The sequence below is a fragment of the Pseudomonas onubensis genome (assembly GCF_965653655.1).
Classification (GTDB): domain Bacteria; phylum Pseudomonadota; class Gammaproteobacteria; order Pseudomonadales; family Pseudomonadaceae; genus Aquipseudomonas.
The window spans coordinates 1-44,365 of sequence record NZ_CBFHAZ010000048.1; the positions used below are offsets into that span (position 1 = coordinate 1).

Consider the following 44,365-nt stretch of genomic DNA (forward strand, 5'->3'; position numbering starts at 1 on the left):
GTGTCAGCCAGCAAATTAGTTGACTGACACTCCGCTTTCGCGAGCAAGCCCGCTCCCACACTGGTTATTCAGTGTTCTTTAGGCCTTACCGATGACGGTAGTGGTGCTTGTTCTTGCGATGCCCATAGGCATGCCCGCGTCCACGGTGGTCATCACGGTCATAGCGGCGGTTATCACGCCCGCGGTAACGGCGGTCGTCGTCATCGCTCTTGTTGCCCATGTAGTTGCCCAGCGCGCCGCCCGCGCCACCGCCGGCTGCTGAACCGACCAGTGCGCCGGTGCTGCCGCCAACACTGCGGCCCACGACGTTGCCGCCGGCTGCGCCCAGTGCGCCACCGATGGCGGCTTCGCCACGGCTGCGTTTATCGGCACCCACCGCACTACCGCCTGCGCCACCCAGGGCTGCGCCGATGGTCGAACCGGTGTTGCCGCCCAACTGCTGGCCGACAACCGAACCTAGAACCCCGCCCAATGCGCCGCCCACACCGGCTTCGGTGGTGCCACCGGCCATGGCTGCGCCACTGACCAGGCCAAGGGACAACAAGAGAATCGAGGAGAACTTCATAGAGAGACCTCAAGAGGATGACGGCGCGATCCTGAGGTTGTATCGAGGCGCTGACAATCGAAAACCGACCGGCGGTACAGGTTGTATACAATTTGCTAAGTTGCTGTTTTGTATGGGGAACTTAAGTTGTTTTTGCGAGTCTTTAGCTACTTCGGAAGGGCCGCTTTTATGCAAAAGCGGCCTTTTTTTGCGTCTGAAAAATAGAGGGCGACTGTGCCGGCCTCTTCGCGAGCAAGCCCGCTCCCACATTTGGAATGCATTTCAAGTGTGGGAGCGGGCTTGCTCGCGAAAGCGGCAGCTCAAGCAAAGAAGAGCCCGGATCAAGTCAGGCTGAGCGGGCCATGATCAAGCCACTGTCGCTCGCCGCTTCCAGGCAAATCGCCACGAACTTCGACGTCGGCGTATGGCTGCCATCCCCGGTGCTTTCCAGCGGCACCAGCGGGTTCACTTCCGGGTAATACGCCGCCGCCTGGCCCGCCGGAATATCAAACGCCAGCAAGGTAAAGCCCTTCACGCGGCGCTCGCGGCCATCCTCCCACAGCGACACGATGTCGGCCTTCTGCCCCGGCTTGAAGCCCAGGCGGATGATGTCGGCTTCGTTGACGAACAGCACGTCACGCTGACCTTTGACCCCACGGTAGCGGTCGTCCAGGCCATAAATCGTGGTGTTGTACTGATCGTGGGAGCGCATCGACTGCATGATCAGGTCCGGCACCCGGCCTGTGGCGTGGGTGCGTTCGTGGATCAGGTCTTTGGGCAGCACATTTGGGCGGAAATTGGCGCGGCCCGACGGCGTGTTCCAGCGGCGTGCGCCGGCGGAGTTGCCCAGGTAGAAACCGCCTGGGTGCTTGATGCGTTCGTTGAAGTCCTTGAAGCCTGGGATGGTGTCGGCGATCAGGTCGCGGATGCGCCCGTAATCGGCCACCAGCCAGTTCCAGTCCACCGGCTTGCTGCCCAACGTGGCGGCGGCAATCCCGGCCAGAATCGCCGGCTCGGACTTCATCAGCTTCGACAGTGGCTGCAGTTGGCCATTGGAGCCGTGCACCATGCTGAACGAGTCTTCCACTGTGACGGCTTGCGGGCCGTCGGCCTGGATATCGATGTCGGTACGGCCCAGGCACGGCAGGATCAGCGCATCTTTGCCGTGCATAAGGTGGCTGCGGTTGAGTTTGGTGCTGATCTGCACGGTCAGGTCGCAGCTGCGCAGGGCTTCAAAGGTGCGCGGGCTGTCTGGCGTGGCTTGGGCGAAGTTGCCGCCCAGGCCGATAAACACCTTGGAGCGGCCCTCGAGCATGGCATGGATCGCCTCGACCACGTTGTGGCCGTTGGTGCGCGGCACCTGGAACTGGAAGCGACGCTCCAGCGAATCCAAAAACGCCACCGGCGGGCGTTCGTTGATGCCCATGGTGCGGTCGCCCTGCACGTTGCTGTGACCGCGCACCGGGCACAGGCCGGCGCCTGGGCGGCCGATGTTGCCGCGCAGCAGCATCAGGTTGGCGATTTCCTGGATGGTCGGCACCGAATGGCGATGCTGAGTGATGCCCATCGCCCAGCACATGATCACGTTTTTGCCTTTGGCGTACATGCGCGCCGCTTGTTCGATCTCGACCAGGCTGAGGCCGGACTGCGCGACGATTTCATCCCACGAGGTGTCGTCGATCTGGCCCAGGTACTCCAGCACATTGACGCTGTGTTCATTGAGGAAGTCGTGATCGAACACCGCCTCTTTGCCTTCGGCCTGGGCCTGGCGCTCCCACAGCAGCAGGAACTTGGCCATGCCGCGCAGTATCGCCATGTCGCCACCCAGCGCCGGGCGGAAGTACGCGGTGTTGGTCGGCTTGTCGCCGTTGGTGAGCATTTCCAGCGGGTGTTGCGGGTGCTGGAAGCGTTCCAGACCACGCTCTTTGAGCGGGTTGATACACACCACCTGCGCGCCACGTTTTACCGCTTCGCGCAGCGGTTCGAGCATGCGCGGGTGGTTAGTGCCGGGGTTCTGGCCCCAGACGAAAATCGCATCGGCATGTTCGAAGTCATCAAAGGTCACGGTGCCTTTGCCGACGCCGACGCTTTGCGCCAGGGCGACGCCGCTGGCTTCGTGGCACATGTTCGAGCAGTCGGGGAAATTGTTGGTGCCGTAGGCGCGCACAAACAGCTGGTACAGGTAAGCCGCTTCGTTGCTGGCCCGGCCCGAGGTGTAGAACTCGGCCATGTCCGGGCTTGGCAGGGCATTGAGGTGCTTGCCGATCAAGTCAAAGGCGGCTTCCCAGCTGATGGCTTTATAGCGATCGGTCTCGGCGTCATAGCGCATCGGCTCGGTCAGGCGGCCTTGGTATTCCAGCCAGTAGTCACTCTGCTCCAGCAGCGCGGTCACGCTGTGCTTGGCGAAGAAGGCGGCGTCCACGCGGCGTTTGGTGGCTTCCCAGTTGACCGCTTTGGCGCCGTTCTCGCAGAACTTGACCATGCCGCTTTCCGGCGAATCGCCCCAGGCGCAGCCAGGGCAGTCGAAACCGCCGTTCTGGTTGGTCTTGAGCATCATGCGCAGGTTTTTCATGGCGTTGTCGCTGGTCAGCCAGGCCTGCGCCACGCTGATCAGTGCGCCCCAGCCGCCGGCCGGGCCTTTGTAAGGCTTGTAGCGCGGGGTCGGGGTTTGGTCGGCTTGGTGATGCATGCTCATGGCTGGTTCTCCATCGCGGGGCTGTAAACCCGCGGCGCACTTTTCTGCGGCAGGTGGATGAGATTGAGGTTGTGCCGGCGTGCCCATTGCAGGGCCAGGCCGGTGGGCGACGACAGGCTGACCAGGGTCTGGATGCCTGCGCGCAACACTTTTTGAATCAATTCGAGGCTGCAGCGGCTGGTGACAATGGCCAGGCCGCCGTCGGTCGGAATTTTTTGGCGGATCAGCGCGCCGATCAATTTATCCAGGGCGTTATGCCGGCCGATGTCTTCGCGGCCCATCAGCAACTCGCCCTGGTCATTCATAAACACCGCCGCATGCACCGCGCCGCTGTATTGGCCCAAGGGTTGAAACGCGCTGATACGTTGGCGCAGGCCGTCGAGCCATTCGGCTGGCGGCAAGGGCGCACCGGGCAGCACTTGCAGGTCCGGCAGGGCTTGTTCTACGGCTTCTACACCGCACAGGCCGCAGCCGCTGGTGCCGGCCAACTGGCGGCGCTGTTGCTTGAGGTTCCAGAAGGCGCGGCTGGAGATCTGCACTTGAGCGTACTGGGCAGAGCCTGTGCCAGTGAGTTTCAGATCATAAATGTCGCTAACGTCGGTGATAATGCCGCTGCCGATGCTGAAACCGACGATAAAGTCTTCCAGGTCGGTGGGCGTCACCAGCATCACCGCCTGGCTGATGTCGTTATAGGCAATCGCCAACGCCACTTCTTCGGCCAATGCAGTGCTGGCGATTTCAGTGTGTTCGAGATTGCAAAACTGGTAGCTCTGGCTGGCGGCTGGCGCGGGCGTTTCGAGGGCAGGCGCCGCGCAGACTGGGCGCTTGGCGTTCATGGGGCAGTACCACCGAGGGAATGATCAATCTTTAGACTAGGCGCGACAAAGGGTCGCGTCTAATCGGCTGTACTGATCTATTGATAGATGGCGTCGATCACGGCGTCTGTAGTGGCCTTATTCCAGGCAGCGCAGAGGCTAGCGTGTTTGGGTCTTTGGCCGGCCTGGAACCCAAGTCTGCAGGACTGGTCTAGTCTTGGGCATCTGGAACTTAAATCCCAAGGAGAGCGCACCATGAGTATTCTTAGCTTTGTTAAGGAAGCAGGCGAGAAGTTGATTGATCTGTTGACGCCGGGTAATGCCAACGCGAGTGAGCAGTTAAAAGATCACGTGGCCAAGGTCGGGTTGGGTAATCCCAAAGTGCAAACCACCGTCGACGGTGACAAGGTGACCGTGACAGGTGAAGTCGCCAGCCAGGAAGAGAAAGAAAAAATACTGCTGGCGCTGGGCAATGTTGCCGGCGTTGCCAGTGTTGATGACCAGATTACCGTTTCCGGTCCTGTCGTCGCTGCAGCCACCTTTGTCGTGGTGAAGAAGGGCGACACCTTGAGCGCCATTTCCAAAACCGTTTATGGCGATGCCAATCTGTACAACAAGATTTTCGAGGCGAACAAGCCGCTGTTGTCCCATCCGGACAAAATCTACCCAGGCCAGACCCTGCGTATTCCAGCCAAGTAAGCGCGGGACCTGTGGAGCGAGCGTGCTCGCTCCTACAGCCCAACAATCAATTCCCGGTAATCCCCAACTGCCGCAAACTCCCCTGTGTCCTTTGGCCCCTTCTTGCTGTCCGGCTCTTTGACCGCCAGCAAATGCCCCACGCCAAACTCGCGCGCACTGCGCAGGATCGGCAAGGTGTCATCAATAAACAGGCTGCGGGCCGGGTCGAACTGGATGTCGGCTTGCAAGGCATCCCAGAATTGCTGGTTTTCCTTGGCGAAACCGTAGTCGTGGGAACTGATCAACCGCTCGAAATACGGCGCCAGTTCAATGCGTTCCAACTTCAATGACAGCGAATCACGATGGGCGTTGGTGATCAAAATCACACGCTTGCCGGCCTGTTTGATCGCCGCCAGAAAGGTGTCCGCGTCCGGGCGCAGGGCGATCAGGTGCGCGGTTTCCAGTTTGAGTTCGCGCACCGGAATATTCAGCTCGGCACTCCAGAAATCCAGGCAATACCATTGCAACTGTCCGGCGTTACGCTCGAACAGCGGCTGCAACTCCATGTCGGCCATGGCCCGGCTCACGCCGTGCAGCTCGGCATAGCGCTGGGGCAGGTGCTCCATCCAGAAGTGGTTGTCGAAGTGCAGGTCGAGCAAGGTGCCGTCCATGTCCAGCAGGACGGTGTCGATGGCGTGCCAGGGCAAAGAGGGCATGGGGCGTTCTCATGTAAGTAAAGATATCCGACACAGACAATCGGAAAAGCCACGGTATAGTAACCCGATCACGCCAAGGAGCCGCTTATGCGCCAGAAACCCACCGTCCTCGCCCGCGAAATAGTCGCCAGTAGCCGTTTGTTCCGCGTGGAGGAAGTGCAATTGCGCTTTTCCAATGGCGTTGAACGGACCTACGAGCGCCTGGTAGGCCGCGGTGCCGGTTACGGCGCGGTGATGATTGTGGCGATGATCGATGCCGACCACGCGTTGCTGGTGGAAGAGTACTGTGGCGGCACCGACGAATATGAATTGTCGTTGCCCAAGGGCTTGATCGAACCTGGCGAGGACGTACTGGCGGCGGCCAACCGCGAACTCAAGGAGGAGGCCGGTTATGGTGCGCGTCAGTTGGAGCACATTACCGAGCTGTCCTTGTCGCCTGGTTATATGAGCCAGAAAATTCAGGTGGTACTGGCCACCGAGCTGTATGAAGAACGCCTGGAAGGCGATGAACCTGAACCGATGCGCGTTGAGCGCGTCAACCTGCGCGAGCTGTCGATGCTGGCGCAAAACGAGCAGTTCAGTGAAGGCCGTGCATTGGCGGCCCTGTATTTGGTACGAGACCTGTTGACCCAGCGTGGAGCTTTTGTCGCATGAGCGAACTGTTTTTAGGCCATCCGTTTATTGCCCCTGTGATCGAGCTGGCGCGCCAGGCGGGTGAAGTCATCCTGCCGTATTGGCGTGCGGACGTGGCGGTCACCTCCAAGGCGGATGATTCGCCGGTGACGGCGGCCGACCTGGCGGCTCACCACCTGATTCTGGCGGGCCTTACCGCCCTGGACCCGAGCATTCCGGTGTTGTCCGAAGAAGACGCCGATATCGACCAGACCGTGCGTGCCGGCTGGCAGCGCTGGTGGTTGGTGGACCCGCTGGATGGCACCAAGGAATTTATTTCCGGCAGCGAAGAGTTTACCGTCAACATTGCGTTGATCGAACAAGGCCGCGTGGTGTTTGGCGTGGTATCGATGCCCACCAGTGGGCGCTGCTACTTCGGTGGCGCAGGCCTGGGCGCGTGGCGCTCGGACGTGAGCGAGGCGCCCAAGCAGATCCAGGTACGCCAGACCCCGGCGGCCGGTGAGGCCTTTACCGTGGTCGCCAGCCGCCGCCATAGCAGTCCGGAGCAAGAGCGCCTGCTCAGCGGCTTGAGCGAAGGCTTGGGTGAGCTGAAGCTGGCTAATATCGGCAGCTCGCTGAAATTCTGCCTGCTGGCCGAAGGCAGTGCCGATTGCTACCCGCGCCTGGCGCCGACGTCGCAGTGGGACACGGCCGCAGCCCAGGGCGTGCTGGAAGGGGCGGGTGGTGAAGTGTTGGAGTTGAATGGTGCGCCGTTCAGCTATCCGGCGCGGGCTTCGTTGCTCAATCCGTTCTTTCTGGCGTTGCCGGCCAAGGCCGCATGGCGCGAAAGGTTACTGACTTTGGCCAGATCTTAAAGCCACAGCAAATCAAAATGTGGGAGCGGGCTTGCTCGCGAATACGGTGTATCAGACACATATACAGTGACTGGCACTCCGCTTTCGCGAGCAAGCCCGCTCCCACATTTGGTTTTGTGTTGTGGCAGTTAGCGGTGCAGGACGTATTGGCCAGTAAAGTTGACTGCTCGTTCTTCACTGCCCTCATTCACAATCCACGTCTCTAACGCCAACCGCGCTCGGCCATAGCGCTGGTACGTCGCCACAAAGCGCTTCCACACCTTGTCTTCCGGCGCCGCGCAAATGGCAATCGCATCCTGGGTCACTGGCAGCGGATAACTGATCTGCCCTTCCTGAATCACGATATGCCCGTCTTCAATGCCGTCTTCGCGCAGCTTCAGGTGCAGCCAGCCCCAACCCGCCAACACGGCGCCGCAATAGAGGCTGCCGCCAAACATGGTGCTCTTGTGGTTGATATTGGCCTGCAGAGGCAGGTGCAACTGCAGTTGGCTGTGTTGCCAGTCGAGCACCTTCAGGCCCATTTCCCGGGTGAGGGGAATGTCGTGGTGAAGGATCGATTCCAGGTAGCGGCTGTCGCGGTTCATGGCGGTCTCTTGGCGGGTCATTCGTCGTCGGCGCTGTGGCTGGCGCTGTCGGCGAAGTTCAGGCCGTGCTTGCGCAGTTTGTCGTGCAGGGTTTTGCGCGGGATGCCCAAGGCTTCGGCGAGGCTGCGCACCGAGCTGTGGGGGCGGGTCAGTTCGGCGGCGATCAGGCTTTTTTCGAACTGCTCGACCTGATCGCTCAAACCGCCAGAGGTTGACGTCAGCACGCCCGCAGCGGGGTTGTCCGCCGTGGCATCGAGTGCCAGTTCCAGCCCAAGGGCAAAGCGCTCGGCTGCATTTTGCAGTTCACGCACATTGCCCGGCCAGCTGTGGCGCAACAGCAGCGCGCGTTGGCCCGGTTGCAGCTCGTGCAACGGCAGGCCATGGCGGCTGCTGGCCTCGTCGGCAAAATGCTGGAACAACATCAGTGCGTCTTCACCGCGCTCGCGCAGTGGCGGAATGCGCAGCGGTGCAACGTTGAGACGGTAATACAAGTCGGCCCTGAAGCGTCCCTGGTCGGCGGCCTGGCGCAGGTCTTCCTTGGTGGCGGCGATGATGCGGATATCCAGCGGGATCAGCTGATTACCCCCCAAACGCTCGACCACACGCTCCTGCAACAGGCGCAGCAGCTTGACCTGCACGTCCAGGCTCATGCTTTCGATTTCATCCAGAAACAACGTGCCGCCATTGGCGAATTCGAACTTGCCGATACGGCGCTTCTGCGCGCCGGTAAAGGCGCCGGGCTCGTGGCCGAACAGCTCGCTCTCCACCACCGATTCCGCCAGGGCGCCGGCGTTGATTGCCACAAACGGCCCGCTGCGGCGGCTCGACAGGTCGTGCAGGGCGCGGGCCACGACTTCTTTGCCGGCGCCGGTTTCACCGAGGATCAGCACGTCGGCACGGGTCGCCGCCAGGGCGCCGATCTGTTCACGCAGGCGCAACATCTGCGGCGAATGCCCGACCAGCCGTGTGCTCAATTGCTGGCGATCACTGAGGGCCAGGCGCAGGCTGCGGTTGTCCAGCACCAGGCGGCGCAGGGCCAGTGCGCGGCGCACGCTGTCGAGCAGCGCATCACTGGCGAAAGGTTTTTCGAGAAAGTCATAGGCCCCGGCGCGCATGGCCTGCACCGCCAGCGGCACATCGCCGTGGCCGGTTATCAGCAACACCGGTAGGTCCGGGTCCTGGCCGTGCAGTTCGGCCAGCAGCTCCAGGCCGTCCATGCCGGGCATGCGGATATCGCTGACCACCACGCCCGGCCAATCGCGGGACAGACGCGCCGTGAGGCCCGTGGCTTCGCCCAGGGTCAGGACTTTAAGCCCGGCCAGGTCCAGGGTCTGGCACAGGGCCTGACGCAAGTGTGGATCGTCGTCGATCAACACCACCTGGATCTGGTTATCGATACTCATACACTGCGGTCCTCGGACGGTTGCAGACTCACGCCCGGCGAGCCGGCACGCAATTTCAGGGTTAACAGCGCGCCGCCTTCCTTGTGGTTGGCGAACAACAGTTCGCCGCCAAAGGCACGCATCAAGGTGTCACAGATCGCCAGGCCCAGCCCCAAGCCCTGGGTGCGGGTCTTGGTGGTGTAGAACGGCTCGCTGGCGCGGCCCAGGGCTTCCATGCAAAAACCTGGGCCGTTGTCGCGAATGTACAGGTTGACGCCCTGTTCGGTGGTTTGGGCACTCAACCACAGTTTGCGCGGCGGGCCTTTTTCGGTGAGGGCGTCGAGGGCGTTGGCCAGCAAGTTGCCGAGCACCTGGCGCAGGCGGGTTTCGCCGGCTTGCACCCACAAAGTCGCCTCGGGCAAATCGCGGATCAACTCCACTTCCATCGAGCGCCGCCGCTTGGCCAGCAACGCCAGGGCATCGTCGAGTGCCGGTTGCAGGGCCACGCTTTCCGGGGCGTGGCGGTCGCGGCGAGCAAAGGCGCGCAGGTGCGCGATGATCGAGGCCATGCGTCCGGTCAGTTCGCTGATCAGCTTGAGGTTGCCACGGGCGTCGTTGGTGCGCTCGTGGTCGAGCAGGATCTCGGCGTTTTCCGCGTAGCTGCGGATCGCCGCCAGCGGCTGGTTGAGTTCGTGGCTGATACTCGCCGACATGGTGCCCAGCGCCGACAGCTTACCGGCCTGTACCAGGTCATCCTGGGCGCGCACCAGTTCCTGCTGGGCGTGTTCACGCTCCAGCACTTCCTGTTTGAGGCGGCGGTTGAGGCCTTCGAGGTCGCTGGTGCGCTCGATCACACGCGCTTCCAGCTCGCGGCGGGCCTTGGCTTCGAAGGCGATGCGCTCCAGGTAATGGCGACGGCGCTGCATCATCAGACCCAGCAGCAACATCAGCACCAACAGCGTCGCACCACCAACGGCCACCACGGTGCGTACCGGGCGATTGATCAGCGAGCGCGGCGCGAGGATTTCTACGGTCCAGCCGGTCTCGGCGATGGCCGTGGATTGGCGCAGCCACGCCGTGGTGCTCAGCGCCAGCGGTTGCGGGTCGCGGGTCGGGTAGGGCTGGATGGCGATGATTGCCTGGCGTTCTTCTGCCGTGAGCGGTCGGGTCGCACGGAAGCGCCATTGCGGGCGTGAGGTGAGGATGACCACGCCGTTGTGGTCGGTCACCAGCAGTTGCTCGGGAGTTTTACCCCACAGGCTTTCGGTGTGGTCCAGGTCGACCTTGACCACCAGCACGCCGATTATTTTTGCGCCGTCACGCACGGCGGCGGCGAAGAAGTAGCCGCGTTTGGCCGAGGTGGTGCCCAGGCCGAAAAACCGCCCAAGGCGCCCGGCCATGGCTTCGCTGAAATAGGGCCGGAACGAGAAATTGCGGTCGACAAAACTGTCCTGCTTGTCCCAATTGGAGGCGGCGAGGGTCTTGCCGGTGGTGTCCATCAGGTACATCACTTCCACCCCGGCCTGGGCGGCGACGTCCTTGAGCAGCAGGTTGGCGTTGGTCAGGTTGGCGCTGACGTGGGGCGCGTCCAGCGCGGTGCGCAGGGCCGGCAAGTCACCGAGGATCTGCGGCAGCACTTCATAGCGGTGCAGGGTGCCGAGCAGGTTGGCGACGTACAGGTCGAGGGTTTGACGGTTCTGCCCGGCCAGTTCGCTGCGGTAATAGCGCTCGGCCAGATGCTCCAGCGGCCACAGCAGCGGTGCCAGGCACAACGCCAGTAAGGCGAGGCTGCGCCAACGAGGTCTACGCGGGAGGGGTGGAGTCATGGGAGTCATGCGCCTGTGGGGACAGGCGCATTATGCCTAGGGCCGGCGTGCAAGGCACTCGCCGGTCATGCAAACAGATCGGCGTCTGCCAAGGCCTTGCCGTTCTGATCCTTGGCGGACAGGGTTGGCGTGCCTTCAAACTGCCAGTCAATCTTGAGTGCCGGGTCGTCCCAGCGAATACAACGCTCAGCCGAAGGCGTGTAGTAGTCAGTGGTCTTGTAGAGGAACTCGGCATGGTCGCTGAGCACCACAAAACCATGGGCGAACCCCTCTGGAACCCACAGCTGGCGGTTGTTTTCGGCGGACAGGCGTACGCTGGTCCACTGGCCGAAAGTGGGCGAGCTGCGGCGGATATCCACCGCCACGTCCAAGACCTCACCGGCGGTTACCCGCACGAGTTTGCCCTGGGTGTTTTCTATCTGGTAGTGCAAGCCCCGCAGCACGCCCTTTTGCGAACGGGAGTGGTTGTCCTGCACAAACTCCAGTTGCAGGCCGGTGGCTTGGGCAAACGCCTTGGCGTTGAAACTCTCATAGAAAAAGCCACGTTCATCGCCAAATACCTTCGGCTCGAGGATCAATACTTCGGGCAGCTTGGTCGCGATTACATTCATTGGTTTCCCTCGCCGGGTGAACGGGTCGTGTGATCAGAACTTTATGCGATCAGGTCTTTTGGGTCGGTATTGCCCAGGCGCTCGCCTTGATAGCTGCCGTCCTGGACCCTGCGGCACCAGTCCAGGTTATCGAGGTACCACTGCACGGTTTTGCGCAGGCCGGTTTCAAAGGTTTCTTCCGGGACCCAGCCCAGCTCGTGTTCGATCTTGCTCGCGTCGATCGCGTAGCGCTGGTCGTGGCCCGGGCGGTCTTTGACGAAGGTGATCAGGTCGGTGAACTTCTCCACACCGGCCGGGCGCTGTGGCGCCAGTTCTTCGAGCAGGCCGCAGATGCCGCGCACCACATCGATGTTCTTCTGCTCGTTGTGACCGCCGATGTTGTAGGTCTCGCCCACCACACCTTCGGTGACCACTTTGAACAAGGCGCGGGCGTGGTCTTCGACGAACAGCCAGTCGCGGACCTGCAGGCCGTCACCGTAGACCGGCAGCGGCTTGCCGGCGAGGGCGTTGAGGATCACCAGCGGGATCAACTTCTCAGGGAAGTGGAACGGCCCGTAATTGTTCGAGCAGTTGGTCAGCAGCACCGGCAGGCCATAGGTGCGCTGCCAGGCGCGCACCAGATGGTCGGAGGCGGCTTTACTGGCCGAATACGGCGAGCTGGGTGCATAAGGCGTGGTTTCGGTGAACAAGTCGTCCACACCGTGGAGGTCGCCGTACACTTCGTCGGTGGAAATATGGTGGAAACGGAACGCGCTCTTGGCCGGTTCCTCCAGGCTCTGCCAATAGGCACGTGTGGCTTCCAGCAGGCTGTAGGTGCCGACGATGTTGGTCTGGATAAAGTCCGACGGGCCGTCAATGGAGCGGTCGACGTGCGACTCGGCGGCCAGGTGCATGATGGCCTGTGGCTCAAAGCGCGCGAGCACGGCGCTGACGGTGGCCTGGTCGATGATGTCGGCCTGCACGAACTCATAGCGGCTGTTGGCGGCGATGCTGGTGAGTGACTCCAGGTTGCCGGCGTAGGTGAGTTTGTCCAGGTTGAGCACTTCGTGCTCGGTGTGTTGAATCAGGTGACGAACCAGGGCAGAACCGATGAAGCCGGCACCGCCGGTGATGAGAATGCGCATTCAGAGAGCCTTTTTTCCAAGACAGACATTAAGCCAGAGCATAGCTTGAGTTGCGCAGCGGGGCGGCGCAAGCGTGCGGCGGTGTGAGGGGGTTGCCTTCTGCCCTCGGGTAATGGCGATATAGACGCTTAAAAAAACCGAGGTCGTCACAATGTTGCTCGCCACGTTGATCCATCGCGCCAATTTGCCTTGCCCACACGTAGACGCACAGCAGGCGGCACAGCTGCTCGAACACTATTACGGGCTTACCGGCACCTTGCACGCACTGGGCAGCCAGCAAGACCTCAACTACCGCGTCGACAGCGAGCGCGGCCGGTTTGTATTGAAAATTTGCCGGGGTGATTACGCCGCAGTCGAGTTGCAGGCACAGCACGCGGCCTTCAACGCGCTGCAGGCGCATGCGGATGTTCGCGTGCCCAAGGTCATCAAGGCGCTCAGCGGTGACGAGTTACTCACCGTGGCGCTGGGCTGGCAAACCCTGCATGTGCGCCTGCTCGATTACATCGAGGGCCAGCCTTCGACCCATCTGCCGCATCTGGGCCGCGCGGTGATCGCAGGCTTCGGCGACCTGTGTGGGCGGATGAGCCTGGCGCTGGCCCCGTTCACCCATCCAGGCCTGGAGCGCACCTTGCAATGGGACCCGCGCCACGCACAGGCGCTGATTACCCACCTGTTGGGCACATTGGAAAACCTGCCCCAGCGCACGGCGCTGGTGCAGGTGGCCGAACAGGTCGGCCGCCGCCTGCCGCCGCTGGCCGAGCACCTGCCATGGCAGGCCGTGCACATGGACATCACCGATGACAATGTGGTGTGGCAGCGTGATGCCCAGCGGCATTGGCAGGTTCAGGGCGTGATCGATTTCGGCGACCTGGTGCACACCTGGCGCATTGCCGACTTGTCGGTGACCTGCGCGGCGCTGCTGCACCATGCCGACGGTGATCCCTTCGCGATTTTGCCGGCGATCCAGGCGTGTCACGCGGTCACGCCGCTGGCGCGTGCAGAGTTGCAGGCATTGTGGCCGCTGATAGTCGCCCGCGCGGCAGTGCTGGTGCTCAGCAGCGAACAACAGCAACGCCTGGACCCGGACAATAGTTACTTAAAGAAAAACGCCGAGCACGAGTGGGAAATTTTCCATGTGGCGACCTCCGTGCCCTTCGAGTTGATGGAGGCCGCCATTTTGAGTTGCGTCGGTGAAGCGCTGACGCCGCTTGCCGATCAAGACTTCGCGCCGCTACTGCCAGGCCTGGTGGGTCGTGAGTTTGCGTTGATTGACCTGGGCGTCCTCAGCCCGCATTTTGAGGCGGGCAATTGGGAGGCGCCCGGCATCGACCGGCGGTTGCTGGATGAAGCCGCAGCGGTGCATGGCTTGGCAGCCAGCCGTTATGGGCAATATCGGCTGTCGCGAACCTGCGCCGACAGTGACGTGGAGCCGGAAACTTTTCCCCTTCACGTGGAATTGCACCTGCCCCATGGCACCGTGCTGGAAGCGCCTTTTGCTGGCACGTTGCGCCACGGCGACGACGGTGTGCTGTGCGTACACAGCGCCGCGTTGAACCTGCGTTTATGGGGTGTTACCACGGCCCTTAAGGCAGGCGCGGTGCTGGTGGCAGGGCAGGTCCTGGGTGAGGTGCACGCGCCGCTCACCGTGCAGTTATGCCGCGTCGACCTCGAGCCGCCGTTGTTCTGCACGCCGTCCCGGGCGCAGGCCTGGCAGGCCCTTTGCCCATCGCCGGCGACGCTGCTGGGGCTGGCCTGTGATGCGCAGCCGGAGTTGGACCCCGAAGACCTGTTGGCGCGGCGCGATGCCAGCTTCGCCCGCTCGCAGAAACACTATTACGTCGACCCGCCGCGCATCGAGCGCGGCTGGCGCAACCATCTGATCGACATGCAGGGCCGCTCCTACCTGGACATGCTCAACAACGTCGCCGTGCTTGGCCATGGCCACCCGCGCATGGCAGCGGTGGCGGCGCGGCAATGGTCATTGCTCAATACCAATTCGCGCTTTCACTACGCGGCCATTGCCGAGTTTTCCGAGCGCTTGCTGGCGCTGGCACCTCAAGGTATGGACCGGGTGTTTCTGGTCAACAGCGGCACCGAGGCCAACGACCTGGCCATCCGCCTGGCGTGGGCCTACAGCGGCGGGCGCGACATGCTCAGCGTGCTGGAGGCCTACCACGGTTGGTCGGTGGCGGCGGATGCGGTGTCCACCTCGATTGCAGATAACCCGCAAGCCCTGAGCAGCCGCCCGGACTGGGTGCACCCGGTGACCGCGCCCAATACCTATCGCGGCGAATTTCGTGGGCAGGACAGTGCGCCCGATTACGTGCGCAGCGTGGAGCACAACCTGGCAAAGATCGCCGCGAGTCAGCGCCAACTGGCAGGTTTTATCTGCGAGCCGGTGTATGGCAACGCCGGTGGCATTTCGCTGCCGCCGGGTTATTTGCAGCAGGTGTACGCCTTGGTGCGCGCCCAAGGCGGCGTGTGCATCGCCGATGAAGTGCAGGTGGGTTACGGGCGCATGGGCCACTTTTTCTGGGGCTTCGAAGAGCAGGGCGTGGTGCCGGACATCATCACCATGGCCAAGGGCATGGGCAATGGCCAGCCGTTGGGCGCGGTGATCACCCGCCGGGAAATCGCCGAGGCACTGGAGGCCGAAGGGTATTTCTTTTCGTCCTCAGGCGGCAGCCCGGTGAGTTGCCGCATCGGCATGGCCGTGCTGGATGTGATGGAGGAAGAAAAGCTGTGGGAAAACGCCCAGGTGGTGGGTGGGCACTTCAAGGCGCGCCTGGAGGCGTTGATCGAGCGTCACCCGTTGGTCGGCGCGGTGCACGGGTCCGGCTTCTACCTGGGGCTGGAGTTGGTGCGTGATCGGCACAGCCTGGAACCGGCCACTTCCGAGACGGCGCTGCTGTGTGATCGCCTGCGCGAGTTGGGGATTTTCATGCAGCCGACCGGCGACTACCTCAACATCCTCAAGATCAAGCCGCCGATGGTGACGTCTAAACGCAGCGTGGATTTCTTTGTCGACATGTTGTCGAAAGTGCTCGATGAGCAATTGTAGGTTGTCGATTGTTATCGGCTAAAGGTTGTCATATTTGTCGACTATGATCTTTTATCACTTTTAAAGCCGATTTTTATCCGTTATAAAGTCGGCCTTCACCCCATTCGGAGTCCTGAACGCCATGACCACCCTGCACAGCACACCTCGCGCCGATGGCTTCTACATGCCCGCCGAATGGGCGCCGCAAACCCAAACCTGGATGATCTGGCCCGAGCGCCCGGACAACTGGCGCCTGGGCGGCAAGCCGGCGCAGGCCGCGCATGTGGCGGTGGCCAAGGCCATTGCGCGCTTTGAACCGGTGACGGTCGCGGTGTCTGCCGGCCAATACGAGAACGCCCGTGCGCGCCTGGATGTGCCCAATATCCGCGTGGTGGAAATGTCCAACGACGACGCCTGGGTGCGCGACACCGGCCCGACCTTTGTGATCAATAACAGCGGCGAAGTGCGTGGTGTGAACTGGGATTTCAACGCCTGGGGCGGCTTTGACGGCGGCCTGTATGCGCCGTGGAACCGCGATTCGCAGGTGGGCGGCAAGATCCTCGAGATCGAGCGCGCACCGCGCTACCGCACCGAAGGCTTCGTGCTGGAAGGCGGTTCGATCCATGTCGACGGCGAAGGCACGGTGATCACCACCGAAGAGTGCCTGTTGAACCGCAACCGCAACCCGCATCTGGACCGCGCGGCGATCGAAGCGGTGCTGCGTGACCATTTGGCGGTGGATAAAGTCATCTGGTTGCCGGACGGCCTGTTCAACGATGAAACCGACGGCCATGTGGATAACTTCTGCTGCTACGTGCGCCCCGGCGAAGTGTTGCTGGCCTGGACCGATGACCCGCAAGACCCTAACTACGCGCGCTGCCACGCGGCCATGGCCGTGCTGCAAAGCAGCACAGATGCAAAAGGCCGCTCGTTCACAGTGCATAAAATGCCGATCCCAGGCCCGTTGTATGCCACCGAAGAAGAATGTGCCGGTGTCGATCCGGTCGACGGCTCGCAGGAACGTAATCCGACTGTGCGCTTGGCCGGTTCCTACGTGAACTTCCTGATCGTCAACGGCGGCATCATCGCGCCGAGCTTCGACGACCCGCTGGACAGCCAAGCCAAAGAGATCCTGCAGAACCTGTTCCCACAGCACGAAGTGGTGATGGTGCCGGGCCGCGAACTGTTACTGGGCGGCGGCAATATCCATTGCCTGACCCAACAACAGCCGGCCCCGCACAAAAATTGAGTGCGGTTGTAACAGCGTTTGAGTGAACGCTAAGCGCTACCTGTTTATAGCGCTTACAGCAAGCCCGCAGCCTGGCTGGGTTGCGGGCTTTTTTGTGTCCGAATGCCTATAAACACGGGACATTGGCATAGCTCTTGTATCGGTGTTGCCACAGTGTCCCAAGGTGATGACTGCACAGTTCTGTCACAAACCTTGAGTAAGTTAGCCGCTCACGCAGTAGGAGAGAGCGCTGAAATGAATGCCGATATCAACCTGATCTACACGCGCCCGTTCCACCCGACGCGGGTTAGCGGTGATGCGATCCATGCGCTGGCGCTGTGGTTGAAGGCAAACGGCTCGCGACAGGTGAGGCAGCAACAGCCTGACGTGCGCAGCGTGATGAGCGAACGCTACCCGGCGGGGTTGTTCAGTGAGGATGAGCTGCAAGCACTGTGCGAACTCCTGAAAACCTGAAGAACACCCAAATTTGATCGTTCCCACGCTCCGCGTGGGAACGCAGCCCGGCACGCTCTGCGTCCCGCTTCTGAGGTCGTGACGCAGAGCGTCACAGGAGGCATTCCCACGCTCCGCGTGGGAACGCAGCCCGGGACGCTCTGCGTCCCGCCTCTGAGGTCGTGACGCAGAGCGTCACAGGAGGCATTCCCACGCAGAGCGTGGGAACGATCAGCCCGCACCCACATTTGAATTGTGATTGGCTTAGAAGCTGTAGGTGCCTGTCACTACCAGGCTACGCGGCTCGCCCGGTTGGATCTGCGCTGCGCTGGTGGCCGAGGCGTAGTAGTTTTTATCGGCGATGTTGTTCAGCGCCGCGCGCACGTCCCATTCTTTCTGACGGAACCCGGCCAGCGCATCCCAGCGGCCATAGCCTGGCAGCACCACGGTGTTGAGGTTGTCGGCGTAACGGTCGCCCACCAGGGTCAGGCCGGTTTCTGCGTACCAGCCCATTTCCGGTTTCCAGGTGATAAACAGGCTGGCATTGCGCTTGGCCACGTCGCTGATGCGCTTGCCTTCAAAGCCATTGTTGTCCTTCACCACCTTGGCATCCTGCAAGCCGATGCCACCGCGTACGTACCAGTTGCCGACGACTTTGCCGGTGGCGGTCAGCTCCACGCCGCGTGAGCGTTGCTCGCCGGTGAGCAGGGTGATGGTGCGGTCCAGTGGGTCGCTGGTGCGGCGGTTGTAGAGTTCCAGCTCGTACACGGCCAGGGTGGTGCTCAAGCGGTCGTCGAGCCAGTCGCTTTTAACCCCGATTTCCTTTTGCTTGGTCAGCTCGGGGCTCAGGTCGTTGACGGCGCCTGCGGCATTGGGGGTGATGCCGATCAAGCCGCCGCCAGCTGGCGAGAAGGTCTTGCTCCAGGAAGCATAGAACGAGTGATGTTCCAGCGGCGTCCAGACCAGGCCGATGCGCGGGCTGGTGCTGTGGCTGTCGACCGCCTGTTGGGTGTTGAGCAGCTTGCTGGTGGTGTCCACTTCAAAGTGGTCGTAGCGCAGGCCGGCCAGCACTTGCCATTGATCGTTGAGGCGCAGTTGGTCCTGCACGTAAAGGGCGCGACTTTCGACTTCGGTGTGGTTGTTGCTGGAAACACTCATGCGCCCGGTGTGACTCAAGTGGCGGTCGGGCTGGTTGAGGTCCAGGCTCGGCACGGCCTGGCCGCCACGGTTGGTGGCGGTAGCGCTGTACAACTTTGGATCACGGCGCTGGCTGCCCAGCTCCAGGCCGCTGAGCAGGCGGTGCTCCAGGCCGAAGGTGTCGAAACCGCCTTCCAGCTCAAGGTTGTTGAACACGTTGCGAGTGTTCAGGTCTTGTTGCCAACGCTGGCGCGAGACCTTGTTGGTTTTGGGGTCGTAGCCGACCTGGTAGGTGTTGTCGAAATCGCTGTCGAGCTTGAACACACCGAGGGTGTGGCGCAGCTGCCAGTTGGCGTTGATCTCGTAGGCCAGCTTGGAGCGCAGGGACTGGGATTTATCGTCGATGTAATCGCGGTTATCGAAGTAGGTCGTGCTGCGGCTCACATCGGCCGGGCGGCCGTTGACCCCGGGAATGCCACGGTCCGGCGTGCGGTTGTAACGGCTGTATTCGTACTGCACCAGCCAGTTCAGGTCCGGCGTCAATTGCCAGCTCATCGACGGCGCGAACAGTTGGCGATTGCCGCTCACACCGTCGCGAAAGCTGTTGTTGTCCTGGTTGCCCATGTTCAGGCGCAGGCTGATGTTATCCGTTGGGTCGGTGCTGAGGTCGGCATACAGGCTGCGCAAATCCTGGCTGCTGCCTTGGGCTTCAATGCTGGATGTGTGGCCCGCCTGGGGCAATTTGCTTACGCGGTTGACGATCCCACCCTGGCCGCCACGCCCGTACAGTACGGCGGCCGGGCCTTTGAGCACTTCGATGCGCTCGATGTTATGCAGGTCGCGCACGTACTGGCTGTCGTCGCGGATGCCGTCCAGGTAGAAGTCATTGCTCGCGTCAAAACCCCGGATACGCAGGCTGTCGAAGCGCGTATCGGCGCCGCTGCTGACGTTGGGAATGCCGCTTAACGCCTGGCCCAGGTCGTTGGTGCCATAGGAACGCAGGCTTTCGGTTTTAACCGAGTCGATGGCCTGGGGCACATAACGCACCGAGGTGGCCGTGCGGGTGGCGGTGTTGGTCTCCTTGACGCGTGGGTCGTCTTCATCAGCTTCGGCGCTCACCGACGTTTCAGGCAAGACCGTGGCGGCGCAGGCGAAACCGGCAGACAGCAAAACAGAAAGCCCAAAAGTGATGGGCGTCAGGCGAGGGGCAGGCATTGGGAATGTGTCCAAAAGTGTTGGAAAGAGAAAAGCGTGCGAATGGTAATGCTTTGCATTTGCGCAGGTTATCTATTCCCAAACATGCCGCTGCTAAAAATGTTACATAATGTGTTTTCTTGACGAATCAGACGATTTTTCAGGCCTGAGCGAAGGCCTTGGAATGCACCGCTTAGAATTATTTCGCCTAAATACAGACGATTCACGAAATTGACACATAGTTCAACGCGCGCATAGGATTGCGCCCAACGCCTGTGGCTCACCGCCATGACTCATCCAATAAAAAAAGGCCCGCGGCAGTTCAGTCGTCCGCGGGCCTTCTTTTTTCTGGATAGCGTCGACACCAGAAAAGCAACACGGAGCCTGGTGTCACAGCGCGTACTCAACCAGTAATAAGGAATATAAGAAATGTTGAAGCAACGGATGAGTCTGATCGCTCTGGGGATTTTGAGCGCATCGACAGCAATGGCTAACGACCAGGAGCAATCCAAGGGTTTCGTGGACGACAGCCACCTGAACATCGCAGCACGTAACGCCTACATCAGCCGTGACTACAAAAACGGCAAGCAAGACAAAGCCGAATGGGGCCAGGGCTTCATCGGCAAGTTCGAGTCCGGCTTCACCCAAGGCACCGTCGGTGTGGGTGTGGACGTGATCGGCCAATACGCCATTCGCCTGGACGGCGGTAAAGGTCGCAGCGGCGCTGGCGGTATCGACTTCTTCAAGCAAGGCGACAGCGGCGAAGCAGCCAACGACCTGGCCAAGGGCGGCGCAGCCGTCAAGGCGCGCATCTCCAACACCGTGATCAAATACGGTCAGCAGATGCCAGCCGTGCCGGTCCTGCAATATGACAACTCGCGCCTGCTGTCGGAAACCTACGAGGGCACCTCGATCGTTTCCAAAGAGATCGCCGGCCTGCAACTGGACGCTGGTCACTTCACCAAGGAAGCCCGCAAGAGCGCCGAAGGTTCCGACAGTGGCGCGCTGAAAAGCATCGACTACATCGGTGGTAGCTACAAATTCACCGAAAGCCTGTCGGCCGCGTTGTACGCCTCCAACATGCAGGACGTGCTGAAGAAGCAATACGTCAACGTCAACTACGTGCTGGCCCTGCCAGAAAAGCAATCGTTGACCTTTGACTTCAACGGCTACAAAACCAAGCTGGACCGCAGCTTCGCCCTGGAAAACCAAGGTGACGCGGACGCCCGCGACAACAAAATCTGGAGCCTGGGCGCTACCTGGGCTGTTGGCCCGCACAGCTTCACCCTCGCTCACCAGCGCAGCACCGGCGACACCGGCTACCTGTACGGCGGCTACCGCAACGCTGGCGGTATCGGCGACGGCGGCAATACCATCTTGCTGGCCAACTCCTACTGGTCCGACTTCAACGGCAAGGACGAGCGCTCCTGGCAAGCAGGCTACGGCCTGGACTTCAGCGCCTTCGGCGTGCCTGGCCTGACCTACAACATCGCTTACGTGCGCGGCACCAACATTGACGACGGGTCCAACCGTGGCAGTGGCACCGAGCGTGAAATCTTCAACCAGTTCAAATATGTCGTTCAAAGTGGCCCAGCCAAAGACCTGAGCCTGCGCGCTCGTGCGTCGTGGTTGCGCGTCTCCAACAACGCCAGCAACTACAACGTAGGCGGTAACGAAATCCGTCTGTTCGCCGACTACCCGATCAACGTTTTCTAATTGATCGCAGGTCGCGCCTGATTCCAGGCAATAAAAAACCCCGACTGGTTCGGGGTTTTTTTATGTCTGCGTGTTGCACACGAACTTGTTACACCGCATCACTAATGAAGTACTCCGGCCCATCTTTATCCGCTCCAGGCGCAGGCCTAAATTGGCCTCACTGCCCGCCCATTGGAGCCAACACCATGCCCTTCGTCAGCCTGCGCATCACCCGTGACGGCGTGACCCCTGAGCAAAAAGCCCAAGTCATCGCCGAGTTCACCGAAACCCTCGAACGCGTGCTCAACAAGCGCCCGGACCTGACCCACATCGTCATCGAAGAAATCGACACCGATAACTGGGGCTACGCCGGCGTCACCACCACCGAATACCGCAAATCCCAAGCCCTTACCGGAGAAACACAATGAGCAAAGTCGTGATCATCACCGGCGCCTCCCAAGGCATCGGCGCCGCCGTGGTCCAAGCCTACCGCGCCCTCGATTATCGCGTGGTTGCCACCTCGCGTTCGATCCAGCCGTCCACCGACCCGAACATCCTCACAGTGCCCGGCGACATCGCCGCCCCCGCCACCGCCCAGCGCGTCATCCGCGAAGCTTTGGCCACCTTCGGGCGCGTCGACAGCCTGATCAACAACGCCGGCATCTTCATCGCCAAACCCTTTACGGCCTACACCCAGGACGATTACGCCAACGTGTTGGCGGTAAACCTCAACGGCTTTTTCTACATCACCCAACTGGCCATCGCCGAGATGGAAAAACACGGCGCCGGCCACATCGTCAATGTCACCACCAGCCTGGTCGACCACGCTATCGACGGCGTGCCTTCGGTACTCGCCAGCCTCACCAAAGGCGGGCTGAATGCCGCGACCAAATCCCTGGCGATTGAGTACGCCAAACGCGGTATTCGGGTGAACGCGGTAAGCCCGGGCATCATCAAGACGCCGATGCACGGCGAAGACACCCATGCGGCGCTGGGGCAACTGCACCCGGTGGGGCGTATGGGTGAAGTGAGTGATATCGCCCAGGCGATCACCTACCTGGAGAGCGCCGGGTTTGTCACCGGCGAGATCCTGCACGTGGACGGCGGGCAAAGCGCCGGGCACTGATACACCGTCACGCCCGGTCTAACCTGGCCGCGCGTTATCATCCCGAGGCGAGCGCCCGAAAAAGGCTTTATAGGCCCGACTGAACGCGGCCTCGGACTCATAGCCAATCGCAAAACCCACCTCGCCGATGCGACCTTCCTGCTTGGCGAGCATGCTTTTGGCCAGGGTCAGCCGCCACTCATTTTGATACCGCAAGGGCGAGCGCCCCACCAACGCGCTGAACCGCTCGCAGAAATTGGAACGCGACATACCGGCCATCTCCGCCAGCGCATCAATGCGCCACTGCTGGCCCGGCGCTGCATGAATAGCCCTCAACGCCCGCGCGATACGCGCATCCGACAACCCGCCCAGCCACCCCGACGCAGCCCCTTGCTGCACCCACGTGCGCAGGATGCGGATCACCACCAAATCAATCAGGCGTGAAATCATCAACGCCCCGCCCGGCTGCGTGTCATGGGCCTCAAGCAACATGAAATGCAGAATGCCTTCGGCCCAGGCCGCGGCTTCGGTCTGCCGAATATGGATAAGCCGGGGCAGGGCAAACAGCATCGCCTGAAAACTGCTCGCGTCGAACCAGAACCGACACACCACCACACTGGCAGGCCCATCGCACGCCGTCAGCGTCATGCCCGTAGGGTCGTGAGGCAGCAACAGCACATCACCCTGTTGCAGCGTCATCGGCGCCTGGCCGCCGCCCTCCAGTTGCAACTGGCCTTGCTGGAGCACGCAGATATGCGCGCTGTTTTCATCAAGATCGAGCGGCTGCTGGTCGGCCAACGTAGAGGAATACACCCGATCACCCGTCAGACGAATCTGCGCCAGCACCTGCGACAACAGATCGCCCTTGGCCAGCCCCTCCAACTGCATTTCTGGATGAATGATCAAGTTATCGAGGGGATTCATCATGTCTACCCGGCCACACCTTCACTAAGCTGATCCCCAGATCATAGCGCGCCGCCGCCATCGCAATGCACGTTTCCAGCGCCAGCCGTTTATGCACATCATCCACTTACAAGGGACACACACCATGTTCGGAATCTCCCCCCTCGGCTGGCTCCACACCCTCGGCAGCCTGCCCGCCATCCCACTGGCCGCCTACATGTTCATCCGCCACGGCCGCATCGTGCCCCGCTCAACACCCGGCAAGCTCTACCTGGCATCGATGCTGATCGGCGCCTTCAGCGTATTCCTGGTCGCCAAACAGCCAGTGAGCAACATCATCGGCGTCATCACCCTTGCCCTGCTCGCAGCCGGATATGCAGTAGGGCGCCTAGCCTGGCTGGGCCGTGCACGCGCATACCTGGAAACAATCTTCCTGAGCCTGACCGCATTTTTCCTGATGGTACCCACCGTATCCGAAACACTGCGCCGCGTGCCCGACGGGCACCCGTTCGTGACAGACCTGCAATCCCCCGTGCTGCTCGGCGCACAAGGCAGCATCGCGCTGGCGCTGGTTATTGGCGTGACAGCGCAGATGATCTACCTGCGAAAAAAAGGCGGGCGGTTCGCCTAAAAGCGCTTCTATGTGGGAGCCGGGCTTGCCCGCGATAGCGCCCGCCCGGCCACCCCATTTACCCCTTACTGCTCAGCATTGCAGGGCGACGCCAACACCTTCACCACATCATCAATCACCGCCTTGCTCATCTCCTGCAAATAATGCGACGCCCAGGCATAACGGTCCGTCTCCTTCGTCATCGCCGCGTCCTCTGCGAGCAACTTGGCGACGTGGAGCAAATCGGAAGCGTGGTGCAAGGCTTCATGCAGGGAAACGCCGCTGTTGACGCGGAACAGAGGTTGGTCGGAGTGAAAGGAGAAAGGGGTGACGCCGAGGGTGGTGAGGGTGGGTGGATTTGTTGCGGTCATTGGTGGAACTCCCATATTGAGTGAGAGCAGCACGATCGTTGTGAAAACGAATGCGTGGCGCTGTTGGCGCCTGCATCAAATCGGGTTCTCAGGCCCGGTCGCTGGGTGGTGGCGACGGGGGGAGGTTAGCGTGGTGAGGGGTGGGGAGCAATCGGGAAAATTGATGGGTTGTTTTTTCGGTCGGATCAGGTGGTGCGGATAGGTGGCTGGGGGAATTATTGGTTTTATGAGGGCGGCATAATTATTGGCTGGCCATAATTATGAATAAAGCCTGGGAGGCGGGGTTGAGGGTGGCTTTTGGTGGGCCGGTGGGTTTGGAGGATACGTCTACCGGGATTCATGTTGAGCTGAGCAAGGCATCATAGAAATCGAGATTTGGATTGAGGCAAGCAGCTCGAGATGTTGAGTGTGGACGCTTTTTGGGCATTTCGGCCAAACAGAGATCTGACTTTTTGCGGTTTCCCAAACCCCAGAAACAACAAAGCCTCGCATTGCGAGGCTTTGAGATATGGTGCGGCACCAGACGAACGGTGGTGGTCGGCGGGGCTAGGTTTTCTGCGGGTCTGGAATTCGCTGGAAAATTTGCCGTACCCCAACCGGTAACTATAAATAAATCAGCTAGTTATGGAATTCAGTGGAGTCGAGTCCGGGATTTATAAGGTATCAGCACGTTGTCGACCTGCACGTAAGTCATTCAGACGTGTCTATGAAACCAGCTGGGATTCAAACTGGTGAGACGAACAATTTAATCTAGGGCTGCTCCTCAACAAGGATTTCCTCTAGACGCTGCTGGTAGTGATCCTCCAGCCAACGCGCGGCCTCTTCGAACCAAGCCTTGGTCATCTCTGAATAGCATTCAGTCGCAGCACTCTTGCCTTCTAAATCACTCAATTTTCCTATCGCTCTCTGAATGCTGCGAGACCTGCCTGCGCCTGTCTCTGACATCGCTGCTTCAATATCATCCTGAATATATCGAAGCATTACCCTGAGGTTTAGCAAGTGCTTCGTTCGCTGCTGCACCAGTCCCTGTCGGTTTAGGGCGAGGGCCACGATGGTCTCAGCGCCGTACATATCCGCTGTATTGTTATTGTTGGTCGGTAAAACTAGGGCAGGGCATTGATCTGGAGTGACAGAAAAGTCAAAGAGCCATTGCAAGTGCTGAGTTGGATCACGTCGAGTAGGGTCTATTAGCAGAGCATCCTCAGCATTAAGGCAGTCACCGAGCTTAACTGCTCGAACCTTATTGATAGCGAATGAGTTTTTCTTGCCAATTGACTTGTTTTTTATGGCATTGATTGCTTTCAGTGCCATGCCTGGTACAAAGAGCTTATGACGTCGTCTTCGGTTACAGTCAATGCAACTATATAGAAGGTTCGTCCACTCGCTCGCTAGCCACCAGTAGCCAACATGGGTTGGATCTTCCTGGACTCCCCCTTTAGGACGGTAGTGTTCAATATCAGCTGGGCCGGTGGCAATAAATTCTGATTCACAATAGGCGCACTTTTCATGAAAAAGCTCCTTTAATGCATCCACAACATCGTCGCCCTTGTATGCAGCGAACTTAAACTTTTTTCTCGGCTTTTCGCCGTCAGCTAAAGGCGGAGCACTAAAGTAGGTTAACGCTAGCGGACGCTCATTAGCTCCTGCACCTGTAGCCGATGTCAATGAAGTAGGTGCAGTTACGGTCGTTCTGTCAACCTTGCGCATTGGTCTTCCTTGCACGAAGAGCCCTAAGTACGTCTTCCACCGCATCGCGACGCAATTCACTACGTTTTGCTGCATCCACGGTTCCGCGTTCGATTAAATACTCTCGATAAGCTTCGGAAACAATCTGCTGTCCAGGCGTATCGCCGATAACCGTAAGGGTTGCTGTAGATATTGATAGTTCGTCCAATCGGGCCTGCCTGTCAGGCGTTAGAGTTGCTCCAGACGAAAGCAAAGCATATTCCTCTAACTCCGCCTCAACGACAGGATCCGATGTGCTGACAAGTCCGAAATAGTCCGAAGTAAGCAGTTGCTCGGCGCGTAGCGACGACAGCTTGGGCAACCCCTCAAGAGTCTGAATCACCTTGTCTTCATCGCGAAACAATACCTTTACTTCGCCATCACGCATACCTCGAAGACATAGGGGGTCATGAGTGGTCGCTATAAACTGAACTTGCGGCATTGCACTGCGTAAAGCATTGATCACCTGCATCTTCCATCGAGGATGAAGATGTGTCTCAACTTCATCAATAAGAACTACGCCTCGAGCGAACTCAAGATTTCCCCAAACGCTCACCATCTCACGCATTATATCGACGGCCATGGCGAACAACGATTTATACCCATCACTCAGCCGATCAATTGGAGTCATGCGTTGATGAGCGGTCACATATATACGTCCCTCTTCATCCCGATGAATTTCGTCATCAGGCTGAAGCAACAGTATATCCCTCATAGCTCTCGCGACTGCGTTGAAGGTTTTCTCATCCTGCCTTTGCAGCCACCGCTCAGGGTGGGAAATTGTGGCGGAGGGCTCGAACAGAGTACGCAGACCAAAATGAGTTGCCGACTGCTTTCTTTTATCATCGAAGTAACGCCTTGCACCATAACCTAGAACTACACCTGACGGTTCGTCACTGCCATCGAACCAAGGACCGGCGCAAGGGATTACCAGCGTCACAATATCGCCTGAGGTGAACTCGACTTTGACGACCGCATCTTTCGTTCGCGTGTGCTTCCAGCCTTCGATTTCCCGTGCAATGAAGTCTTCAGCGTTGATCTTCAGCATATCTCTGAGTTCTTCACCCATAAGACATAGTGCGATTGCCTGCAGCACGCTGCTTTTTCCTACGGAGTTTTCTCCGATTAGCATTGCACATCCTTGGCCCTTTTCACCCTCAGAAATCTGAAGCGTGAGATCCAGTCTCTGAATGTCTTTAAAGTCAGAGATCTCCACTCTGCAGATCATTGAGACAGCACTAGATCCGCGAATATCTTTGAATGCGCCCGCCGTCTTTAAAGAGGGCAGTACAGGTTCTTCTCTGTCGTGTATAACCTGCACTATTCCTGTAGCTGAAATGCCCCTTTCTTCCAGAGCATCTAAAACTCTAGTTTCTCCAAACAACCGCGTGTCTCGCCACAACTCCTGAGCTAAGAAACTATTAAAGGCTGGTGATCGACGCCCTTCTGCTTGCATATATTTACTGTAGGTTTGATACAAGAAAATCCGTGCCGCTCCCGAGTAAACCGAGGCGTCATCAAGCTCTTTCCTCAGAGTATCTGCTATGTACTTTCCACCCTGCCGCAATACCTCCAAAAGTTCCGCACAGTGCTCAAATTTTTCTCTTCTGGCTGCGACGAGATTTTCTCGGTTCAGGTTCAGAACATCGATAGTCGCTTTTCCCCGCTTAGTCCTGCCGAAGGCAACCCCTTTCAGGTCAAAACGAAGATGACGCTCCGGCGTATCCAAGCAAGGGTCCAGCAGCAGTGCCGTTTCACTCCGACAAGCCTCGATCCAAGACGAAAGAACGGTAGCGCGAGGGCCATCTACAGGGAAAAGATTTCGCTTAGCCCGGTTACAGGAGACGCATGACAGGAAATGGTTGCTCCACTCATAAAGAAACCAGCCATAGTGATCTGCATTTTGCTTGTCGCCCTTTAAATTACTTGCCGCAGCTTTCGGCCTAAAGTGATCTATTTCACTTCCCGAGCCTCGGATGTCCGACTCGCAGTAAGCACACTTTCCATGAAAAAGCTCTTCAAGTGCTTCTTTCACTTGAGGCCTAGGAAGTTCCTCAAACGGTGCACGTCTAGTCGCTCGATACTCCGGATCGGAGCTATAGAACTTTGCCAAAAAACTTTGAGCATTTGCTGCTTGAGGGCTGCGAAGCCATTCAGGATAGCTAACACTTGATCTATTAACTTTTAACAAGGAACCCTTCTCCAGCTAATCTAGACGGCCTTTCGTTCGAGCTTACAGTTTCTATAGACTTTGTCGGGAAGCCTATCAGAGGTAGCATGCCCCAGTTGAACCGCATGACGTTAGATTTGTAATGCATGCTCAAGGTTCTGTGCCAGGCGAGAGTGTCCGGCTTTGAGCTGCTCTATGAAAGTTTCGGCACGCGTGTTATCTCTCGAACTGATTCGGTCCTTCCAAACGCTACCCAGCCATGTGGACAAACTGGCAATGATGGCGGCCGTGCAAAGAGTTAAAAATACTTCAACCATGTGGTGCGCTGCTCTCTAGCGAAAAGCGAATTGAAAAAAGTTGCATGCATCAGGCTTGCTTCGGTCCAAACGCCATGTCGTGGAGGCGCTTGATTCGCCGCCTCCATAGTTAGCGCATAACGCATCTTGTGTCCTAAAGCCCGCCACCTTATGTTGGCGAGCTTTTTCCATATCTACGGAGCGGTTGCGGTAGGCGTGGGGAGGGTAGATGTAGGCAACCCTGATTTACGGCTTTGGCTCGTACTCTTGCTGCGGCGTTCAATTTGGTCGCGCCAAGTTTCAAGAGCCATGATGTCAGCCAGCAATTCATCGGGCTCTGGCACAGCGACTCCTCCTACTATGGCCTTATCGTGTGCGTAATTTGAGCATTTGCTCATCCCAGAATTTACTTGTGCATAGTCGTTATCATCAACAATCACTTCTGACAATCGCTGGGTTTCGATGCCTTTACGAAAGCGTAGAACTACTCGGCGTAGCAGTACTTCCTCAACCGCGCGCTCCCAAGCCATCCGCAGGAAAAAATACGCTTCACCGGTCTGTTTACGGTGCGCATCTTCCTCGCCGTCTTTATGCAGTCTTGCGATGGTTTGCTGCTGAGCCTTGAGCGCTCCGATGCGTTTCGTTGTGTTTTTCCCTTCGAACGGTAGCTCTGGATTGGCAACCCCGAAGCCTTCGACACGCCTGGATAGGCTTTGTGTGAGTACGTTGACCCCTGCGGACTCAGCCTCCTCAGCTAGGACGCAAAGGAAGTAGATGTCATGGGTGAACACGATCACTTGGCGCCGAGCAGCTTCATCTACGAGTCGCGCAGCCACCCGCTCACGACGTCGGTGATCTAGGGACGATACTGGGTCGTCGAAAATAATACCGCCAGTGCTATCACTAAGCCCCACTTCAGCTAAAAATGAAGCTAATGCAACAGCTCGTTGTTCACCTTCGCTCAATAGGTCTCGGGGACTTCGGCTTTGCGGTAACTCCAGCTTTAGCTTATGCAATACCTTACCTTTCCCAGAGCGGCTTTGCAGAGCGACACGAAGTCCTCCAACCCCTAGCGCCTTGAACTCAGCATTAAGTGCATCCGCAAGCCCCTTTGAAATGATGCTTTCTGCCAACTCAGAGGACTTCAAGGAAATTGCGTTCGTCCTGAGCGCAGGCAAGCACTTTGTCAGTTTTGCCTGATGATTCAGCCGTGAGACAGCCGTAATGACAGCATCTTTGACTTGGCTCAGCTTTACTCTTGCATCAAGCTCATCCAGCTGCTTCTGCAATTTTGCTCGAGCCTGTTCATCAGATGCTTTATCCAGATTTACAGCCTCGGCATTTAGCTTGTCTGCGAGAGCCTGTAGCCTTTGGGCTGGATTGACCAATGCTTGCTCGGCCCCTTCCCAAATTTGTGTAGTCACCGCTGTCTTGATGGTTTCTCGGCGAGCTGTCAGAACTTGCTCGAAGGCAGCAGAATCCACCGCAAGTTGAGAGTCAAGTGTTTGAATTTCGCTGAGTGTAGCGTCGTCCAGACCGAGAGTCAGATCATGTGTACTTAGCGGTTTATACTGGGCAACCAATTCAGCGCGGCGAGCCTGAGAAGTTTTCTCTGCCTCTTGTTGAATGAAGGCTTCAAAGCGAGCCAAGCGATTAGCCCCCTCCATGAGCGGCTGCTGACACAGGGGACAGGACGCATCGCTTCCCAATGCAGGAAAGGTTTCATCCGGGTGGGACTCAGAGGAAAATTTGCGTGCGGCTTCGAATAGCTCACGCCAAGCTTCGCCTCCTGTTCCTGGCAGTAAACCTTCTTGTTCCTTGAACTGATTTGCAGCCAGCTCCGCAGCTGCTTTGGCGGTCAGGTAGGCGCTCGACAGACTGCGCAGCTTGGTAACGATTGCTTTATCCACCAACGTCGCCTTGTGGGTAGCATTCGTTGCAATGCCGCCAACTCGGCGCGCGAGTAACCTCAGTTGGTTAGCTTTTTCCTTGGGATTGTTTTCTTTTAGGCTGTTGCCTAAATCTGCGTGCAGGCTCAGTTCTTCAGGGGACAACGTGGCCAGTGCTTCAATCTGGGCAGGAGTAGTCTTGGCAGACAGCGTTGTGATTAATCTTCCGACAATCGTGTCACCGTGCAACGGAACAAACGCAGTCAGGTCAACTGCGTATTGTTTCTGCTCCGCCTCAATTGCGCTCTTCAATTGCTGATGGACACTTGCCAGTCGTTCAAAAACATCGAGTCCCTGAGGTACGTACGAAAAATCGTCTTCATTTACAAGATAAGCATTGGCGCAGCGTGAGTCGAAAATGGAGAGAGCAGATAGCTCTACGGGTGCAGCTCCGTCATTAACCCAGCGCACGTCTTGTACCGTACCGTTAACACCGATTTCAAAGATGGCTTCAGCCGAAGCAGCTTTGTCCACGGGTCGGTTGGCGTTGGGATAAATTACTTCAGTTTGATCACGCGCACGGCATGCGCGCTTGAGCACACGGGAGTAGCCTGATTTGCCCGAGCCATTACCGCCGTAAATAACGGTCAAGCCGGAAGGTGCGAAAGACAGGTTCTGGTTTTCGGCAATGGCATTAACATTTAGTAAGTTCTTCATTGCCCGCAATTCGACATGCATCGATGACTTTATCGGAGCGGGGATCTGATCGGATGCAAGCGGGCTTGGCGTGCGGCCTTTCGGGTCAGGAATACCATGAGCAGTCTTGAGCAAGGCTAGTAAGTCACCCAAATCCTCTGCAGTTAGAGTCTGTTTTGCTAACAGTCGTGCAACGCAATCGCTTTGCCAGGTAGGTAGTCCCTGGGTCCAGCTCAGTATTTCCTGCAATATCGACATGGAAACTCCTTTTTCTCTGGGGATGCGTGTTCGGATTTTTTGAAGGTCGATGTCAATTTGCCATGCGCCGTGGGATTGAGGAAGCGTTTCGATAAGTCGCCACTAAAACTCAAGACCCTTTGGGTCTGGTCGTCCTTATCTGGTCAGTTGAGGACTTCTGCTTAACCCTCGAACTGCCAGGGTTTTCCTAAGCGAAGAGTGAGAAAATGTATGGTCAGCAGATAGTAATAGCGCGTCGATTCCGCGTACGAGTTCACGTGGTGGTTTAGAAACCATGCGAGATGCTTTTGCTGCCATGCCCATGGATTATCTTTGTGCCAACGATTAGAGATCGCTACTTGAATGGCTTTCGCTTGGCGAAGGTGACGCTGGCGTGTGGAGTACGACCCGGTCAGAACACCCCCCAGGAACAGCTCCATATCGAATGGCTTGCTCATGCTCGACCCCCAATGTAAGCCGAGACCACGTCGATACGGCCGTGTCCCAGTTCATAGCTGATTTGTGCTCGGGCCTCCTGATCGAGGCGTCGCTCGAGCTGGTAGCACCTGCCACCGTTGATGGGTGCGAGATGCTGGGTGATTTGCTCATAGCGTTCGCACGCATAGGCGGCCCGCAATTCGTGGAAACCTTTGAGGTTGTGCGCATGGAGGGTGTCGCGGGCGGGGCGGACGATTCCCCGTTGGAAATCAAGGTGGCTTTCGTCCGGTGCAAGCAGGTTACAGCTACCGTCGGGCGAGACCTGTTCGGCAAACCTCAGTGCGTCACGAATATGATCATCCACCCAGATCCAGCGAGGTGCCGACGCACCTGAACGGCCACCTTTGGTGCCATCCTGGATGTTGATTTTGCCGTATTGTTCGGCCTCAAGTTTGAGGCGCGGAAGGTCGGCCAAGATGGCCTCGCGCAAGCGCATGCCGGTTGCTCGCGCCAACTGCGCGATGGCCGCGGCGCGCGGCTGCTGGTGTTCGCAAAGCACGTCGACGATCCGCTTCACCTGTTCGCGGTCTTGGCCTTGCGGCACAGAACGACGAACACTGTTGCGCCGCATTCCCAGCGCCTTACTCGGGCTCGGCACTTTCACATACTGATCACCGCGAAGCGCGGCCATGGTTCGATTCACACTGGACAACCGGTTTTGCGCAGTGGCGATAGCCAGCTCACCTTGTTCAACTTGTTGGCGCAGACGTCCGGCGTAATCCAGCAAGGTCTGCCGATCAATCTGCCGTGCATCATTAATTCCCGGGCCATCCTCCGACCGACACCAGCGCACGAACGTCTGCCAACGATCACTGTGTGCTTTGACCGTACCGTAATGCCCACCGCCAAACAGGTCTTTCAGTGCCTGCGGCCCGGCATAGCTCAATTGCCGGCCATAGCCAAAATTACGCCCTTTCCGTCTACCGACCAATCCCATGACCAAACTCCTCTGTAAGCCACACTTGTAAAACCTTCCCCACGTCATCCCGCCAAGAATGTTGAGTGTTATCAGGGATCAAGGCCCCTGCGACCTGTGAGGGTTGTCCACTAACGCGGGACTGGCGGCTCTTTACGACCGGGAGCCTGGGCATCTCATGATCTGGCCTCCTGAACACTTCCAAGGAAGTGGGCGGGTGGAGGCTGCATTGGCTGACGAGACCAACGCCGCGAGATCTTGAGCCGGGTGAAGGCAGTGATGCGATGACCGGGGCGTGCCTGACTGTCAGTCAGGTGCAGTCCATTCCCTGGGCTGCGGCACCATCATCTGCATCGCTGTTGCGGGTGACTTCGGTGTTTGTCACGCCGATTGTCACGAGGGGGAATGCCGCAAAGCCTTGTACGAGATGGGCTGCAGCAGCGGTACGAGCGCCCGTCTCTTTCCGGGAGAAAGAGACGGGCGCAGGTTGGCGCAAGGAAATGGCCAAGCGGATAGGTTGCTGCAAGACAGCTACGAAGGGGGATGAGTTGCCGCAGTGGGCACACTGGTAAAAGTAGGCATCCATCACATCGCTGTGACCGTGCGAGCCGCCGGACGCTAATCGCACTTTGGGAGAACCACCACGGTGTGGCGTAGCCTTAAAGGTTCTGGCTACCTGGGTTGCTGTCAACGACAGCGCTTTGCCCGATCTTTTCTACGCCTGTGGATAATTTGGGTCAAGGCTCGAATTTTCGGGGATTCTGCGGCTGTGGATGAAATTATCCACCGGTGGAAATCAGTGGTTTTCCACAGACAATTTGCGTGGGCTTTAGATTTTTTAAATGAGGTCCATCCAAGCAGGGCGGCTTTGCAGCCCCGCTTGGATGGACCCGCGTGGAAGGGCGGACTGCGGCGATCTCATTGGCTTACCCACGTTTGGATGCGCCATTTCTATTTTGTAGGGCAGTGATGTTGTCGCCGACTGGGTGAGCGAACTCGTGGGGAGTCACATGCCCATGGCGGTTGGCGTCGATGTAGTTGCTCCACCACGCCATGATCAGCCGGCGCTGTTCCAGAAATTCAGCTTTGTGGATATACGCGGCGCGCACGCGGTTGCGTTCCTTGTGGCTCATTTGTCTTTCGATGGCTGCGTCGGTCCATAATCCGGACTCCAGCAGGGCGCTACAGGCCATGGTCCTGAAGCCGTGGCCGCACACGTCCTTGCTGGTGTCATAGCCGACGTTGCGGAGCATGGTGTTCACCGTGTTCTCGGACATGGGCTTCCAGTACTTGTGGTCGCCCGGTAGCACCAACTCTGAAAAGCGACTGAGGCTACGCAGGCGCTCCAGTATTTCGATGACCTGCGGCGATAGCGGGACCATTTGAATGTCGCCGTTCATCTTGGTCCCCCGTGTGGAGTTGCGTACCCCTTCAATCGGTGCGCGCGTATCGGGGATTTCCCACATGGCGCGTTGAAGGTCGAACTCACTCCATCGCGCGAAGCGCAGTTCGCTGGAGCGGACGAATACATGCAACGTCAACAGGACGGCAAGGCGCGTCAGCTCGCGACCGTTGTAGTTGTCGATGCGGTGTAGCAGTTCGGGTAGGCGGTTGAGGGATAGGGCGGGGCGATGGACTGTGCGCGGCGCGTGAATCGAGCCTGCCAGATCCAGTGCAGGATTCATGGTGATCTGCCGAGCCCTTTTGGCCCCGCGCATGATGGTGGATAAGTAGTTCTGTACCCTCAACGCCACATCCATGGTGCCGCGTTCCTTGATGCGCTGGGTGATCTCTAGCAGGTCGTGGGTATCAAGTTCTGCGATGGGGCGTTGGCCGATCAGCGGGAAGACGTGGGTGCGCAGTCGGCTCATTACGGTTTTTGCGTGGCCTTCGGTCCAGCGGCGGGACATATCAGCGTGCCACTGCAGAGCAACGGTTTCGAAAAGCAGTGCCGCCCGCTGGGCTACGATCCTGGCCTTTTTCTTTTCTTCCATTGGATCGAGGTTGTCGAGCAGCAACGCCTTGGCTTCGTCTCGCTTACGTCGTGCGACGGAAAGGGTAACGATGGGGTAATTGCCGATGATGAGCGTGCCTTCCTTGCCGCTGGGCTTGGTGTACTTCAAGCGCCAGGTCTTCACGCCATTGGGTTTGACGAAAAGGTACATGCCGCCGCCGTCGAACAGTTTGTAGGCGCGTTCGCGGGTTTTGGCCGTGCGGCATTGCAGGTCGCTGAGGGGGATCGCTAGACGTGGCATAGGGGTACGCGCTCCTGACCGGGAAATCGCAGTACCCCTAACATACCCTCGGGGAAGGGGGATTTTGTTGGATCCCGACGGAGGGTTCTGGAACGAAAAAACCCGCCAAAGGGCGGGTTTTCTGGGCTTCCAGAGCATTCGGTGGAATGCAGTGGAGCCTAATGTGGTGCCGGCACCAGGAGTCGAACCCGGGACCTACTGATTACAAGTCAGTTGCTCTACCAACTGAGCTATACCGGCGTGTTAGGGCGACGATTATAGCGATTGCCAAGCTTCTGTAAACCCCTGAATTCTGACTATTTTTGCAGATACCAAGGTTTTTTTACGCTTGCTGCTTTTTCCTACCCTCGACAGCCTCAAATCCGACTCAATTGCCGTCGCCACACTGGTCGGTAAATTTCATGTACGCCAACACCTGCGTATCGCCTTTAGAGTCCAGATAGGTCATGCGCGCGTTCACCACGCCGCATCCCGAGCGGGTGTCTTCGGTGGTCGACAGCACGCGCTGAATATCCGGCTTATGGCTTGCCTCGGCATGGGCGGTGAAGGTCAAGCCAAGCAGGCTCGCGGCGATTAGGGTTTTCCAGTTGTTGGTGTTCATGGTGATGGCCTCGCAGGTGCAGTGGTGGGGTGAGGCCATTGAATGCCTGGGAGGTATCCGGGCTGTGTCGCGCAGGGCGGGTTTTGTTTCGTTGTGTATGGCGTGTGGATCTGTGTACTTGTTGATACGAACGGCGCGCTTGTATTGGTTAAAAAACACACGGTGATCGCCTAGTGCGTTGTTTTATAGGTGTATATCTCCTGGCAAAAGAAGAGCCATAAAAATGGCGCCATGCCGCTCATCTGAAAGGTTTTGGATACAAACACCAGAATACTGACACCATCACTGTGATATCACACAATGCGGCCCAGTTATTCATTGGCCCAACAGGGAGGAGCAGCCAGTGGGGCGTGCAGATCACATCACCAAGCTATATACCGCGCTGGCTGAGCCTTCTTTGCGGGAGTCGCAGGTGGCGGTGCCTTTTCAGCAGTTGCTGCATCAGCTGAATCAGGGCGCTGCGCCCTATCGCCATGAGGCGGTAGAGGGGCCGCGTGGCGTGGTGTATACGGATGCGGTGGCGCCCAAGGTCGTGGTGGTGGTTTCCGCCACCGGCGGTGTGGGGCGCAGCACGTTGGCGGCCGCGCTTGCCAGTGGTTTGCAGCGCCAGGGCCACCCGGTGCTGGCGTTGGAGTTGGACCCGCAAAACGCGCTGCGCCATCACTTGTGCCCAGGCTTTGATGTGCCCGGCCTGGGCGCTACCAGCCTGCTTAATCAAACCTGGCAAGCGTTGCCTAAACGCGGCTTTGCCGGCTGCCGGCTGGTCACCTTTGGTGAAACCGATGCTGTGCAGCAGCAAAGCCTTAATCGCTGGCTCGGTCAGGACCAGGCCTTTCTCGCCAAGCGCCTGGCCGGGTTGGGGCTCGATGCGCGTGACACGGTGGTGATCGATGTGCCGGCGGGTAATACGGTGTACCTGAGCCAGGCGCTGTCGGTGGCCGATGTGGTGTTGGTGGTGGTGCAGCCGGACGCCGCTTCATTTCGCCGTTTGGCCAAGATGGACGAGGTGCTCGCGCCGTACCTTGCGGGGGCGGCGCCACCTCAGCGGTTTTACGTGATCAACCAGGTCGACGCTGGCCAGTCTTTTAGCCAGGACATGGCCGGAGTGTTCAAGCTGCGCTTGGGCGATGCGGTACTCGGCACCGTCCAGCGTGACGTTTCGGTCGGTGAGGCGCAGGCCTATGGGCGCGACCCGTTTGACCCTGCACTGAATAGCGGCGGCTCCCAGGATGTGAGTGCGTTATGCCGGGCGCTGAGCGTTCGGATGCATTTATCGAGCAATGGCCATTAAATTGACCATTTACCGCTTGTCTAAAAAATGATCAGCAAAAACAGCAAAATAATGACACTTTCCCGCGTCTGTCACAGAATGCTTCACTAAGACGCCCATAATAAGACCTGCGGTAAGTGCCTGCTTGCCGACCTTCACGTCTTTAGCTGCGTCGTGAGGAGCTGCCCATGAGCCTTAGCGAAGAGCTGTTGACGTTGTTCGGCAAGAACGTCAGCCATGATGCCAACGGTATTAATGCACGCATGCACTTTTTTGGCAGCGTGCCCGCAAACGAAAACACCCATCCCCAATCGACTCATCCAGCAGCGCTGCGCCCCAAAGTGGTGGCGTTGGTGTCGATCAATGGAGGTGTCGGCCGCAGCACCCTGGCCACGGCATTGAGCAGCGGTTTGCAGCGCCATGGCGAGTCAGTGGTGGCGCTGGACCTGGACCCGCAAAATGCCCTCCACCATCACTTTGGCGTCAGTGGTACCTTGCCGGGTGTCGGCCGTACCAGCCTGCAGCATGGGCAGTGGAACCCGCTGCAGCAGCTTGGCTTTGCCGGTTGCCAGGTCATTACCTTTGGCGATATCGACATCGAGCAGCAGGAGAACCTTGAGCGCTGGCTCAAGCACGAACCCAGCTGGTTGGCGCAGCGCCTGGCGGCCCTGGGTTTGAGCGAGCGGCAGACGGTGATCATCGATACGCCTGCGGGTAACAACGTCTACTTCCATCAAGCGCTGAGCGTGGCCGATGTGGTGCTGGTTATTGCCCAGGCGGATGCTGCGTGCCTGGGCACCCTTGATCATCTGGATGTATTGCTCGCGCCGCACCTGGAGGGTGAACGCCCGCCGGTGGTGCATGTGGTGGTCAACCAAGTGGATGAAAGCAACGCCTTTAGCCTGGATATGCTGGAGGCGTTCAAACAGCGCCTGGGCAAAGCGCCGTTGGAGGTGCATCGCGATATGGCGATCAACGAAGCGCTGGCGTTTGCGGCCGACCCGTTGGACAACGCCACAAAGCGGCTGGCCGGCGACGATATCAACGAGATTTGCCGCGTGCTGAAGGCACCGAAAAGAACCGCCTAAATCGCGCTTTATGCCCTTAGCGCCAGATGCTTATGCACAATCGGTTGGTCGGGCCTGTCACGAAACAGCCATTTTGTGGAGCCGTTCTCAACACGCTGCAACTGCCTGTTTTGTGTGCGTTTTATTTTGTGAACAAAAAATGACCAGGGTGGGTTTTGGTCTGTAGCGCTGATAGCTACGGACTCTGTAAAGAATTCATCAACAGAGTTATCCACAGGGCGCGTCTAGGAAGTTTCGTCCCTTAATCGCGCTCGGCCAGCATCATCAAGTTGCGCGGCGTTAGCGTGGGTTCGCAGAAGGTGCCTATCTCAACCTTGTAGCCCTGTTCTTTCAAGAACAGCGCGCGATCCAAGACCAGCCACAGTTCCAGCGGCCGCCGAAACAATCCCCTGACCAGCTCCAGGTTGCGCACCTCAGCCAAGCGCCGCCAGCCGTGTGCTTCCAGCGCCGCCCAATCCTGTTCACCTGTGGATAAATCCTTGAGACGCGCCAGTTCCTGGCAGTAGTCAGCGAAGGGTTTATCCAGCCAACCGGCGGGCAAAGACGGCGTGGGCAGGTACTCATCGCAGCCACGCAGTTGGCGTTGCAACTGATCAAAGCCCAGGCGCCGGGCCATGGACGTGTCCCGTTGCTGGCGCACGCGGTTGCCGGCAGTGACGGTTTCGCTCAGTGGTAACCCCAGGTCGTCGACCGAAAGCTGTAGTTGCGAGGCGCGCCCGGCGGTCGACAACGCTTGGTAGCGCTCGGCACCGATGCGGTTATAGCAGCAAGGCGCCAGCGCCAGGCGTTTGCAGCCCGCCGCACTGGCCACGTGCAACAGCCGCACATGCAGGTCGCCGCAGGCATGTAAGGCGACGGGCGTGTGCTCGGCGTTGAGCGCCACATCGGCCATCACGTCTTGCAGGCGATGGGTCACGGCCAGACCGTGATGCTCGCTCAAGGCCTGGCCCGAGGCGATCAGCGCCGGGTCGTATTCAAGGCAAGTCAGTTGTTGGCCGGGTTGCAGCAAGCGCCGGCCGAGGTGGCCTTTGCCGGCGCACCAGTCCAGCCAATGCAGGGGTGTTGCGGCAAAATTCAGTGCGGCGCCGAACGCCTCGATTTGTTGCCATTTGCGCCCGGGCACATCCACGTTCAGGCGATGGCGGGCAGGCTCCAGCGCGTGTGCGGGTAACTTGCCCACAGCGCTGAGCTGCGCTGCCTGAAATGCCAGCTGTGGAAAAGGCGCAGGCGCCGGCAGGTCATACGGGTGGTTGTGACAGGCTTCGGCATCGGCCAGCGAGCGCTGGCGCAGCCACTGGGCCAGCTCGGGGTGCTGGTGTTCCCAGGGTAAGTGCAGGTGCGTAAAGGGCCGTGGTCGCCACAGCCCTTGGTGCTCGATTAGAAACGCATCCAGCGCCGCGAAGCGTGCTTCAACGTCCCTGGCAAGCATCGACGCGCAGCCAGCGTTCGAGCAGTTTGAAGCCACGCACCAGGATGTAGGCCATCAGCAGGTAGAACAGCCCCGCCGCGAAGAAGATCTCCACCGGTAGGTAGGTGCGGGCGATGATGGTGCGCGCCATGCCGGTCAGCTCCAGCAGGGTGACGGTGCTGGCCAGGGCGCTGGCCTTGAGCATCAGGATCACTTCGTTGCTGTACGCCGGCAGGCCGATGCGCGAGGCGCGCGGCAGGATGATGTAGAACAGCGTCTTGGGCTTGGACATGCCCAGGGCGCGCGCCGCTTCGATCTCACCCGGCGGGATGGCCTGGATAGCGCCGCGCAGGATCTCGGCGATATACGCGGCGGTGTGCAAGGTCATGGTGGCCGTGGCACACCAGAACGGATCGCGCAGGTAGGGCCACATAAAGCTGTTACGCACCGCGTCGAACTGCGCCAGGCCGTAATAAACCAGGAACAACTGCACCAGCAGCGGCGTGCCACGGAAGAAGAAAATGTAGGCGTAGGGCAGGGCGCTCACGTACCAGCGGCGGGAGGAGCGCGCGATACCCAGCGGAATCGCCAGCAGCAAACCGGCGATCACGGCGATAGCCACCAGTTCCAGGGTCAGGGTTGCACCCTGGGCCAGTTTGGGCAGCCACTTGATGATCACGGCCCAGTTCAGGCCCAGGTCGAAGTGCGACAGCCAGCTGTAGTCACCGCTCATTGGGTGCTCCTTGCAAAGCCGCGGGCGGCGCGTTTTTCCAGGAAGTGCATGCCGGTCATGGCCAGCACGGTGAGGCCCAGGTACATAAAGGCTGCCACCATAAAGAAGGTGAACGGCTGCTTGGTCACGGTCACGCCGATCTGTGCGTGACGCATGATTTCTTCAAGGCCGATCACCGACACCAGCGCGGTGTCTTTCATCAGGATCATGAACAGGTTGCCCAGGCCAGGCAGGGCGATGCGCCACATCTGCGGCATGATCAAGCGGGTGAAAATTCGAAACTTCGACAGGCCCAGCGCCACACCGGCTTCGCGGTGGCCCTTGGGAATGGCGAGAATCGCACCACGGAACACTTCCGTGGCGTAGGCGCCAAAGCACAGGCCCAGGGCGATAACCCCGGCGGCAAAGGCACTGAGAGACAGGTCGGGGTTACCCAAAAACTCGCCCAGGGCACGCATCAGGTTGACGGTGCCGAAGTAAATCAGCAGCACCCACAACAGCTCGGGAATGCCCCGAACGATGGTCGAGTAAGCGCCGCCCAGCCATTGCAACGGCTTGTACGGAGAAGTCTTGGCCAAGGCGCCGGCAAGGCCCAGCACGAGCCCCAGGCACAGGGCCGTGAGCGCCAGTTTGACGGTCATCAGCGCGCCAGCGGCAAGCGCCGGGCCGAATCCGTAGAGATCGAAATTCATGGTGTTTTCATATCGCGGCAGGCATTGCTGAAAGCCGGCGCGCTACTAGTAGAAGCGCGCCGGTCAGGCCGTTCAGATCATTCGATGCTGAACGGGAAGTACTTGTCGTTGATCTTCTTGTAGGTGCCGTCTGCCTTGATCTCTGCCAGGGCTTTGTTCAGGCGCTCACGCAGCGGGTCGCCCTTGCGTACGGCGATACCGATCTTGTCGCTTTCTACCACCGGGTCGCCTTTGAACTCATAAAGTTTGCCGGCATCACTTTTGAGCCATTCGTACTGCACGTACTTGTCGGCGAGAATCCCGTCCAAACGGCCGGAAGTCAGGTCGAGGTAGGCGTTTTCCTGGGTGTCGTAGAGCTTGGCGGTGGTGTCCGGCAGTTTGTCTTCCAGGTAAGTACCGGCCAGCGTCGCGCGCTGTGCACCGATGATCTTGCCCTTCAGGTAACCGGCGTCGGTCTTGAAGTCGGTTGTGGCTTTAGGTGCGATGAATTGCAGCTTGTTGGAGTAGTACGGGTCGGTGAAGTCGACGGCTTGCTTGCGCTCATCAGTGATCGACAGCGAAGACACCAGGAAGTCGAACTTCTTGGCGTTCAGGGCCGGGATGATGCCGTCCCAGTCGGACACGTACACTTCGCACTTCTCGACTTTCATCTTGGCGCACAGGGCGTCGCCGATGTCTTTGTCAAAGCCCACAACGTTGCCGCTGGCGTCTTTATTGTTGAAGGGCGGGTAGGCCGCTTCGATCCCCATTTTCAAGGTTTCTGCCATGGCCGTGGCGCTGAACGCCATCGAAACGGCCGCGGCCAGAAGGAATTTTTTATAGTTCTGCATGCATGTTGCTCCGTTAGCGGTTGCTGGACATGAATTGTTTGCAGCGCGCCGAAAGCGGGTTTTCAAACACCTGCTGTGGCGATCCTTGCTCTTCGACCAGGCCCTGGTGCAGGAACACCACTTCACTGGAAACCTGACGGGCAAAGCCCATTTCATGGGTGACCAGCAGCATGGTGCGGCCTTCTTCGGCCAGTGCGCGGATCACATTAAGTACTTCCTGGACCATTTCCGGGTCAAGCGCCGATGTCGGCTCGTCGAACAGGATGACTTTGGGCTGCATGGCCAGGGTGCGTGCAATCGCCGCGCGTTGTTGCTGGCCGCCGGACAGTTGCGCCGGGTAGGCGTGGCGCTTGTCGCTGATGCCGACCTTGGCCAGCAAGGCTTCGGCTACTTCGATCGCCTCGGCCTTGCTCTGGCCGAGCACACGGCGGGGCGCCTCGATGATGTTGTCGAGGATGCTCATGTGCGGCCACAGGTTAAAGTTTTGAAACACAAAACCGATTTCGCTGCGCAGGCGGTTGATCTGTTTGCCGTCGGCGGCCATCAGCTCGCCGTTTTTTGCGGCCTTGAGCTTGAGTTCTTCACCGGCCACCAGAATCTGGCCCTGATGTGGGTTTTCCAGCAGGTTGATGCAACGCAAAAAGGTGGACTTGCCGGAACCGGAGGAACCCAGGATCGAGATCACGTCGCCGTCGCGGGCGGTCAGCGAGATACCTTTGAGTACCTCCAGCTCACCATAGCGTTTATGCAAGTTGCGGATTTCAAGCGCGGGCGCGGCCTCGGCCATGTGCGGTCCTCATTGTGTTCAGTGCATTCTTGCTGTTGGGCCGCCTTCCTGGCGAGGCGCCAAGCTAGCATAGCGTTCGGATGGCAGCCAACAGCGCTGCGGACGGTTAACGGGTGGTCTGCGGCAAGGTGTCGCATCAGCGCAGCAGCGTGTCGCGCTATCAACAACCTACAGACGTTCGAACCCGATAAATCCACAGGCTTCGCGTAAAAAAGGGCGCGATGGTGCCAGCTTTGGCCGGGTGTTGGAAGGGTTAACCGGGCAAACGGTCCTTAACAGCCCTTTTATGGAGCGTCACGTACTTTTTGTGTGTGTTTTTGGTGCGTATTTTCGTGCCGCAGGTGGGTCGCACGGTAACGCTATAGCGGAATGCCATTGTTCTCAACGACTTGCGTGAACTGATGAATTGTCCTACAGCCCGCGTCAATCGCGGCCCTGTAACATTTTGGCGCAAATCTTGCGTAAAAAATAAAGAACGCCCCGTTGGATTCTTTTCACGAGAAAGCGTGCAGGCCGGGCGGACCGTTTTCGCAATTCCTCGCAAAGGTGTGTCAATGAGTAGTACGCAAAGCTCCAATGACCTCGAACAGGGGCTCAAACCGCGTCACGTCACCATGCTGTCGATTGCCGGCGTTATTGGTGCCGGTTTGTTTGTCGGCTCCGGCCACGCGATTGCAGCCGCCGGCCCCGCCGTACTGCTGGCGTACGCCGCTGCGGGCACGCTGGTGGTGTTGGTGATGCGCATGCTCGCCGAAATGGCCGTGGCCTCGCCGGACACCGGTTCGTTCTCCACCTATGCCGACCGTGCGATCGGTCACTGGGCCGGTTTCACCATCGGCTGGTTGTACTGGTGGTTCTGGGTGCTGGTGATTCCACTGGAGGCCAACGCCGCTGCGACCATCCTGCATGCCTGGTTCCCCGATGTGGCGATCTGGGCGTTTACCCTGATCATTACCTTGCTGCTCACGGCCACCAACCTGTTCAGCGTGAAGAACTACGGCGAGTTCGAGTTCTGGTTTGCGCTGATCAAAGTCGTGGCGATCGTAGCGTTTGTGATCCTCGGCCTTGCGGCGATTTTCGGCTTCCTGCCGACCAGCCAGGTCAGTGGTGTTTCGCATCTGTTTGACACCCAAGGCTTCATGCCTAACGGCATGGGCGCGGTATTGGCGGCGATCCTGACCACCATGTTCTCGTTCATGGGCACCGAGATCGTCACCATTGCAGCGGCCGAATCGAAGAACCCTGGCCAGCAAATCACCAAGGCCACCAACTCGGTGATCTGGCGGATTGGTTTGTTCTACCTGCTGTCGATCTTCATCGTGGTGTCCCTGGTGCCTTGGAACGATCCGACCCTGGCGGCGGTAGGTTCTTACCAGACCGTGCTTGAGCGCATGGGTATCCCGAATGCCAAGCTGATCGTCGACCTGGTGGTATTGGTTGCCGTGACCAGCTGCCTCAACTCGGCGCTGTACACCGCCTCGCGCATGCTGTTCTCCCTGGGCCGCCGCGGTGATGCACCGGCCGTGGCCAAGCGCACCAACAAAAGCGGCACGCCTTACTGGGCAGTGTTGCTGTCGACCGGCGCTGCGTTCCTGGCGGTATTCGCCAACTATGTGGCGCCAGCTGCAGTGTTCGAATTCCTGCTGGCCAGCTCCGGCGCTATTGCGCTGCTGGTGTACCTGGTGATCGCCGTGTCGCAACTGCGCATGCGCCAGAAGCGCACGGCAGCGGGCGAGAAGATTGTCTTCAAGATGTGGCTGTTCCCGGGCCTGACCTACGCGGTGATGGTGTTCATCGTCGGTACGTTGACCATCATGCTGTTCCAGGAAGCCCACCGCGTCGAGATCATCGCGACCGGCATTCTGAGCTTGCTGGTGGTGTTGGCTGGGCTGTTTGTGGCGAGCCGTCGCAAGGCGCAGAAGGTAGGCGCTGCGGTACTCAATTGATGTGATGAACTGCGGTGCCAGGTGCGCCGCAGTTCAAAAATGTGGGAGCGGGCTTGCTCGCGAAAGCGGTGTGTCAGTCGCCGGATGTGCAGGCTGATACACCGCATTCGCGAGCAAGCCCGCTCCCACA

37 protein-coding genes and 1 tRNA gene are annotated in these 44,365 nt (G+C 59.0%); 13 read left to right on the plus strand and 25 right to left on the minus strand.

The annotated features are described in order from the left end of the window. Nucleotides 1-85: 85 nt before the first annotated feature. From ACTD9P_RS16685 to fdhD, 3 genes are all read right to left on the minus strand, one after another. The gene (locus tag ACTD9P_RS16685; protein ID WP_138817298.1) at nucleotides 86-565 is read right to left on the minus strand and encodes a glycine zipper domain-containing protein; all 480 of its coding nucleotides are present in this window, start codon (nucleotides 563-565) and stop codon (nucleotides 86-88) included. Nucleotides 566-890: 325 nt separating this feature from the next. Then, on the minus strand, nucleotides 891-3,239 hold the full coding sequence (locus ACTD9P_RS16690; RefSeq protein ID WP_219269099.1) for an FdhF/YdeP family oxidoreductase: 2,349 nt from the start codon (nucleotides 3,237-3,239) through the stop codon (nucleotides 891-893). Further along, nucleotides 3,236-4,075 carry a formate dehydrogenase accessory sulfurtransferase FdhD gene (fdhD, locus tag ACTD9P_RS16695; protein ID WP_438868555.1) on the minus strand — a complete coding sequence of 280 codons (840 nt, stop codon included), beginning with the start codon at nucleotides 4,073-4,075 and terminating at the stop codon, nucleotides 3,236-3,238. Before fdhD ends, ACTD9P_RS16690 begins: the two co-directional genes overlap by 4 nt. 234 nt (nucleotides 4,076-4,309) lie before the next feature. On the opposite strand from fdhD, the gene lysM reads away from it, so the two are divergent. After that, complete coding sequence (gene lysM / locus ACTD9P_RS16700) at nucleotides 4,310-4,753, plus strand: peptidoglycan-binding protein LysM (protein WP_438868556.1); 444 nt, start codon at nucleotides 4,310-4,312, stop codon at nucleotides 4,751-4,753. 32 nt (nucleotides 4,754-4,785) lie between these two features. Here lysM and yrfG read toward each other — a convergent pair whose 3' ends face one another. Next, on the minus strand, nucleotides 4,786-5,448 hold the full coding sequence (gene yrfG / locus ACTD9P_RS16705) for a GMP/IMP nucleotidase (RefSeq protein ID WP_438868557.1): 663 nt from the start codon (nucleotides 5,446-5,448) through the stop codon (nucleotides 4,786-4,788). Nucleotides 5,449-5,535: 87 nt separating this feature from the next. Between yrfG and nudE the strand changes: the two genes are divergently transcribed. After that, nucleotides 5,536-6,102 (plus strand): ADP compounds hydrolase NudE, encoded by a 567-nt coding sequence (gene nudE / locus ACTD9P_RS16710; RefSeq protein ID WP_017135384.1) that lies wholly within the window; start codon nucleotides 5,536-5,538, stop codon nucleotides 6,100-6,102. Then, nucleotides 6,099-6,935: a 3'(2'),5'-bisphosphate nucleotidase CysQ gene (cysQ, locus tag ACTD9P_RS16715; RefSeq protein ID WP_438868558.1), complete on the plus strand. Its 837-nt coding sequence runs from the start codon at nucleotides 6,099-6,101 to the stop codon at nucleotides 6,933-6,935. The genes nudE and cysQ overlap by 4 nt, the downstream gene beginning before the upstream one ends. A 128-nt stretch (nucleotides 6,936-7,063) precedes the next feature. Here the strand turns inward: cysQ and ACTD9P_RS16720 are convergent, their stop codons facing one another. The 5 genes from ACTD9P_RS16720 to rfbB form a co-directional block, all read right to left on the minus strand. Next, nucleotides 7,064-7,519, minus strand: coding sequence for a thioesterase domain-containing protein (locus ACTD9P_RS16720; protein ID WP_200431122.1), 456 nt, complete (start codon nucleotides 7,517-7,519; stop codon nucleotides 7,064-7,066). Nucleotides 7,520-7,536: 17 nt separating this feature from the next. Next, on the minus strand, nucleotides 7,537-8,922 hold the full coding sequence (locus ACTD9P_RS16725) for a sigma-54-dependent transcriptional regulator (protein WP_065930830.1): 1,386 nt from the start codon (nucleotides 8,920-8,922) through the stop codon (nucleotides 7,537-7,539). Next, complete coding sequence (locus ACTD9P_RS16730; protein WP_438868559.1) at nucleotides 8,919-10,727, minus strand: sensor histidine kinase; 1,809 nt, start codon at nucleotides 10,725-10,727, stop codon at nucleotides 8,919-8,921. Before ACTD9P_RS16730 ends, ACTD9P_RS16725 begins: the two co-directional genes overlap by 4 nt. Before the next feature lie 65 nt (nucleotides 10,728-10,792). Continuing rightward, nucleotides 10,793-11,338 (minus strand): dTDP-4-dehydrorhamnose 3,5-epimerase, encoded by a 546-nt coding sequence (gene rfbC / locus ACTD9P_RS16735; RefSeq protein WP_438868560.1) that lies wholly within the window; start codon nucleotides 11,336-11,338, stop codon nucleotides 10,793-10,795. 41 nt (nucleotides 11,339-11,379) lie between these two features. Next, on the minus strand, nucleotides 11,380-12,462 hold the full coding sequence (gene rfbB / locus ACTD9P_RS16740; protein ID WP_438868561.1) for a dTDP-glucose 4,6-dehydratase: 1,083 nt from the start codon (nucleotides 12,460-12,462) through the stop codon (nucleotides 11,380-11,382). A 151-nt stretch (nucleotides 12,463-12,613) separates the two neighbouring features. On the opposite strand from rfbB, the gene ACTD9P_RS16745 reads away from it, so the two are divergent. From ACTD9P_RS16745 to ACTD9P_RS16755, 3 genes are all read left to right on the plus strand, one after another. Beyond that, nucleotides 12,614-15,523: an aminotransferase gene (locus ACTD9P_RS16745; RefSeq protein WP_438868563.1), complete on the plus strand. Its 2,910-nt coding sequence runs from the start codon at nucleotides 12,614-12,616 to the stop codon at nucleotides 15,521-15,523. A gap of 121 nt (nucleotides 15,524-15,644) precedes the next feature. Next, nucleotides 15,645-16,751 carry an agmatine deiminase gene (gene aguA / locus ACTD9P_RS16750; RefSeq protein ID WP_138817288.1) on the plus strand — a complete coding sequence of 369 codons (1,107 nt, stop codon included), beginning with the start codon at nucleotides 15,645-15,647 and terminating at the stop codon, nucleotides 16,749-16,751. A gap of 234 nt (nucleotides 16,752-16,985) precedes the next feature. Then, nucleotides 16,986-17,204, plus strand: coding sequence for a hypothetical protein (locus ACTD9P_RS16755; RefSeq protein WP_138817287.1), 219 nt, complete (start codon nucleotides 16,986-16,988; stop codon nucleotides 17,202-17,204). A 243-nt stretch (nucleotides 17,205-17,447) separates the two neighbouring features. Here ACTD9P_RS16755 and ACTD9P_RS16760 read toward each other — a convergent pair whose 3' ends face one another. Continuing rightward, nucleotides 17,448-19,535 carry a TonB-dependent receptor gene (locus ACTD9P_RS16760; protein ID WP_438868564.1) on the minus strand — a complete coding sequence of 696 codons (2,088 nt, stop codon included), beginning with the start codon at nucleotides 19,533-19,535 and terminating at the stop codon, nucleotides 17,448-17,450. A 408-nt stretch (nucleotides 19,536-19,943) separates the two neighbouring features. On the opposite strand from ACTD9P_RS16760, the gene ACTD9P_RS16765 reads away from it, so the two are divergent. From ACTD9P_RS16765 to ACTD9P_RS16775, 3 genes are all read left to right on the plus strand, one after another. Then, the gene (locus ACTD9P_RS16765; protein WP_200431115.1) at nucleotides 19,944-21,230 is read left to right on the plus strand and encodes an OprD family porin; all 1,287 of its coding nucleotides are present in this window, start codon (nucleotides 19,944-19,946) and stop codon (nucleotides 21,228-21,230) included. Between the two features lie 185 nt (nucleotides 21,231-21,415). After that, nucleotides 21,416-21,637, plus strand: coding sequence for a tautomerase family protein (locus tag ACTD9P_RS16770; RefSeq protein WP_438868566.1), 222 nt, complete (start codon nucleotides 21,416-21,418; stop codon nucleotides 21,635-21,637). Further along, the gene (locus ACTD9P_RS16775; protein ID WP_438868567.1) at nucleotides 21,634-22,335 is read left to right on the plus strand and encodes an SDR family NAD(P)-dependent oxidoreductase; all 702 of its coding nucleotides are present in this window, start codon (nucleotides 21,634-21,636) and stop codon (nucleotides 22,333-22,335) included. The genes ACTD9P_RS16770 and ACTD9P_RS16775 overlap by 4 nt, the downstream gene beginning before the upstream one ends. An 18-nt stretch (nucleotides 22,336-22,353) precedes the next feature. On the opposite strand, the gene ACTD9P_RS16780 is transcribed toward ACTD9P_RS16775, so the two are convergent. Continuing rightward, a complete protein-coding gene (locus ACTD9P_RS16780) occupies nucleotides 22,354-23,241 on the minus strand; it encodes an AraC family transcriptional regulator (RefSeq protein ID WP_438868568.1) in 888 nt (295 codons plus the stop codon). A 121-nt stretch (nucleotides 23,242-23,362) separates the two neighbouring features. Between ACTD9P_RS16780 and ACTD9P_RS16785 the strand changes: the two genes are divergently transcribed. Continuing rightward, nucleotides 23,363-23,848 (plus strand): hypothetical protein, encoded by a 486-nt coding sequence (locus ACTD9P_RS16785; RefSeq protein WP_438868569.1) that lies wholly within the window; start codon nucleotides 23,363-23,365, stop codon nucleotides 23,846-23,848. Between the two features lie 65 nt (nucleotides 23,849-23,913). On the opposite strand, the gene ACTD9P_RS16790 is transcribed toward ACTD9P_RS16785, so the two are convergent. The 9 genes from ACTD9P_RS16790 to ACTD9P_RS16830 form a co-directional block, all read right to left on the minus strand. After that, complete coding sequence (locus ACTD9P_RS16790; protein ID WP_438868570.1) at nucleotides 23,914-24,198, minus strand: DUF3077 domain-containing protein; 285 nt, start codon at nucleotides 24,196-24,198, stop codon at nucleotides 23,914-23,916. A 750-nt stretch (nucleotides 24,199-24,948) separates the two neighbouring features. After that, a complete protein-coding gene (locus tag ACTD9P_RS16795) occupies nucleotides 24,949-25,905 on the minus strand; it encodes an HNH endonuclease family protein (RefSeq protein ID WP_438868571.1) in 957 nt (318 codons plus the stop codon). After that, nucleotides 25,892-28,114, minus strand: a complete 2,223-nt coding sequence (locus tag ACTD9P_RS16800) for a retron system putative HNH endonuclease (protein WP_438868572.1) — start codon at nucleotides 28,112-28,114, stop codon at nucleotides 25,892-25,894. The genes ACTD9P_RS16795 and ACTD9P_RS16800 overlap by 14 nt, the downstream gene beginning before the upstream one ends. Nucleotides 28,115-28,583: 469 nt before the next feature. Next, the gene (locus ACTD9P_RS16805; protein WP_438868573.1) at nucleotides 28,584-31,232 is read right to left on the minus strand and encodes an AAA family ATPase; all 2,649 of its coding nucleotides are present in this window, start codon (nucleotides 31,230-31,232) and stop codon (nucleotides 28,584-28,586) included. A gap of 161 nt (nucleotides 31,233-31,393) precedes the next feature. Next, on the minus strand, nucleotides 31,394-31,669 hold the full coding sequence (locus tag ACTD9P_RS16810) for a hypothetical protein (protein ID WP_438868574.1): 276 nt from the start codon (nucleotides 31,667-31,669) through the stop codon (nucleotides 31,394-31,396). Continuing rightward, nucleotides 31,666-32,646 (minus strand): integrase domain-containing protein, encoded by a 981-nt coding sequence (locus ACTD9P_RS16815; protein WP_438868575.1) that lies wholly within the window; start codon nucleotides 32,644-32,646, stop codon nucleotides 31,666-31,668. Before ACTD9P_RS16815 ends, ACTD9P_RS16810 begins: the two co-directional genes overlap by 4 nt. Nucleotides 32,647-33,551: 905 nt before the next feature. Then, on the minus strand, nucleotides 33,552-34,880 hold the full coding sequence (locus tag ACTD9P_RS16820; protein ID WP_438868576.1) for a tyrosine-type recombinase/integrase: 1,329 nt from the start codon (nucleotides 34,878-34,880) through the stop codon (nucleotides 33,552-33,554). 164 nt (nucleotides 34,881-35,044) lie between these two features. After that, nucleotides 35,045-35,120, minus strand: a tRNA-Thr gene (locus tag ACTD9P_RS16825). 127 nt (nucleotides 35,121-35,247) lie between these two features. Further along, a complete protein-coding gene (locus tag ACTD9P_RS16830) occupies nucleotides 35,248-35,481 on the minus strand; it encodes a DUF2790 domain-containing protein (RefSeq protein ID WP_017138663.1) in 234 nt (77 codons plus the stop codon). A gap of 412 nt (nucleotides 35,482-35,893) precedes the next feature. Here ACTD9P_RS16830 and bcsQ (ACTD9P_RS16835) point away from each other — a divergent pair, with 412 nt between their 5' ends. Further along, nucleotides 35,894-36,772, plus strand: coding sequence for a cellulose biosynthesis protein BcsQ (gene bcsQ, locus ACTD9P_RS16835; protein WP_438868577.1), 879 nt, complete (start codon nucleotides 35,894-35,896; stop codon nucleotides 36,770-36,772). Nucleotides 36,773-36,939: 167 nt separating this feature from the next. After that, nucleotides 36,940-37,839 carry a cellulose biosynthesis protein BcsQ gene (gene bcsQ / locus ACTD9P_RS16840; RefSeq protein ID WP_438868578.1) on the plus strand — a complete coding sequence of 300 codons (900 nt, stop codon included), beginning with the start codon at nucleotides 36,940-36,942 and terminating at the stop codon, nucleotides 37,837-37,839. A gap of 241 nt (nucleotides 37,840-38,080) precedes the next feature. Here the strand turns inward: bcsQ (ACTD9P_RS16840) and ACTD9P_RS16845 are convergent, their stop codons facing one another. From ACTD9P_RS16845 to ACTD9P_RS16865, 5 genes are all read right to left on the minus strand, one after another. Next, entirely contained in the window at nucleotides 38,081-39,268 is a 1,188-nt protein-coding gene (locus ACTD9P_RS16845; protein WP_438868579.1) for a methyltransferase, read from the minus strand. Further along, entirely contained in the window at nucleotides 39,249-39,938 is a 690-nt protein-coding gene (locus ACTD9P_RS16850; RefSeq protein ID WP_058422651.1) for an ABC transporter permease, read from the minus strand. Before ACTD9P_RS16850 ends, ACTD9P_RS16845 begins: the two co-directional genes overlap by 20 nt. A gap of 38 nt (nucleotides 39,939-39,976) precedes the next feature. After that, on the minus strand, nucleotides 39,977-40,672 hold the full coding sequence (locus ACTD9P_RS16855) for an ABC transporter permease (protein WP_056860685.1): 696 nt from the start codon (nucleotides 40,670-40,672) through the stop codon (nucleotides 39,977-39,979). 77 nt (nucleotides 40,673-40,749) lie between these two features. Then, on the minus strand, nucleotides 40,750-41,502 hold the full coding sequence (locus ACTD9P_RS16860; RefSeq protein ID WP_438868580.1) for an ABC transporter substrate-binding protein: 753 nt from the start codon (nucleotides 41,500-41,502) through the stop codon (nucleotides 40,750-40,752). Between the two features lie 13 nt (nucleotides 41,503-41,515). Then, on the minus strand, nucleotides 41,516-42,289 hold the full coding sequence (locus tag ACTD9P_RS16865) for an ABC transporter ATP-binding protein (RefSeq protein WP_017138656.1): 774 nt from the start codon (nucleotides 42,287-42,289) through the stop codon (nucleotides 41,516-41,518). A gap of 554 nt (nucleotides 42,290-42,843) precedes the next feature. Here ACTD9P_RS16865 and gabP point away from each other — a divergent pair. Further along, nucleotides 42,844-44,235, plus strand: a complete 1,392-nt coding sequence (gene gabP, locus ACTD9P_RS16870; protein ID WP_017138655.1) for a GABA permease — start codon at nucleotides 42,844-42,846, stop codon at nucleotides 44,233-44,235. The last annotated feature ends 130 nt before the right edge of the window (nucleotides 44,236-44,365 follow it).

Coding starts and splice junctions, on each gene's coding strand:
- rfbC (WP_438868560.1), bottom strand. CDS start 11,338: ATGAATGTAATCGCGACCAAGCTGCCCGAAGTATTGATCCTCGAGCCG.
- aguA (WP_138817288.1), top strand. CDS start 15,645: ATGACCACCCTGCACAGCACACCTCGCGCCGATGGCTTCTACATGCCC.
- ACTD9P_RS16745 (WP_438868563.1), top strand. CDS start 12,614: ATGTTGCTCGCCACGTTGATCCATCGCGCCAATTTGCCTTGCCCACAC.
- rfbB (WP_438868561.1), bottom strand. CDS start 12,462: ATGCGCATTCTCATCACCGGCGGTGCCGGCTTCATCGGTTCTGCCCTG.
- ACTD9P_RS16810 (WP_438868574.1), bottom strand. CDS start 31,669: ATGAGCAAGCCATTCGATATGGAGCTGTTCCTGGGGGGTGTTCTGACC.
- bcsQ (WP_438868578.1), top strand. CDS start 36,940: ATGAGCCTTAGCGAAGAGCTGTTGACGTTGTTCGGCAAGAACGTCAGC.
- ACTD9P_RS16780 (WP_438868568.1), bottom strand. CDS start 23,241: ATGATGAATCCCCTCGATAACTTGATCATTCATCCAGAAATGCAGTTG.
- ACTD9P_RS16725 (WP_065930830.1), bottom strand. CDS start 8,922: ATGAGTATCGATAACCAGATCCAGGTGGTGTTGATCGACGACGATCCA.
- nudE (WP_017135384.1), top strand. CDS start 5,536: ATGCGCCAGAAACCCACCGTCCTCGCCCGCGAAATAGTCGCCAGTAGC.
- ACTD9P_RS16765 (WP_200431115.1), top strand. CDS start 19,944: ATGTTGAAGCAACGGATGAGTCTGATCGCTCTGGGGATTTTGAGCGCA.
- ACTD9P_RS16795 (WP_438868571.1), bottom strand. CDS start 25,905: ATGCGCAAGGTTGACAGAACGACCGTAACTGCACCTACTTCATTGACA.
- ACTD9P_RS16820 (WP_438868576.1), bottom strand. CDS start 34,880: ATGCCACGTCTAGCGATCCCCCTCAGCGACCTGCAATGCCGCACGGCC.
- yrfG (WP_438868557.1), bottom strand. CDS start 5,448: ATGCCCTCTTTGCCCTGGCACGCCATCGACACCGTCCTGCTGGACATG.
- ACTD9P_RS16770 (WP_438868566.1), top strand. CDS start 21,416: ATGCCCTTCGTCAGCCTGCGCATCACCCGTGACGGCGTGACCCCTGAG.
- ACTD9P_RS16690 (WP_219269099.1), bottom strand. CDS start 3,239: ATGAGCATGCATCACCAAGCCGACCAAACCCCGACCCCGCGCTACAAG.
- gabP (WP_017138655.1), top strand. CDS start 42,844: ATGAGTAGTACGCAAAGCTCCAATGACCTCGAACAGGGGCTCAAACCG.
- ACTD9P_RS16865 (WP_017138656.1), bottom strand. CDS start 42,289: ATGGCCGAGGCCGCGCCCGCGCTTGAAATCCGCAACTTGCATAAACGC.
- ACTD9P_RS16760 (WP_438868564.1), bottom strand. CDS start 19,535: ATGCCTGCCCCTCGCCTGACGCCCATCACTTTTGGGCTTTCTGTTTTG.
- lysM (WP_438868556.1), top strand. CDS start 4,310: ATGAGTATTCTTAGCTTTGTTAAGGAAGCAGGCGAGAAGTTGATTGAT.
- ACTD9P_RS16855 (WP_056860685.1), bottom strand. CDS start 40,672: ATGAATTTCGATCTCTACGGATTCGGCCCGGCGCTTGCCGCTGGCGCG.
- ACTD9P_RS16730 (WP_438868559.1), bottom strand. CDS start 10,727: ATGACTCCACCCCTCCCGCGTAGACCTCGTTGGCGCAGCCTCGCCTTA.
- ACTD9P_RS16805 (WP_438868573.1), bottom strand. CDS start 31,232: ATGTCGATATTGCAGGAAATACTGAGCTGGACCCAGGGACTACCTACC.
- fdhD (WP_438868555.1), bottom strand. CDS start 4,075: ATGAACGCCAAGCGCCCAGTCTGCGCGGCGCCTGCCCTCGAAACGCCC.
- ACTD9P_RS16755 (WP_138817287.1), top strand. CDS start 16,986: ATGAATGCCGATATCAACCTGATCTACACGCGCCCGTTCCACCCGACG.
- ACTD9P_RS16775 (WP_438868567.1), top strand. CDS start 21,634: ATGAGCAAAGTCGTGATCATCACCGGCGCCTCCCAAGGCATCGGCGCC.
- cysQ (WP_438868558.1), top strand. CDS start 6,099: ATGAGCGAACTGTTTTTAGGCCATCCGTTTATTGCCCCTGTGATCGAG.
- ACTD9P_RS16830 (WP_017138663.1), bottom strand. CDS start 35,481: ATGAACACCAACAACTGGAAAACCCTAATCGCCGCGAGCCTGCTTGGC.
- ACTD9P_RS16845 (WP_438868579.1), bottom strand. CDS start 39,268: ATGCTTGCCAGGGACGTTGAAGCACGCTTCGCGGCGCTGGATGCGTTT.
- ACTD9P_RS16815 (WP_438868575.1), bottom strand. CDS start 32,646: ATGGGATTGGTCGGTAGACGGAAAGGGCGTAATTTTGGCTATGGCCGG.
- ACTD9P_RS16860 (WP_438868580.1), bottom strand. CDS start 41,502: ATGCAGAACTATAAAAAATTCCTTCTGGCCGCGGCCGTTTCGATGGCG.
- ACTD9P_RS16720 (WP_200431122.1), bottom strand. CDS start 7,519: ATGAACCGCGACAGCCGCTACCTGGAATCGATCCTTCACCACGACATT.
- ACTD9P_RS16685 (WP_138817298.1), bottom strand. CDS start 565: ATGAAGTTCTCCTCGATTCTCTTGTTGTCCCTTGGCCTGGTCAGTGGC.
- ACTD9P_RS16785 (WP_438868569.1), top strand. CDS start 23,363: ATGTTCGGAATCTCCCCCCTCGGCTGGCTCCACACCCTCGGCAGCCTG.
- ACTD9P_RS16790 (WP_438868570.1), bottom strand. CDS start 24,198: ATGACCGCAACAAATCCACCCACCCTCACCACCCTCGGCGTCACCCCT.